Source organism: Bacillus sp. VA15 (genome assembly GCF_055721145.1).
The window spans coordinates 346,029-403,699 of sequence record NZ_JBVQPQ010000002.1 but is presented as its reverse complement, the minus strand read 5'-3'; the positions used below and the strand labels follow the sequence as shown (position 1 = coordinate 403,699).

Annotated in this window: 57 protein-coding genes, 1 riboswitch and 1 other annotated feature (2 of these 59 cut by a window edge); of the genes, 55 read left to right on the top strand and 2 right to left on the bottom strand. The window is 45.3% G+C overall.

All coding sequences use genetic code 11. The features are described from left to right. The 26 genes from AC0DBE_RS06940 to sirC all read left to right on the top strand — a co-directional run. A protein-coding gene (locus AC0DBE_RS06940) for a YggS family pyridoxal phosphate-dependent enzyme (protein ID WP_472961574.1) crosses the window boundary here: on the top strand, positions 1-535 show its 3' portion. 170 nt of this gene lie to the left of the window's left edge; the window shows 535 of its 705 coding nt (coding positions 171-705); its start codon lies beyond the left edge, outside the window; its stop codon occupies positions 533-535. After that, positions 519-974: a cell division protein SepF gene (gene sepF, locus AC0DBE_RS06935; protein ID WP_014113725.1), complete on the top strand. Its 456-nt coding sequence runs from the start codon at positions 519-521 to the stop codon at positions 972-974. The genes AC0DBE_RS06940 and sepF overlap by 17 nt, the downstream gene beginning before the upstream one ends. Positions 975-980: 6 nt before the next feature. After that, on the top strand, positions 981-1,253 hold the full coding sequence (locus tag AC0DBE_RS06930) for a YggT family protein (protein WP_003221463.1): 273 nt from the start codon (positions 981-983) through the stop codon (positions 1,251-1,253). A 60-nt stretch (positions 1,254-1,313) separates the two neighbouring features. Continuing rightward, complete coding sequence (locus AC0DBE_RS06925) at positions 1,314-2,087, top strand: YlmH family RNA-binding protein (protein WP_472961571.1); 774 nt, start codon at positions 1,314-1,316, stop codon at positions 2,085-2,087. 93 nt (positions 2,088-2,180) lie between these two features. Further along, positions 2,181-2,675, top strand: a complete 495-nt coding sequence (divIVA, locus tag AC0DBE_RS06920) for a septum site-determining protein DivIVA (protein WP_003221468.1) — start codon at positions 2,181-2,183, stop codon at positions 2,673-2,675. Positions 2,676-2,737: 62 nt separating this feature from the next. Next, positions 2,738-2,964 (top strand) — a binding site (T-box leader). Between the two features lie 52 nt (positions 2,965-3,016). Continuing rightward, the gene (ileS, locus tag AC0DBE_RS06915; protein WP_014113727.1) at positions 3,017-5,782 is read left to right on the top strand and encodes an isoleucine--tRNA ligase; all 2,766 of its coding nucleotides are present in this window, start codon (positions 3,017-3,019) and stop codon (positions 5,780-5,782) included. A 145-nt stretch (positions 5,783-5,927) separates the two neighbouring features. Further along, positions 5,928-6,302, top strand: coding sequence for a sporulation-related RNA polymerase-binding protein YlyA (gene ylyA, locus AC0DBE_RS06910; RefSeq protein ID WP_472961568.1), 375 nt, complete (start codon positions 5,928-5,930; stop codon positions 6,300-6,302). A 102-nt stretch (positions 6,303-6,404) separates the two neighbouring features. Next, on the top strand, positions 6,405-6,884 hold the full coding sequence (lspA, locus tag AC0DBE_RS06905; protein ID WP_014113729.1) for a signal peptidase II: 480 nt from the start codon (positions 6,405-6,407) through the stop codon (positions 6,882-6,884). After that, the gene (locus AC0DBE_RS06900; protein WP_044445173.1) at positions 6,871-7,782 is read left to right on the top strand and encodes an RluA family pseudouridine synthase; all 912 of its coding nucleotides are present in this window, start codon (positions 6,871-6,873) and stop codon (positions 7,780-7,782) included. Before lspA ends, AC0DBE_RS06900 begins: the two co-directional genes overlap by 14 nt. Positions 7,783-7,964: 182 nt before the next feature. Then, complete coding sequence (pyrR, locus tag AC0DBE_RS06895; RefSeq protein ID WP_472961566.1) at positions 7,965-8,510, top strand: bifunctional pyrimidine operon transcriptional regulator/uracil phosphoribosyltransferase; 546 nt, start codon at positions 7,965-7,967, stop codon at positions 8,508-8,510. Between the two features lie 174 nt (positions 8,511-8,684). Beyond that, complete coding sequence (gene pyrP, locus AC0DBE_RS06890) at positions 8,685-9,992, top strand: uracil permease PyrP (RefSeq protein WP_072566245.1); 1,308 nt, start codon at positions 8,685-8,687, stop codon at positions 9,990-9,992. Positions 9,993-10,137: 145 nt separating this feature from the next. Beyond that, positions 10,138-11,052: an aspartate carbamoyltransferase catalytic subunit gene (locus tag AC0DBE_RS06885; protein ID WP_472961563.1), complete on the top strand. Its 915-nt coding sequence runs from the start codon at positions 10,138-10,140 to the stop codon at positions 11,050-11,052. Then, the gene (locus AC0DBE_RS06880; protein WP_472961561.1) at positions 11,036-12,322 is read left to right on the top strand and encodes a dihydroorotase; all 1,287 of its coding nucleotides are present in this window, start codon (positions 11,036-11,038) and stop codon (positions 12,320-12,322) included. Before AC0DBE_RS06885 ends, AC0DBE_RS06880 begins: the two co-directional genes overlap by 17 nt. After that, positions 12,319-13,413 (top strand): carbamoyl phosphate synthase small subunit, encoded by a 1,095-nt coding sequence (locus tag AC0DBE_RS06875; protein ID WP_014113733.1) that lies wholly within the window; start codon positions 12,319-12,321, stop codon positions 13,411-13,413. Before AC0DBE_RS06880 ends, AC0DBE_RS06875 begins: the two co-directional genes overlap by 4 nt. Next, positions 13,398-16,613, top strand: coding sequence for a carbamoyl-phosphate synthase (glutamine-hydrolyzing) large subunit (gene carB / locus AC0DBE_RS06870; protein ID WP_472961559.1), 3,216 nt, complete (start codon positions 13,398-13,400; stop codon positions 16,611-16,613). The genes AC0DBE_RS06875 and carB overlap by 16 nt, the downstream gene beginning before the upstream one ends. After that, a complete protein-coding gene (gene pyrK, locus AC0DBE_RS06865) occupies positions 16,610-17,380 on the top strand; it encodes a dihydroorotate oxidase B electron transfer subunit (RefSeq protein WP_014113735.1) in 771 nt (256 codons plus the stop codon). Before carB ends, pyrK begins: the two co-directional genes overlap by 4 nt. Further along, positions 17,380-18,315, top strand: coding sequence for a dihydroorotate dehydrogenase (locus tag AC0DBE_RS06860; RefSeq protein ID WP_014113736.1), 936 nt, complete (start codon positions 17,380-17,382; stop codon positions 18,313-18,315). The genes pyrK and AC0DBE_RS06860 overlap by 1 nt, the downstream gene beginning before the upstream one ends. Further along, a complete protein-coding gene (gene pyrF, locus AC0DBE_RS06855; RefSeq protein WP_014113737.1) occupies positions 18,284-19,003 on the top strand; it encodes an orotidine-5'-phosphate decarboxylase in 720 nt (239 codons plus the stop codon). Before AC0DBE_RS06860 ends, pyrF begins: the two co-directional genes overlap by 32 nt. Next, a complete protein-coding gene (gene pyrE, locus AC0DBE_RS06850; protein ID WP_284438302.1) occupies positions 19,000-19,632 on the top strand; it encodes an orotate phosphoribosyltransferase in 633 nt (210 codons plus the stop codon). The genes pyrF and pyrE overlap by 4 nt, the downstream gene beginning before the upstream one ends. 144 nt (positions 19,633-19,776) lie before the next feature. Next, a riboswitch (SAM riboswitch) is annotated at positions 19,777-19,882 on the top strand. 164 nt (positions 19,883-20,046) lie between these two features. Further along, the gene (locus tag AC0DBE_RS06845; RefSeq protein WP_472961556.1) at positions 20,047-20,748 is read left to right on the top strand and encodes a phosphoadenylyl-sulfate reductase; all 702 of its coding nucleotides are present in this window, start codon (positions 20,047-20,049) and stop codon (positions 20,746-20,748) included. Between the two features lie 11 nt (positions 20,749-20,759). Further along, positions 20,760-21,824: a sulfate permease gene (cysP, locus tag AC0DBE_RS06840; RefSeq protein ID WP_014113739.1), complete on the top strand. Its 1,065-nt coding sequence runs from the start codon at positions 20,760-20,762 to the stop codon at positions 21,822-21,824. A 48-nt stretch (positions 21,825-21,872) separates the two neighbouring features. Next, a complete protein-coding gene (gene sat, locus AC0DBE_RS06835; RefSeq protein WP_014113740.1) occupies positions 21,873-23,021 on the top strand; it encodes a sulfate adenylyltransferase in 1,149 nt (382 codons plus the stop codon). Between the two features lie 12 nt (positions 23,022-23,033). Beyond that, entirely contained in the window at positions 23,034-23,627 is a 594-nt protein-coding gene (gene cysC / locus AC0DBE_RS06830; protein ID WP_061187438.1) for an adenylyl-sulfate kinase, read from the top strand. Between the two features lie 98 nt (positions 23,628-23,725). Next, positions 23,726-24,499, top strand: a complete 774-nt coding sequence (gene cobA / locus AC0DBE_RS06825; RefSeq protein WP_472961552.1) for a uroporphyrinogen-III C-methyltransferase — start codon at positions 23,726-23,728, stop codon at positions 24,497-24,499. Positions 24,500-24,501: 2 nt separating this feature from the next. Then, positions 24,502-25,287, top strand: coding sequence for a sirohydrochlorin chelatase (sirB, locus tag AC0DBE_RS06820; protein ID WP_072183029.1), 786 nt, complete (start codon positions 24,502-24,504; stop codon positions 25,285-25,287). Then, on the top strand, positions 25,268-25,756 hold the full coding sequence (sirC, locus tag AC0DBE_RS06815; protein WP_072183028.1) for a precorrin-2 dehydrogenase: 489 nt from the start codon (positions 25,268-25,270) through the stop codon (positions 25,754-25,756). Before sirB ends, sirC begins: the two co-directional genes overlap by 20 nt. Positions 25,757-25,795: 39 nt before the next feature. Here the strand turns inward: sirC and rqcH are convergent, their stop codons facing one another. Further along, positions 25,796-27,508 carry a tRNA modification protein RqcH gene (gene rqcH / locus AC0DBE_RS06810; protein WP_061187442.1) on the bottom strand — a complete coding sequence of 571 codons (1,713 nt, stop codon included), beginning with the start codon at positions 27,506-27,508 and terminating at the stop codon, positions 25,796-25,798. Positions 27,509-27,629: 121 nt separating this feature from the next. Between rqcH and AC0DBE_RS06805 the strand changes: the two genes are divergently transcribed. The 17 genes from AC0DBE_RS06805 to spoVM all read left to right on the top strand — a co-directional run bounded on the left by AC0DBE_RS06805 (position 27,630) and on the right by spoVM (position 45,186). Then, the gene (locus tag AC0DBE_RS06805; RefSeq protein WP_472961549.1) at positions 27,630-30,302 is read left to right on the top strand and encodes a calcium-translocating P-type ATPase, SERCA-type; all 2,673 of its coding nucleotides are present in this window, start codon (positions 27,630-27,632) and stop codon (positions 30,300-30,302) included. Between the two features lie 82 nt (positions 30,303-30,384). After that, positions 30,385-31,260 (top strand): YicC/YloC family endoribonuclease, encoded by an 876-nt coding sequence (locus AC0DBE_RS06800; RefSeq protein WP_472961547.1) that lies wholly within the window; start codon positions 30,385-30,387, stop codon positions 31,258-31,260. 76 nt (positions 31,261-31,336) lie between these two features. Then, positions 31,337-31,606 carry an extracellular matrix/biofilm regulator RemA gene (gene remA / locus AC0DBE_RS06795; protein WP_003154355.1) on the top strand — a complete coding sequence of 90 codons (270 nt, stop codon included), beginning with the start codon at positions 31,337-31,339 and terminating at the stop codon, positions 31,604-31,606. A gap of 7 nt (positions 31,607-31,613) precedes the next feature. Beyond that, positions 31,614-32,228 (top strand): guanylate kinase, encoded by a 615-nt coding sequence (gmk, locus tag AC0DBE_RS06790; RefSeq protein WP_014113748.1) that lies wholly within the window; start codon positions 31,614-31,616, stop codon positions 32,226-32,228. Positions 32,229-32,231: 3 nt separating this feature from the next. After that, positions 32,232-32,435, top strand: coding sequence for a DNA-directed RNA polymerase subunit omega (rpoZ, locus tag AC0DBE_RS06785; protein WP_003221520.1), 204 nt, complete (start codon positions 32,232-32,234; stop codon positions 32,433-32,435). 81 nt (positions 32,436-32,516) lie between these two features. After that, the gene (coaBC, locus tag AC0DBE_RS06780; protein ID WP_472961544.1) at positions 32,517-33,737 is read left to right on the top strand and encodes a bifunctional phosphopantothenoylcysteine decarboxylase/phosphopantothenate--cysteine ligase CoaBC; all 1,221 of its coding nucleotides are present in this window, start codon (positions 32,517-32,519) and stop codon (positions 33,735-33,737) included. After that, a complete protein-coding gene (gene priA / locus AC0DBE_RS06775; protein WP_061187443.1) occupies positions 33,734-36,151 on the top strand; it encodes a primosomal protein N' in 2,418 nt (805 codons plus the stop codon). Before coaBC ends, priA begins: the two co-directional genes overlap by 4 nt. Positions 36,152-36,177: 26 nt before the next feature. After that, positions 36,178-36,660: a peptide deformylase gene (gene def, locus AC0DBE_RS06770; RefSeq protein WP_014113751.1), complete on the top strand. Its 483-nt coding sequence runs from the start codon at positions 36,178-36,180 to the stop codon at positions 36,658-36,660. Between the two features lie 4 nt (positions 36,661-36,664). Continuing rightward, positions 36,665-37,618: a methionyl-tRNA formyltransferase gene (fmt, locus tag AC0DBE_RS06765; protein ID WP_472961541.1), complete on the top strand. Its 954-nt coding sequence runs from the start codon at positions 36,665-36,667 to the stop codon at positions 37,616-37,618. Beyond that, on the top strand, positions 37,605-38,948 hold the full coding sequence (gene rsmB, locus AC0DBE_RS06760) for a 16S rRNA (cytosine(967)-C(5))-methyltransferase RsmB (protein WP_472961539.1): 1,344 nt from the start codon (positions 37,605-37,607) through the stop codon (positions 38,946-38,948). The genes fmt and rsmB overlap by 14 nt, the downstream gene beginning before the upstream one ends. A 2-nt stretch (positions 38,949-38,950) precedes the next feature. Then, positions 38,951-40,042, top strand: a complete 1,092-nt coding sequence (rlmN, locus tag AC0DBE_RS06755; protein WP_090557785.1) for a dual-specificity RNA methyltransferase RlmN — start codon at positions 38,951-38,953, stop codon at positions 40,040-40,042. 6 nt (positions 40,043-40,048) lie between these two features. Continuing rightward, a complete protein-coding gene (gene prpC / locus AC0DBE_RS06750; RefSeq protein ID WP_003221533.1) occupies positions 40,049-40,813 on the top strand; it encodes a protein-serine/threonine phosphatase PrpC in 765 nt (254 codons plus the stop codon). Then, positions 40,807-42,753, top strand: coding sequence for a serine/threonine protein kinase PrkC (gene prkC / locus AC0DBE_RS06745; RefSeq protein ID WP_242733293.1), 1,947 nt, complete (start codon positions 40,807-40,809; stop codon positions 42,751-42,753). Before prpC ends, prkC begins: the two co-directional genes overlap by 7 nt. A gap of 14 nt (positions 42,754-42,767) precedes the next feature. After that, positions 42,768-43,664, top strand: a complete 897-nt coding sequence (gene rsgA, locus AC0DBE_RS06740) for a ribosome small subunit-dependent GTPase A (protein WP_014113756.1) — start codon at positions 42,768-42,770, stop codon at positions 43,662-43,664. A 4-nt stretch (positions 43,665-43,668) separates the two neighbouring features. Next, positions 43,669-44,322: a ribulose-phosphate 3-epimerase gene (gene rpe, locus AC0DBE_RS06735; RefSeq protein ID WP_014113757.1), complete on the top strand. Its 654-nt coding sequence runs from the start codon at positions 43,669-43,671 to the stop codon at positions 44,320-44,322. Between the two features lie 69 nt (positions 44,323-44,391). Then, complete coding sequence (locus AC0DBE_RS06730; protein WP_472961535.1) at positions 44,392-45,036, top strand: thiamine diphosphokinase; 645 nt, start codon at positions 44,392-44,394, stop codon at positions 45,034-45,036. 69 nt (positions 45,037-45,105) lie between these two features. Further along, positions 45,106-45,186: a stage V sporulation protein SpoVM gene (gene spoVM, locus AC0DBE_RS06725; RefSeq protein WP_003221545.1), complete on the top strand. Its 81-nt coding sequence runs from the start codon at positions 45,106-45,108 to the stop codon at positions 45,184-45,186. Between the two features lie 72 nt (positions 45,187-45,258). Here the strand turns inward: spoVM and rpmB are convergent, their stop codons facing one another. Next, entirely contained in the window at positions 45,259-45,447 is a 189-nt protein-coding gene (rpmB, locus tag AC0DBE_RS06720) for a 50S ribosomal protein L28 (protein ID WP_003221548.1), read from the bottom strand. A 278-nt stretch (positions 45,448-45,725) separates the two neighbouring features. Between rpmB and AC0DBE_RS06715 the strand changes: the two genes are divergently transcribed. The 12 genes from AC0DBE_RS06715 to smc form a co-directional block, all read left to right on the top strand. Then, positions 45,726-46,088: an Asp23/Gls24 family envelope stress response protein gene (locus tag AC0DBE_RS06715; RefSeq protein WP_003221550.1), complete on the top strand. Its 363-nt coding sequence runs from the start codon at positions 45,726-45,728 to the stop codon at positions 46,086-46,088. Between the two features lie 15 nt (positions 46,089-46,103). Then, on the top strand, positions 46,104-47,765 hold the full coding sequence (locus AC0DBE_RS06710; RefSeq protein ID WP_061187448.1) for a DAK2 domain-containing protein: 1,662 nt from the start codon (positions 46,104-46,106) through the stop codon (positions 47,763-47,765). Between the two features lie 138 nt (positions 47,766-47,903). Then, complete coding sequence (sdaAB, locus tag AC0DBE_RS06705) at positions 47,904-48,566, top strand: L-serine ammonia-lyase, iron-sulfur-dependent subunit beta (protein WP_472961531.1); 663 nt, start codon at positions 47,904-47,906, stop codon at positions 48,564-48,566. A gap of 23 nt (positions 48,567-48,589) precedes the next feature. Beyond that, entirely contained in the window at positions 48,590-49,492 is a 903-nt protein-coding gene (gene sdaAA, locus AC0DBE_RS06700) for an L-serine ammonia-lyase, iron-sulfur-dependent, subunit alpha (RefSeq protein WP_014113761.1), read from the top strand. Then, the gene (gene recG / locus AC0DBE_RS06695; protein WP_014113762.1) at positions 49,470-51,518 is read left to right on the top strand and encodes an ATP-dependent DNA helicase RecG; all 2,049 of its coding nucleotides are present in this window, start codon (positions 49,470-49,472) and stop codon (positions 51,516-51,518) included. The genes sdaAA and recG overlap by 23 nt, the downstream gene beginning before the upstream one ends. A 108-nt stretch (positions 51,519-51,626) precedes the next feature. Next, the gene (gene fapR, locus AC0DBE_RS06690) at positions 51,627-52,193 is read left to right on the top strand and encodes a transcription factor FapR (protein ID WP_014113763.1); all 567 of its coding nucleotides are present in this window, start codon (positions 51,627-51,629) and stop codon (positions 52,191-52,193) included. 13 nt (positions 52,194-52,206) lie between these two features. Next, complete coding sequence (plsX, locus tag AC0DBE_RS06685; RefSeq protein ID WP_014113764.1) at positions 52,207-53,208, top strand: phosphate acyltransferase PlsX; 1,002 nt, start codon at positions 52,207-52,209, stop codon at positions 53,206-53,208. A gap of 18 nt (positions 53,209-53,226) precedes the next feature. Beyond that, on the top strand, positions 53,227-54,180 hold the full coding sequence (gene fabD / locus AC0DBE_RS06680; protein WP_014113765.1) for an ACP S-malonyltransferase: 954 nt from the start codon (positions 53,227-53,229) through the stop codon (positions 54,178-54,180). After that, entirely contained in the window at positions 54,173-54,913 is a 741-nt protein-coding gene (gene fabG, locus AC0DBE_RS06675) for a 3-oxoacyl-[acyl-carrier-protein] reductase (RefSeq protein ID WP_014113766.1), read from the top strand. Before fabD ends, fabG begins: the two co-directional genes overlap by 8 nt. 84 nt (positions 54,914-54,997) lie before the next feature. Next, the gene (gene acpP, locus AC0DBE_RS06670) at positions 54,998-55,231 is read left to right on the top strand and encodes an acyl carrier protein (protein ID WP_003154310.1); all 234 of its coding nucleotides are present in this window, start codon (positions 54,998-55,000) and stop codon (positions 55,229-55,231) included. Between the two features lie 139 nt (positions 55,232-55,370). Next, positions 55,371-56,120: a ribonuclease III gene (gene rncS, locus AC0DBE_RS06665; protein WP_014113767.1), complete on the top strand. Its 750-nt coding sequence runs from the start codon at positions 55,371-55,373 to the stop codon at positions 56,118-56,120. Positions 56,121-56,221: 101 nt separating this feature from the next. After that, positions 56,222-57,671: the 5' portion of a chromosome segregation protein SMC gene (smc, locus tag AC0DBE_RS06660; protein ID WP_014113768.1), read on the top strand. 2,111 nt of this gene lie beyond the right edge of the window; the window shows 1,450 of its 3,561 coding nt (coding positions 1-1,450); the start codon lies at positions 56,222-56,224; its stop codon lies off the right edge, out of view.

Here is a 57,671-nt window from a genome sequence, read left to right as displayed (position 1 = left end):
GGATGCGGAACTGCTCCGCAAACAGGAAATGATAAAAGGGGGTCCGGAATGGCATTTTATCGGCAGTCTGCAATCAAGAAAAGCAAAAGCTGTCGTCAATTCGGTTTCCTATATCCATTCCTTAGACCGGCTCTCATTAGCGAAAGAAATTGAAAAACGGGCTGAAGGTACTGTGCAATGCTTTGTGCAGGTCAATACCTCTCTTGAGCCTTCTAAACACGGCATGAAAAAAGAAGAAGTCATTCCATTCATACAGGAGCTTTCCGGTTTCGAACACATCGTTGTGGCCGGACTGATGACTATGGCTCCGCTGACTGATGATCAAGATGAGATCAGAAGCTGTTTCAGAGCGCTGAGAGAACTCCGTGATCAGGTTCAGGAGCTGAAACAGCCGAACGCTCCGTGTACTGAACTGTCGATGGGCATGTCAAATGATTTTGAAATTGCAATTGAAGAAGGGGCTACTTATATTAGAATCGGCTCATCGTTAGTCGGAAATGAAACAGGGGTGTACAGCAATGAGTATGAAAAATAAACTGAAAAACTTTTTCTCAATGGAAGATGAAGAATACGAATATGAATATATTGAGACAGAGCAAGAATCTCATGAAGAGCATGAGCAAAAAGAAAAACCGGCTTATACCGCAAACAAACCTGCGGGCAAACAGAATGTAGTGAGCTTGCAAAGTGTTCAGAAATCCTCTAAAGTGGTGTTGAGTGAGCCGCGCGTTTATGCGGAGGCGCAGGAAATAGCCGATCATTTGAAGAACCGGCGGGCAGTTGTCGTCAATCTTCAGCGGATACAGCATGACCAGGCTAAGCGGATTGTTGACTTTTTAAGCGGAACCGTTTATGCCATTGGCGGCGATATTCAAAGAATCGGCTCGGATATTTTCCTCTGCACGCCTGACAACGTAGATGTATCAGGCACAATTTCTGAGCTCATATCTGAAGACGAACATCAGAGGTGGTAAAGCGAGATGATCCTTTATCAAGTTTTTTCGGTTTTAAGCTTATTAATCACAATCTACTCATTTGCCCTGATCATATATATTTTTATGTCATGGGTGCCGAGTACAAGGGAAACGGCAGTCGGGCGGTTTTTAGCTTCGATTTGTGAACCATATCTCGAACCATTTAGAAAAATCATCCCTCCGATCGCAATGCTAGATATTTCACCGATCGTAGCTATACTTGTGCTTCGGTTTGCGACAACCGGCTTGTGGGGGCTTTATCGCATGATTGCGTTTTAATGTGACAGTTTGATAGGGGCTTGGCAGCAGCCAAGCCTCTTTACATAGAAGGGAAAGACGATGAGCGATATATATCAACACTTCAGAAAAGACGAGCGGGCCTTTATTGACCAGGCGCTCGAATGGAAAGGAATAGTCCAGAAGCAGTACAGAATGAAGCTGACCGACTTTTTAGACCCCCGAGAGCAGGTCATCCTTTCTGCTGTTACGGGACAGGCTGACGTTGGGCTTGCTTTTTCCGGCGGCTATGACAGAGCGGAGCGAAAACGGGCGATTCTGTATCCAGAGTACATCACTCCGGAAGAATCGGATTTTGAACTGCAGGCGTTTAACGTACGTTATGCTGAAAAGTTTGTCTCTGTAGATCATCGTTCTCTGCTTGGTGCATTAATGGGCATAGGCTTAAAGCGGCAAAAGTTTGGTGACATCGTGTTTTCTGAGACATCAGTGCAATTGATTGTCTCAGCCGATACCGCTGATTTTGTGGCGGCGCAGCTGACCCAAGCAGGCAAAGCGGCGGTCAGCCTAGAGAAAATTAACTTGTCAGACCTTAACATTCCAGCAGTTGATGTCGAAATAAGAGATGACACGGTTTCTTCTTTAAGGCTTGACGCCGTCTGCGCCTCTATGAGCAGACAATCCCGCCAGAAATCACAGACGCTTGTGAAAAACGGCCTCGTGAAAGTGAACTGGAAGGTAGTTGAAGACCCTTCATACATGGTGGCAGAAGGGGACATGCTCTCTATCAGAGGCTTTGGCCGATGCAGCTTAACAAAAATCGAAGGAAAAACCAAAAAAGACAAATGGAGAGTTACGTTTGAGCGACAAAAATAGTCGGTTTTTCAGTTTTTTTCTCCATCTGTGCGAAATTTGTTTTATAATGTGAACTAGATAACCGTACTGAAATGTAAAAATGGAGGTGGCATCATGCCATTAACGCCAAATGATATTCACAACAAGACGTTTACAAAAAGTTTTCGCGGATATGATGAAGATGAAGTAAATGAATTCCTAGCGCAAGTCAGAAAAGATTACGAAATTGTTCTCCGTAAGAAAACTGAGCTTGAAGCGAAAGTCAATGAACTTGATGAAAGAATCGGACACTTTGCCAATATTGAAGAAACGCTGAATAAATCGATTTTAGTTGCTCAAGAAGCGGCTGAAGACGTAAAACGCAATTCTCAAAAAGAAGCAAAACTGATCGTTCGGGAAGCGGAGAAAAATGCTGATCGCATTATCAACGAATCTTTATCAAAATCAAGAAAAATTGCCATGGAAATTGAAGAGCTGAAAAAACAGTCTAAAGTTTTCAGAACACGTTTCCAAATGTTGATTGAAGCTCAGCTCGATCTTCTGAAAAATGACGATTGGGATCATCTGCTTGAGTATGAAGTCGACGCAGTATTTGAGGAAAAGGAATAAATTCTCTGATTATCTTGACATTTTCTTAGCTTGTCGAATATAATACGTTCATAAATTCAGATGAAAAAACGGTTGAAAGGGACAGTCATGTTTCCTTCAGGCCTTTATAGCGACCCGGAGATGGTGAGAGTCCGGGATGGCCGGAATCATGTAGATCAGCCCTTAAGTTTCCTTTCTGAACTCACAGTAGGTTAGGACGTTCATCACGTTACGATGCTCGAGAGGAAAAGGCGTATGCTTGCTTTTTCTAAAAGGGTGGTACCGCGAGATAAGCTTTCTCGTCCCTTATGGGATGAGAGGGCTTTTTTTATTTTCTGAAAAAATGCAGTGGAGGAATGAAAATGGATTTTAAAGACACGCTCTTAATGCCGAAAACAGATTTCCCGATGCGTGGAAATTTGCCAAACCGTGAGCCTGACATTCAAAAGAAATGGGAGGGAGAGGATATCTACCGTCTTGTACAGGAACGGACGAAAGACCGCCCGAAATTTGTTTTACATGACGGACCTCCGTATGCAAACGGCGATATCCATATGGGCCACGCGCTTAACAAGATTTTGAAGGACTTCATTGTCCGCTACAAATCAATGAGCGGCTACAACGCGCCATATGTACCGGGCTGGGATACACACGGATTGCCGATTGAAACGGCTCTCACAAAAAACAAAAAAGTCAACCGCAAAGAAATGTCAGTAGCGGAATTCCGCAAACTGTGCGAAGAGTACGCTTGGAAGCAAATCGAGGGACAGCGTGAGCAGTTTAAACGCCTTGGTGTCCGCGGTGATTGGGAAAACCCATATGTGACATTAAAACCGGAATACGAAGCGCAGCAAATCCGCGTATTTGGTGAGATGGCAAAACGAGGCTACATTTATAAAGGCCTTAAACCGGTTAACTGGTCACCTTCAAGTGAATCTGCTTTGGCTGAAGCCGAGATCGAATATCAAGACAAACGTTCAGCATCTATTTACGTTGCTTTCGGTGTGAAAGACGGAAAAGGCGTTCTTGAAAACGGCGAGCGCATCATCATTTGGACAACAACGCCTTGGACAATTCCGGCGAACCTCGGAATTTCAGTGCACCCTGATCTTGAGTACAGCGTGATTGCAGTAGGTGAAGACCGCTTTGTCGTAGCAAGTGCTTTAGTCGAAAATGTTGCATCTGCATGCGGATTTGATCAATATGAAGTGACAAGAACGATCAAAGGGAAAGACCTTGAGAACATTATCGCTGAACACCCGCTATATGGCAGAGACTCTCTCGTTATGCTTGGCGAACACGTAACAACTGATGCCGGAACAGGCTGCGTTCATACAGCGCCGGGGCACGGGGAAGATGACTTTATCATCGGCCAAAAATACGGTTTAGATGTGCTATGCCCAGTTGATGCAAAAGGTGTAATGACAAGCGAAGCTCCGGGCTTTGAAGGCATGTTCTATGATGACGCGAACAAAGCGATCACACAGCAGCTAGATGAAAAAGGCGCGCTTGTGAAGCTTGAATTCATTACACACTCTTATCCGCACGATTGGAGAACAAAGAAACCAACCATTTTCAGAGCGACAGCGCAATGGTTTGCGTCTATTAAAGATTTCAGATCAGATCTGCTGGATGCCATTAAAGAAACCAAATGGGTTCCTGAATGGGGCGAGCAGCGTTTGCACAACATGGTTCGTGACCGCGGAGACTGGTGTATTTCCAGACAGCGTGCATGGGGAGTGCCGATTCCGGTATTTTATGCTGAAAACGGAGAACCGATTATTACGGATGAAACCATTGAACATGTTTCTGAATTGTTCAGGCAGCACGGTTCAAACATTTGGTTTGAAAAAGAAGCGAAGGATCTTCTTCCGGAAGGCTTTACACATCCTGGCAGCCCGAACGGCACATTTACAAAAGAACAGGACATCATGGATGTTTGGTTTGATTCAGGATCTTCTCATCAAGCGGTGCTTGAAGAGCGTGAAGATCTCGTTCGCCCGGCTGATTTATATCTAGAAGGATCGGACCAATATCGCGGCTGGTTTAACTCATCTCTTTCTACAGCAGTAGCCGTAACAGGAAAAGCGCCATATAAAGGTGTGCTCAGCCATGGGTTCGCACTGGATGGAGAAGGACGCAAGATGAGTAAATCGATCGGTAACGTCGTTGTTCCAGCTAAAGTTATGAAACAGCTTGGTGCCGACATCTTGAGATTATGGGTGTCTTCAGTTGATTATCAGGCGGACGTTCGCGTGTCTGACGCCATTTTGAAGCAAGTTGCTGAAGTATACCGTAAAATCCGCAATACGTTCCGTTTCCTTCATGGCAACCTATTCGATTTTGATCCAAAAACGAATGCGGTGGCTGTCGAAGATCTTCGCGAAGTGGACCAATATATGCTGATTAAACTGAACAAACTGATTGATAAAGTGAAAAAAGCGTATGATGAGTATGAATTTGCGGTTGTGTATCACAGCATCCATAATTTCTGCACAATCGAATTGAGCTCATTCTATCTTGATTTCGCAAAAGATATTGTGTACATCGAGCATGCGGATCATCCGGATAGACGCAGCATGCAGACAGTATTCTATGAAACGCTTCTTGCATTAGTGAAGCTTTCAGCGCCTATCCTTCCTCATACGGCTGACGAATTATGGTCTCATTTAACATTTGTTGAAGAGCAGAGCGTTCAGCTGACAGATATGCCGGAAACAATCACGGTTCCAAACAGCGAAGCGACAGAAGATAAATTTGACCGCTTTATGGCTTTCCGTGATGATGTGCTAAAAGCGTTAGAAACTGCGCGGAATGAAAAAATTATCGGTAAATCATTGGAAGCCAACCTGAAATTGTATCCAAACAAAGAAAACCAAGAGCTCTTGGCTTCCATTAAAGAAAATCTTTCTCAGCTGTTTATTGTTTCTGAATTGACAATCAGCGAAGAAAATGAAGCACCGAACGATGCGCAAAGCTTTGCGACAGGTAAAATCGCTGTCGAGAAAGCCGAAGGCGAAATGTGTGAGAGATCCCGTGTGATTTCAAAAGATGTAGGTGCAAATCCAAAATATCCTACACTTTCACTGCGAAACGCTGAAATCGTTGAAAAATACTATCAAAAATAATGGAAAAGGGGCCCGGCGTAAAAGCCGGGCTTTTTTTGTGCCAAGAGTGACATCGTTTAGAACGGCAGGAAAAATCTTATGGGCTTTAGATCATCATTCACAGGCAACAATATAGGTACTACGTTAAGAGCAGGAGTTGTGATGAATGAATGATCAACTGACCGCAATATATACGGAACTTCTTCTGACGAAAGAAGAATTACAGTCGAGATTATTTGAGTATTCTTGCTTTCAGGCTTCAACAAGCCCGCAAGCAGCAATCAATCATAAACAAAAAGCAACTCTGATCTATCACATTAAAGAAGAGCTTCAAGATGTACTCCTCGCATTGTCCAAAATCGAAAACGGCACTTTCGGATACTGTGAAGAAACCGGGGCTCCCATTCCTCTTTCAAAGCTTGCTGTGCTGCCGACTGCCCGCACAGCAAACGACTTTCTTTACTATGTCCAATTTGAAAAAAAAACGCTTCCGCTGTGGAAATCAACGGATATCGAATATGGTCAGGCACTGTATGAATAACAGTGTCTGGCCGGTTAATATGCCTGATATTTCTTTACTCCAGTGCTTTTTATTGATAAAATGCATAATGGATTAAAGTAACCGTAAACTGGAGGAACGTTTGTGCTGTATTATGTGATCGCACTACTTATTATTGCAGCCGATCAATTGACAAAATGGCTTGTCGTTAAGAACATGGAGCTTGGACAAAGCATTCCGATCATTGATCAGGTATTCTATATCACCTCCCATCGCAATACGGGTGCTGCATGGGGGATATTAGCCGGTCAGATGTGGTTTTTCTACCTCATTACAACCGCGGTTATTATTGGCATTGTTTATTACATACAGCGTTATACAAAAGGACAAAGGCTTCTTGGCGTGGCCCTCGGACTTATGCTTGGCGGTGCCATCGGCAACTTCATTGATCGGGCTGTCAGACAGGAAGTTGTGGATTTTATCCATGTCATTATTGTGAATTACAATTACCCGATTTTTAACATCGCAGACTCTTCATTATGTGTCGGCGTAATGCTTTTATTTATACAAATGCTGTTGGACAGCGGGAAAAAGAAAAAGGAGCAATACCATGAATCAAATTGATATAACCGCTTCAGAAGAACAAAAAAGTGAGCGGATTGATAAATTTCTGGCATCGACTGAGAATGATTGGTCGAGAACACAGGTGCAGCAATGGGTGAAAGACGGACAAGTTGTCGTGAACGGAAGCCCTGTAAAATCGAATTATAAAATTCAGCCGGGGGATCAGGTGACCGTCACTGTGCCTGAGCCGGAAGCGCTCGACGTGCTGGCAGAACCTATGGATCTGGATATTTACTATGAAGATCAGGATGTGCTGGTCGTCAATAAACCTCGCGGAATGGTTGTGCACCCAGCTCCCGGGCATCTTACGGGTACGCTTGTAAACGGCCTTATGGCTCATTGTACCGACCTTTCCGGAATAAATGGCGTGATGCGTCCGGGGATCGTCCACAGAATCGATAAGGACACGTCCGGCTTATTAATGGTGGCGAAGAATGATATGGCGCACGAGTCACTTGTAAACCAATTGGTCAACAAAACGGTCACGCGGAAATATACGGCAGTTGTCCATGGGCTTATTTCTCACGATGACGGAACAATTGACGCTCCAATTGGACGGGACAAGAAAGACCGTCAAAGTATGACTGTGACGCGTGATGGCAAAAATGCCGTCACTCATTTTCATGTGCTTGAGCGTTTTCAGGATTTTACGTTGGTGGAATGCCAGCTTGAAACAGGAAGAACACATCAAATTCGTGTTCATATGAAATATATTGGATTTCCATTAGCCGGCGATCCAAAATACGGTCCGAGAAAAACGATCGATTTTAACGGACAGGCCCTTCACGCCGGAATTTTAGGTTTTGATCATCCTCGCACTGGCGAATATGTCGAATTTGAAGCGCCGCTTCCGGAGGATATGGCAGAATTAATCGAAAACCTTAGAAATAACGGTTGACAGACTGTTTCTTTTCTGAAATAATAAATGAAGCTGAATAGATTCTTTAAAACAGTCCAGAGAGGCTGAGAAGGATAACGGATAGACGGGACGCGTGTATATGCGCGCACCTTGTCCTAAAACCCCTCTATGCTCTGGCAGGAGGGGTTTTTTCTTCTATATGAACTGTGAGGTGTCACACATTGAATCAAAAAGCTGTCATTCTCGACGAACAGGCAATCAGACGGGCGCTGACCAGGATTGCTCACGAAATGATCGAGCGCAATAAAGGAATGAATAACTGCGTCCTTGTCGGCATCAAGACAAGAGGGATTTACTTGGCAAAACGCCTTGCGGAACGAATCGAACAGATTGAAGGGAATCCTGTAACAGTCGGTGAAATTGATATTACTCTTTACAGAGATGATCTTTCCAAAAAAACGAGCAACGAAGAACCGCTTGTGAAAGGCGCAGATATTCCAGTAGACATCACAGATCAAAAAGTGATCCTCGTAGACGATGTTCTGTACACCGGAAGAACGGTCAGAGCAGGTATGGATGCGCTTGTGGATGTAGGCAGACCTTCCTCCATTCAGCTGGCAGTACTAGTTGACAGAGGACACCGGGAGTTGCCGATCCGAGCGGATTACATCGGGAAAAACATCCCGACATCAAAGGCTGAAAAGGTTATGGTTCAGCTTGATGAGGTAGATCAAAACGATCTCGTCGCCATTTATGAAAATGAATAATAGATCACCTTTTTAAAGGCAATCCAGAGAGGTTGCAAAGAGGTGCACAACAAAGTCCCGAAAGTATTCGGCAGGTCTTTGTATGCCTCTTTGCGTAAAAATAGCAAAGAGGTTTTTTTATACAGTCATTGAGTCATCCTAAAATGAAAGTTAACAATCAGGGGGAAAATCATCATGAGTAAGAAAAAAGTAAATTTAGGAGTCAGGGATGTCCCGACACCTTTCTCTTGGGTTTCATTCAGCCTGCAGCATTTGTTTGCCATGTTTGGCTCAACGATTTTGGTACCGAAGCTGGTCGGAATGAGTCCTGCTGTGGCACTGGTGACAAGCGGTATCGGGACACTTGCATACCTTCTTATTACGAAAGGGCAAATTCCGGCGTATCTCGGTTCATCCTTCGCCTTTATTTCTCCGATCATACTGGTAAAAGCGACCGGCGGGCCGGGAGCGGCAATGGTCGGGGCGTTTCTTGCAGGGCTAGTATACGGGCTGATTGCCTTATTGATCAGGCAGCTTGGAACCGGTTGGCTGATGAAGATTCTCCCACCTGTAGTCGTAGGCCCTGTTATTATCGTCATCGGGCTGGGGCTGGCAAGTACTGCAGTAAACATGGCGATGTACGCTGATCCGAACGCGAGTGAATTGGTCTACAGCTTAAAGCACTTCAGTGTTGCAGGAGTTACGCTGGCGATCACGATTATTTGCGCGATTTTCTTACGAGGATTTTTAAGCCTGATTCCGGTTCTGATCGGAATCATCGGCGGATACCTGTTTGCCCTTACTCAAGGGATTGTCAACTTCCAGCCGGTGCTTGACGCGAAATGGTTTGCGGTGCCTGAATTTATCATCCCGTTTAAAGATTATTCACCGTCAGTAACAATCGGCATCGCAGCAGCAATGGTTCCCGTCGCGTTTGTGACAATGTCGGAGCATATCGGCCACCAAATGGTGCTGAGCAAAGTTGTTGGACAAGATTTCATTAAAAAGCCGGGGCTGCATCGCTCCATTATGGGTGACAGCGTGGCGACAATTCTTGCTTCCCTGATCGGCGGTCCGCCGACAACGACTTACGGGGAAAACATTGGCGTGCTGGCCATCACAAGAGTGTTCAGCGTCTTTGTCATCGGCGGCGCGGCGGTGATTGCCCTTTGCTTCGGTTTTATCGGCAAAATCTCAGCACTGATCAGTTCAGTGCCGTCAGCGGTCATGGGAGGCGTCTCCTTCCTGCTGTTCGGAATTATCGCTTCGAGCGGTCTGAGAATGCTGATTGACAACAAAATTGATTATGAAAACAACAGAAACCTTATTATTACCTCAGTTATCCTTGTGATCGGTGTAGGAGGCGCTTTTATCCAAGTGTCTCAAGGAGGATTCCAAGTGTCTGGAATGGCGCTTGCCGCAATTGTCGGTGTCATCTTAAACCTGATTCTTCCGCAGGCGAAGGAAGAGCAGGCTGACACATCTGAACAACATCATATCTAAAACCTTTTAATGAAAGTCCAGAGAGGCTTGGAAGGGTTATAAAGAGAAGGAAGCTTTCAATGCTGCCCTCTATTTAACCATACCCCGAGTCTATCTAAGACCGGGGTTTTTTCAGCCTTAAAGTTGAAACGAGAGGGGAAAGAACATGAAGCATTTAACGACGATGAGTGAACTTAGCACTGAGGAAATCAAAGATTTGCTTCAAACAGCACAAGACCTCAAAAGCGGAAAAACAGACAATTGGCTTACGGGAAAATTTGCAGCGAACCTGTTTTTTGAACCGAGCACGAGAACCCGGTTCAGCTTTGAGGTCGCAGAAAAAAAGCTGGGCATGAATGTGCTGAACCTTGATGGAACAAGCACAAGCGTGCAAAAAGGCGAAACCTTATATGACACTATCCGAACGCTCGAATCAATTGGTGTGGACGTGTGCGTCATCAGGCACAGCGAGGATGAGTACTATAAAGAGCTTGTCAGCCAGATAAACATCCCGATTTTGAATGCGGGAGACGGATGCGGTCAGCATCCGACACAATCACTGCTTGATTTAATGACGATTAATGAAGAGTTCCATACGTTCAAAGGGCTTACCGTCTCCATTCACGGCGATATCAAGCACAGCAGAGTGGCTAGATCTAATGCGGAAGTGTTGACAAGATTGGGTGCCCGTGTCCTGTTTTCAGGTCCTTTGGAATGGCAGGATGAAGAAAATTCATTCGGCACGTATGTCTCAATGGATGAAGCAGTTGAGTTTTCCGATGTCGTCATGCTGCTTCGCATTCAAAATGAAAGACATCAGTCCGTTGTCAGCCAGGACGGCTATCTAAACAAATACGGCTTGACCGTAGAACGGGCTGAGCGTATGAAGCAGCATGCGATCATTATGCATCCTGCTCCGGTAAACAGAGGAGTGGAGATTGATGACAGCTTAGTAGAAAGCGAAAAATCAAGAATCTTCAAGCAAATGCAAAATGGCGTATTTATCAGAATGGCAGTGATACAGCGTGCCTTACAAACCAAAGTGAAAAGAGGAGAAGCAGCGTATGTCATATCTCATTAAAAACGGCTGGATACTTAACGAAAATGGTGAAAAAACAGAAACGGATATTCGAGTGACGGGAGAAATCATCTCCGAAATCGGTCAGCTTGATGCAACGGATGAAGAAACGGTAATTGATGCAAAAGGATTGCTCGTTTCACCAGGGTTTGTTGATCTCCACGTACACTTCAGAGAGCCGGGTGGAGAGAAAAAAGAAACCATTGAAACCGGTGCAAAAGCAGCGGCGCGCGGCGGCTATACAACAGTAGCAGCAATGCCGAATACGCGGCCGGTTCCTGATACGAAGGAGCAGATGGAATGGGTGCAAAACCGTATTAAAGAAACATCATGCGTAAGAGTTCTTCCATATGCATCCATTACGATCAGACAAATCGGTGATGAGATGACAAACTTTGAAGCTTTAAAAGAAGCCGGAGCATTTGCTTTTACAGATGACGGCGTCGGTATACAGACAGCAGGAATGATGTATGAAGCGATGAAACGGGCAGCTGCGATCGACAAAGCGATTGTCGCACATTGCGAAGACAACTCCTTAATTTACGGAGGCAGCGTTCATGAGGGGACATTCTCCAAAGCGAACGGGCTCAACGGCATTCCTTCTGTGTGTGAATCAGTTCATATTGCCCGCGATGTATTGCTGGCTGAGACTGCAAACTGCCATTACCATGTATGCCATATCAGTACGAAAGAATCTGTCAGGGTCGTACGTGATGCGAAAAAAGCAGGAATCAGAGTGACAGCAGAAGTGTCACCACACCATTTGCTGCTTTGTGATGAGGACATTCCGGGACTTGACACAAATTATAAAATGAATCCTCCTCTCCGCAGTGCAGAAGACAGAGCGGCTTTAATCGAAGGTCTTTTAGACGGAACGATTGATTTTATCGCAACAGACCATGCGCCGCATACAGAAGAAGAGAAAAATACAGACATGAAGCTGGCGCCATTTGGAATTGTCGGCTTAGAAACAGCGTTCCCGCTCCTATACACACACTTTGTCAAAAATGGCAGCTGGTCGCTGAAACAGCTGATTGATTACATGACAATCAAACCATGCGAAGCGTTCGGTCTCCCATACGGAACATTACAAACGGGGCGAGTTGCTGACATTACGTTAATCGATTTGGAAAAAGAAGCAGTTATAGACAAAGAGACATTTTTATCAAAGGGAAAAAACACACCATTTAACGGCATCAGCTGTACCGGCTGGCCGGTCGCTACAATTGCGGCAGGGAAGCTTGCTTATGAGGAAGGGAGACTTGTCAAATGAAGAGACGATTAGTATTGGAAAACGGAGCGGTATTCGAGGGAGAAGCCTTCGGAAGCTTAGAACACAGCATGGGAGAAGTCGTTTTTAACACTGGGATGACAGGCTATCAGGAAATTTTATCTGACCCTTCTTACTGCGGGCAGATCGTAACATTAACGTACCCGCTTATCGGAAATTACGGCATCAACCGTGATGATTTTGAATCCATTACCCCTTTTGTGAAAGGGCTGATCATCAAAGAATTGTGTGAACTGCCTTCCAACTGGCGTTCAGCATACACATTAGACGAGTATTTAAAAATGAAAAACATTCCGGGACTGCAGGGAATTGATACAAGAAAGCTGACAAGAATGATCCGCACGGCAGGCGCGCTAAAAGGAACATTCGCTTCACCTGATGAAGATATCGAAGCAGTGCTGAAAAGACTGAACGAAACTGAACTGCCGAGAAATCAAGTATCCCAAGTATCGGCCAAAACCGCATATCCGAGCCCTGGAAGAGGCAAACGCATTGTCTTGGTTGACTTCGGCATGAAGCACGGCATTCTTAGAGAGCTGAACAAACGAAAATGTGACGTCATCGTTGTGCCTTACAACATTACAGCGGAAGAAGTGCTCCAGCTGAAACCGGACGGCATCATGCTTTCTAATGGACCTGGAGATCCGAAAGATGTGCCTGAAGCGATTGAAATGATTAAAGGTGTTCTCGGAAAAGTGCCATTATTCGGAATATGTCTCGGCCACCAGTTATTCGGGCTGGCGTGCGGAGCGAATACTGAAAAAATGAAATTCGGCCACAGGGGTTCAAACCACCCGGTAAAAGAGCTGGCTACCGGAAAAGTCGCCTTAACATCTCAAAACCATGGCTATACAGTCTCATCCGTCAGCGAAACAGAACTGGAAGTGACGCATATCGCAATTAACGACGATACGATTGAAGGGCTGAAGCATAAAACACTGCCGGCATTTACGGTTCAATATCATCCTGAAGCCTCACCTGGTCCTGAGGATGCCAACCATCTATTTGACAGATTCATCGAAATGATCGAAACAACAGAGAAAGAAGGGGAAGCGGTATGCCAAAACGCGTAGACATTAACAAAATTTTAGTAATCGGATCTGGACCGATCATCATCGGCCAAGCAGCAGAATTTGACTATGCGGGAACACAAGCCTGCCTTGCTTTGAAAGAAGAAGGCTATGAGGTCATCCTTGTCAACTCAAACCCTGCCACGATCATGACAGATACAGAAATGGCTGACCGGGTTTACATCGAACCGCTCACTCCTGAATTCCTGACGCGAATCATCAGAAAAGAGCGCCCGGATGCCATTCTTCCTACTCTCGGAGGCCAAACCGGTTTGAATCTTGCGGTTGAGCTTTCTGAAAGAGGCGTGCTGGAAGAGTGCGGCGTCGAAGTGCTTGGCACGAAGCTGTCTGCGATTCAGCAGGCTGAAGACCGCGACTTGTTCAGAACACTTATGAATGATCTGAATGAACCGGTGCCAGAAAGTGAGATTATCCACTCTCTGGAAGAAGCAGAAAACTTCGTCAGCCAAATTGGTTTCCCTGTTATTGTCCGCCCGGCATATACATTAGGCGGAACAGGCGGAGGCATCTGCTCGAATGAAACAGAGCTGAAAGAAATTGTTGAGAACGGCTTAAAATTAAGCCCGGTGCATCAATGTCTGCTTGAAAAAAGCATCGCCGGCTATAAAGAAATCGAGTATGAAGTCATGAGAGACAGCCAGGACCACGCCATTGTCGTTTGTAATATGGAGAACATTGATCCAGTCGGAATCCACACTGGAGACAGTATTGTTGTCGCGCCAAGCCAAACGCTCAGCGACCGCGAATATCAGCTCTTGCGGAATGTATCGTTAAAACTGATCCGCGCGCTTGGAATCGAAGGCGGATGTAACGTACAGCTCGCTTTAGATCCAGACAGCTTTCAATACTACATTATTGAAGTAAACCCGCGGGTCAGCCGTTCATCTGCCCTTGCATCAAAAGCAACGGGATATCCGATTGCAAAGCTTGCTGCTAAAATCGCTGTCGGCCTTTCATTAGATGAAATGATGAACCCGGTGACAGGAAAAACATATGCAGCATTTGAACCGGCTCTTGACTACGTCGTATCAAAAATTCCGCGCTGGCCGTTTGATAAGTTTGAATCAGCAAACAGAAAGCTCGGCACGCAAATGAAAGCGACAGGAGAGGTCATGGCGATCGGCCGCACGCTTGAAGAGTCATTGCTGAAGGCTGTGCGTTCACTGGAAGCGGATGTGTATCATCTTGAATTGAAAGACGCTGCTGACATTTCCGATGAGCTTCTTGAAAAACGAATTAAAAAGGCCGGTGATGAACGCTTATTCTACTTAGCTGAAGCGTACAGAAGAGGCTACACGGTAGAAGACCTCCATGAATTTTCCGCGATCGATGTCTTCTTCCTGCATAAGCTGTTCGGAATCGTACAGTTTGAAAAAGAACTGAAGGCGAATGCGGGTGATACTGACGTACTGAGACGGGCAAAAGAACTCGGATTCTCTGATAAGTACATCAGCCGTGAGTGGGAAATGAAAGAATCGGAGCTTTACAGCTTAAGAAAACAAGCGGGAATTGCGCCGGTATTCAAAATGGTGGATACGTGCGCGGCGGAATTTGAATCAGAAACGCCATACTTCTACAGCACATACGAAGAGGAAAATGAATCTGTCGTTACAGATACGAAAAGTGTGATGGTTCTTGGTTCGGGGCCGATTCGAATCGGTCAGGGTGTTGAATTCGACTATGCGACTGTTCACTCTGTATGGGCAATTAAACAAGCAGGCTATGAAGCCATTATTGTCAATAACAACCCGGAAACCGTTTCAACAGACTTCAGTATCTCAGACAAGCTGTACTTTGAGCCGCTTACGATTGAAGATGTCATGCACATCATTGACCTCGAACAGCCGGTGGGCGTTGTCGTACAGTTCGGCGGACAAACTGCCATTAACCTTGCTGACGAGCTTTCTGCACGCGGAGTGAAAATCCTTGGGACTTCGTTAGAAGATTTAGACCGTGCGGAAGATCGGGATAAATTCGAACAAGCGCTTGGAGAACTCGGTGTTCCGCAGCCGCTTGGCAAAACAGCGACATCAGTTGATCAGGCGGTAAGCATCGCGAGTGATATCGGCTATCCGGTACTGGTGCGCCCTTCCTATGTACTTGGCGGCCGGGCGATGGAGATTGTTTATCATGAGAAAGAACTGCTTCATTACATGAAAAACGCAGTCAAAATCAATCCGCAGCACCCTGTATTAATTGATAGATATTTAACTGGGAAAGAAATTGAAGTGGATGCAGTATCTGATGGTGAAACAGTCGTCATTCCGGGAATTATGGAACACATTGAACGTGCGGGCGTTCACTCCGGAGACTCAATCGCTGTATATCCGCCTCAGTCACTCACAGAGGACATTAAGAAAAAAATTGAACAATACACGATCGCACTTGCTAAAGGGCTGAACATTGTCGGTTTGCTCAATATTCAATTCGTCTTATCACAAGGTGAAGTGTACGTGCTCGAAGTAAATCCGAGATCAAGCAGAACCGTACCGTTCTTAAGTAAAATCACGGGTATCCCAATGGCGAACATTGCTACAAAAGTCATTCTCGGCCAAAAGCTGGCTGCGTTTGGCTATACAGAGGGCCTTCAGCCTGAACAGCAAGGTGTATTTGTAAAAGCGCCGGTCTTCTCCTTCGCTAAGCTGAGAAGAGTGGACATTACGTTAGGGCCTGAAATGAAATCAACAGGTGAGGTCATGGGGAAAGATTCCACCCTTGAAAAAGCGCTCTATAAAGCTCTGATTGCTTCAGGCATTCAAATCCCTAACTACGGATCCGTGCTTTTAACAGTGGCTGATAAGGATAAAGAAGAAGGGCTTGCCATCGCTAAGAGGTTCCATGCGATCGGCTACAACATTTTAGCGACTGAAGGAACGGCAGGTTACCTGAAAGAAGCTTCAATTCCAGCGAAAGTCGTCGGGAAAATCGGCCAGGACGGCCCGAACTTGCTTGACGTGATCAGAAACGGAGAAGCGCAGTTTGTCATCAATACGCTGACAAAAGGAAAGCAGCCGGCAAGAGACGGATTTAGAATCAGACGTGAATCAGTAGAAAACGGTGTTGCCTGCTTAACATCTTTAGATACGGCAGAAGCGATATTGCGAGTGCTGGAAAGCATGACATTCCGTGCTGATCAAATGCCGGCAGTCAACACAAATCAGGAGGCGGCAGTCACTATATGAAAAAAGCGTATTTGACAGTATGTTCTAACCAGCAAATTGCAGACCGGGTGTATCAAATGGTTCTGAAAGGGGAGCTTGTCCAAGGGTTTACAACCCCGGGACAGTTCCTTCATCTTAAAGTGAGCGAAGCGGTTACGCCTCTTTTGAGAAGACCAATCAGCATCGCCGACGTCAACTTTGAAAAAAATGAAGTCACCATCATTTATCGAGTAGATGGGGAAGGAACAAGACTCTTGTCACTGAAGCAGCAGGGAGAACTTGTGGATGTCCTCGGGCCTTTGGGAAATGGCTTTCCTGTCAATGAAGTCCAACCCGGAAAGACGGCTTTGCTGGTAGGAGGCGGTGTCGGTGTGCCGCCTCTCCAAGAGCTGTCGAAACGCTTGAACGAAAAAGGGGTCAAGGTCATACACGTTTTAGGATTCCAATCGGCAAAGGATGTTTTTTACGAAGAAGAATGCCGGCAGTACGGAGACACGTATGTGGCAACAGCTGACGGAACCTATGGGGAAACCGGGTTTGTTACAAATGTGATTAAACAGAAAAATCTAGAGTTTGACATTCTCCTCAGCTGCGGGCCGACACCGATGCTGAAGGCATTAAAACAGGAATATGCCCATAAAGAAGTTTACCTGTCCATGGAGGAACGAATGGGCTGCGGAATCGGCGCCTGCTTCGCGTGTGTGTGCCATACAAACGAAAGTGAGACATCCTACGTAAAAGTATGTCTCGACGGACCTGTATTTAAAGCTCAGGAGGTGGCGCTGTAATGCTAGAGGTGAAATTGCCGGGACTTGATTTGAAAAATCCGATCATTCCTGCATCAGGCTGCTTCGGTTTTGGAAAAGAGTTTGCGCGTTTTTATGATTTATCTTGTCTCGGAGCAATTATGATCAAAGCTACGACAAAGGAGCCTCGCTTCGGGAACCCGACGCCTAGGGTAGCTGAGACTGGCGCCGGAATGCTCAATGCGATCGGTCTCCAAAATCCGGGGCTGGAAAGCGTTTTGCAAAATGAGCTGCCGTGGCTTGAGCAGTTTGATACGCCAATCATTGCAAATGTCGCAGGTTCTCAAGTCGAGGATTATGTTGAAGTCGCAGAGCATATCAGCAAAGCGCCTAATGTTCATGCCCTTGAATTGAACATTTCATGCCCGAATGTGAAAACAGGCGGAATCGCTTTTGGCACGAACCCTGAAATGGCTGCTGATTTGACGAAGGCGGTTAAAGAGGTTTCAGAAGTACCCGTTTATGTAAAGCTTTCCCCGAACGTGGCAAATATCACAGAAATTGCATCTGCGATCGAAGAGGCGGGAGCGGACGGTCTTACGATGATTAACACATTAATCGGCATGAGGCTTGATTTAAAATCAGGCAAGCCGATATTAGCGAATAAAACAGGGGGGCTTTCCGGCCCTGCCGTGAAGCCGGTTGCCATTCGCATGGTGTATGAAGTCAGCCAAGCGGTCAATATCCCGATTATCGGAATGGGAGGCGTGCAGACGGCCGAAGATGCACTGGAGTTTCTTCTCGCGGGAGCAAGCGCGGTCGCTGTCGGAACAGCAAACTTTGTGAATCCTTTTGCATGCCCGGACATGATTGAACAGCTTCCATCTGTTTTGCGTCAATACGGCTATCAATCAATTGAAGAATGCATCGGAAGGAGCTGGAACCATGAAAAACAACCTGCCCATCATCGCGCTTGATTTTGCATCAGCTGAAGAAACACTTGCGTTCTTAGCGCCTTTTCAGCAAGAACCGTTATTTGTAAAGGTTGGAATGGAACTTTTTTATCAAGAAGGGCCTTCTATAGTTAAACAATTAAAAGAAAGAAATTGCGAGCTGTTTTTAGATTTAAAGCTTCATGACATCCCGACCACTGTAAACAAAGCGATGAAGCGCCTTGCCGGTCTCGGGGTGGACCTCGTCAATGTTCATGCGGCCGGAGGCAAAAAAATGATGCAAGCAGCTCTGGAAGGCTTAGAAGAAGGAACGCTTTCCGGAAAAAAACGCCCGTCACTTATCGCGGTAACCCAGCTGACAAGCACATCTGAACAAATGATGAAGAATGAACTGCTGATCGAAAAGCCTTTGATCGACACGGTCGTGCACTACAGCAAGCTGGCAGAAGAAAGCGGACTTGATGGAGTGGTCTGCTCTGTTCATGAAGCAAAAGCCATTTACCAAGCGGTGTCGCCTTCATTTCTGACTGTCACTCCGGGGATCAGGATGTCAGAGGACGCTGCGAATGACCAAATCCGCGTAGCGACACCTGCAATTGCAAAAGAGAAAGGTTCATCAGCGATTGTGGTAGGACGCTCGATTACCAAAGCGAAAGACCCAGTAAAAGCCTATGAAGCTGTCAGACTCGAATGGGAGGGAATCAAATCATGAAACAAATCATCGCAAAACATCTATTAGACATCCAAGCTGTATTTTTACGCCCGAACGAGCCATTTACATGGGCAAGCGGCATTTTATCGCCAATCTACTGTGACAACCGCCTTACGCTATCTTTCCCGGAGGTCAGAAATGATGTCGCCTCAGGTATCAGCAAGCTTGTCGAAGAGCATTTTCCTGAAGCTGAAATGATTGCGGGAACAGCTACAGCCGGTATTCCTCATGCTGCTCTGGCGGCTGACCGTTTGAATCTTCCGATGTGTTATGTGAGAAGCAAGCCGAAAGCGCACGGAAAAGGCAATCAGATTGAGGGAGCTGTTCAAAAGGGGCAAAAAACTGTCGTTATTGAAGACTTAATCTCCACAGGAGGAAGCGTACTTGAAGCTGCGGCAGCTTTACAAGCGGTTGGCTGTGAAGTGCTCGGTGTCGTCTCCATTTTTACGTACGGGCTCCCTAAAGCGCAGGAAGCCTTCGCAAAGGCAGAACTTCCATACTACTCTTTAACTGATTACGATACGCTCACAGAGGTCGCGCTCGAAAACGGAAATATTCATTCAGACGATCTAGAAAAGCTGAAAACGTGGAAACGAAATCCCGAGTCAAAAGATTGGTTTAAAAAATAAGAAATAAATTTCGGTGATGTATAGAGGCTTCAAAGCCTTGTTGTACTTGAAAACAGGCCACTCGGCCTGTTTTTTTATTAATCCTATAAAAAAAGTCGGGTTGACTTATGTTAGAATTGTGCTAAAATTTACTACAAATCTAAAAACTTATCAAGAGCGGCTGAGGGACTGGACCTATGAAGCCCGGCAACCTGCATAGTTTGTAAGGTGCTACTTCCAGCAAAATGAATTCCATTTTGAAAGATAAGGGCTACATGCTGTTCCTGTCTTTCTTTCCGCCGGATTGAAAGTTTTTTATTTTAAGAGGAAAAAAGGCTGTATGTGATAACAGCAGCCGCGCATCACATTACAATTGGGAAAAGACAACCGGCAGAAAGCTACTGTTTGTTTGTCTCCGAAAGGAGGAAAGAAGAAATGTTAACGTACGATAATTGGGAAGAACCAACGATTACATTTCCGGAAGACGACCCTTATAAAGGAGCGCTTTCAGTTTTAAAGTGGGCATACGGCCATTACGGCAATCAGCTTGTTTATGCCTGCAGTTTCGGAATTGAGGGAATCGTTCTGATTGACTTAATTTATAAAGTAAAAAAAGACGCAGAGATTGTGTTTCTTGATACAGGACTTCATTTTAAAGAAACCTATGAAACGATTGAACGAGTGAAAGAGCGTTATCCGGGTCTTAATATCATCCTGAAAAAACCAGACCTTACCCCTGAGGAGCAAGCCGAAGAACATGGTGACAAACTGTGGGAAAGAGAGCCGAATCAGTGCTGCTATCTTAGAAAGGTTGTTCCTTTAAGAGAGGCGCTTTCAGGACATCCAGCCTGGCTTTCCGGTCTGCGCCGCGATCAAGGGCCAAGCCGTGCCAATACGAATTTCTTAAACAAAGATGAAAAATTCAAATCAGTAAAAGTATGCCCGCTTATCCATTGGACTTGGAAAGACATTTGGAGATACACATCCCGGAATGAGCTGGACTACAATCCGCTTCATGATCAAGGATATCCTAGTATTGGCTGCGCGCCTTGCACGGCTCCTGCTTTTACCGCAGAGGATTTACGTTCAGGCAGATGGAATGGTATGGCGAAAACAGAATGCGGACTGCATGAATAAGGAGCTGCAAAATGGAACTAGCCGCTATTTTATTTAGCTTGTTTTTCGCGATGAATATTGGTGCAAGCGGCGCTGCAGCTTCGATGGGAGTTGCTTACGGCTCTGGAGCCATTAAAAAGAAAACCTACGCTTTGATCCTATGCGCAGTCGGTGTGCTGGCCGGGGCGGTCATTGGCGGGGGCGAGGTTGTAAAAACCATCAGCTCCGGGATTATCCCCGAGCAGACGATTACACTGACGATTGTTTGCATCATTATTGGAGCCGCTGCGCTGTCGCTCTTTACGGCTAATCTTCTCGGCATTCCTTTGTCGACAAGTGAAGTAACAGTCGGCGCAGTTGTCGGCGTGGGAGTGGCTTACAAAGTATTGTTTGTGAACAACCTGCTGGTCATTGTGTCGTTTTGGGTTTTTGTCCCGCTGTTCGCTTTCGGTTTCACATATTTTGTATCTAAGCTGTTTCGTTATTTTAAGATTGAAATTAAATCTTCTAAAAAGCAAAAAATCCTTGGCATTGTTTTGTTAGGTGCCGGATTTTTTGAAGCATTCTCTGCCGGTATGAACAATGTGGCGAATGCCGTTGGCCCGTTAGTGGCGGCCGGTGTGCTGGATGTAACGAAAGGAACCTTATACGGGGGAGCTTTTGTTGCTCTTGGCGCGTTGTTATTAGGCCGGCGGGTGTTAGAAACAAACGGGAAGAAAATTACGAGATTCTCAAAAGGAGAAGGCATTCTCTTATCCGGTACAGGAGCCGGACTGGTGATCATCAGTTCTGTATTTGGGATGCCAGTGCCCTTGGCGCAAGTCACGTCATCGTCTATTATCGGAATAGGCATGGCAAAAAACGGTCCGAACGTGTTCCATAAACAAGTTGTTCAAACGATGCTGAAGGTATGGATTGTATCGCCGTTTTTATCTTTATCAATTTCTTATCTGCTTGTATCCTTGTTTTTAAAAGCGGATTATTATTCAATCTTTATCATGGTAAGTGTGCTTTTAGCGGCGGGCGGTGCCGTCAGCCTGACGAAGGCCATACGTAAAGAGAGACGCTCTGTCCACGAACAAGGCGGGGGAATCTGATCATTAATCTGAGTTATTTTATATGTTAACTAGGAGGAAATCGATATTATGAGCTTAGCACCACACGGAGGAACATTAGTAAACAGAGTAGATGAATCATATGATGTGAGCAGCATTCAAAAAGAAATTGAACTTGATTTGATTTCTTTCGCAGATTTGGAATTAATCGGAATCGGTGCATACAGCCCGATCGAAGGCTTCTTTAATGAAAAAGATTACGTATCTGTTGTCGAAAGCATGCGTCTTTCTTCCGGCGTTGTCTGGTCCCTTCCAATCACGCTTCCGGTTGATGCGCAAAAAGCAGCGGAACTGTCAGTCGGTGAAACGGTAAAGTTAACGTATGAAGGAGAAACATACGGCGTTATCCAAATCGAAGACCTATACGTGCCTGACAAACAAAAAGAAGCTGTCAATGTGTATAAAACGGATGAGCAGGAGCACCCGGGTGTTAAAAAGCTTTTCAGCCGCGGCAATACATACGTCGGCGGACCAATCACATTGACTAAAAAAGCTTCAAAACAGTTCCCTGAGTTTACGTTTGAACCGGCGGAAACAAGACGCCAGTTTGCGGAAAAAGGCTGGGAAACCATTGTTGGTTTCCAAACAAGAAATCCTGTTCACAGAGCGCATGAATACATTCAAAAAACGGCTCTTGAAACAGTAGACGGCTTGTTCTTAAACCCGCTGGTAGGTGAAACAAAATCTGATGACATCCCAGCTGATGTGCGGATGGAAAGCTACCAAGTGCTTCTTGACAATTATTACCCGAAAGACCGCGTGTTCCTCGGCGTCTTCTTAGCGGCGATGCGTTATGCGGGACCGAGAGAAGCCATTTTCCACGCACTTGTCAGAAAGAACTACGGCTGCACGCATTTTATTGTCGGCCGCGATCACGCAGGTGTAGGTGACTATTACGGAACATACGAGGCACAGGAGCTGTTTGACACATTTAAACCTGAAGAGCTCGGGATTACACCGCTGAAATTCGAGCACAGCTTCTTCTGTGAAAAATGCGGAAATATGGGAACGGCGAAAACGTGCCCTCACGGCAGAGAACATCACGTCATCTTATCAGGCACTAAGGTAAGAGGCATGCTGAGAGACGGTGTGCTGCCTCCTGCAGAATTCAGCCGCGCAGAAGTCGTAGAAGTGTTAATCAAAGGTATGAAGAAAAAAGAAGAAGCAGGCGTATCTTAAGGAGGACTGGCAGTGACAAATCGCGATATCGTATGGCATGAAGCCTCTATTACAAAAGAAGAGTATCAGAAAAAAAACAAGCACAAAAGCTCCATTCTCTGGCTGACAGGGTTAAGCGGTTCAGGCAAATCAACCATTGCCAATGCAGCTGCGAGAGAATTGTTTGAGCAGGGCTACCAAGTCATTGTGCTGGACGGGGATAATATCCGTCACGGCTTAAATAAGGATCTTGGTTTTTCTGATGAAGACCGAAAAGAAAACATCCGCCGAATCGGAGAGGTGGCAAAGCTTTTTGTTCAGCAGGGCACCATTGTGATTACTGCTTTTATCTCTCCTTTCCGCGAGGACAGAGAACAGGTTCGCCAGCTTGTGGAAGCAGGCGAATTCAATGAGGTATACATTAAATGCGACCTCGATATTTGTGAACAAAGAGATCCGAAAGGGCTCTACAAAAAAGCTAGAAACGGGGAAATTCCGTTCTTTACGGGAATTGATTCTCCTTATGAAGAGCCGGAAGCACCGGAGCTCGTTCTTGATTCAGGACAGCATGACCGTGAAGCGTGCAAAAATCAGCTGATCGAGTTTGTCAAACAAAAATTGAGCTAAATGTGATCTGCTGTGTTCTTCTCAGATGCCGGAATGCAAGCGAGAACAACATCACAGCGAATGTTCTGGAAGAACTCGAATAGATCGGGGGAAATACGATGGGGAAAGTATATATTGTAGGAGCGGGTCCCGGAGACCCTGATCTGCTCACAATTAAAGCGCTGAAAGCCATTGAAAAAGCTGATGTCATCTTATATGACAGATTAGTAAATAAAGAGATTTTACAATATGCCAAAGAGCAAGCAGACCTGATCTACTGCGGGAAGCTTCCAGATTTTCATACGATGAAGCAGGAAACCATCAATCGATTTCTTGTGAAGTATGCGCAAAAAGGGAAAACCGTTGTCAGACTGAAGGGCGGAGACCCATTTGTGTTCGGCAGAGGAGGGGAAGAAGCGGAATGCCTCTCTGAAAACGGAATTCCGTTTGAAATCATCCCCGGCATTACATCAGGAATTGCGGCAGCCGCTTATGCCGGGATTCCTGTTACTCATCGGGATGCGGGCTCTGACGTCGCTTTTGTAACGGGGCATTATAAAAAAGACGAAGATTTTGAGGAAAAGTGGAAAGCGCTGGCTACAGGAATTGATACACTTGTCATCTATATGGGTATCAAAAACGTGCAGCAGATTGAAAGAAAACTTCTTGAAAACGGCCGGGACGGTTCTACGCCGGCAGCCTTTATTCACTGGGGAACAACGGACAAGCAAAAATCTGTTTTTTGTACAGTTGACACCCTTTCAGAAACGGTGATAAAAGAAGACATTAAAAATCCGAGTTTAATTGTCATTGGAAATGTTGTAAATTATCACTATAAGCTGGAATGGTTTGAATCTGAGCTGAAAAAACAAGATTTAAGCGAGGCGTTGTAAAAATGAAGCAAGCAATTTTATATGTCGGTCACGGCAGTCGGATAAAAAAGGCGCAGCAAGAAGCCGCAGCCTTTTTGGAAGGATGCAAGGCGCACGTCTCTGCGCCTGTACAGGAAATCAGCTTTTTAGAGCTTCAGGAGCCGACAATTGAGACAGGGTTTGAAGCATGTGTGAAGAAAGGCGCCACTCATATCGCAGTGGTGCCTCTGCTTCTTTTAACAGCTGCACATGCAAAACATGATATTCCCGAAGAAATTGCGCGTGCTGCATCCCGATATCCTTCGGTCCGCGTTTCATACGGAAAGCCGATCGGGATTGACGAAGAAGTAGTCAAAGCTGTATATCATCGAATGAAAGACATAAGTGTTCCGTATGAAAATGCCAGAGTTGTGCTCATCGGGAGGGGGAGTTCAGATCCCGATGTAAAAAGAGACGTAACCGGTATTGCCAATCTCCTTCAAAATATGATTCCGGTGAAGGAAGTCATCCCGTGCTTTTTGACAGCATGCGGCCCGAATTACAAAGAGGTTTTTTCAGAACTTAAAAAAGATGACGGCGTGACAACCTTTGTCGTTCCATATTTGCTTTTTACCGGCATGCTGATGAATGAAATCGAACGAGAGGTTCAGACATTAAAGGCTGATAATCCGAATGTCTACCTTTCTTCCTATATCGGTTTCCACCCTCATGTGAAAAACGCATTTTTGAACCGTGTAAGAGAAACTGTCGAAAATCCCGAGGGACAATTTGATTTTGACGGAGGTTCATATGCTCCCGCTGCACATTAGCCTGGAAAAGAAAAAGGTTGTCATTGCGGGCGGCGGCAGCATCGCTCTCAGAAGGCTGAAAACGGTGCTTTCTGAGGGAGCTGATATTACGCTTGTCAGTCCGGATGTTGAACCGGAAATCAAGCAGATGGCAGACAATCGCCGTATCAGATGGATCAGCCGCACGATTGAAAAAGAAGATTATCTCGATGCTTTTTTGATTATTGCCGCGACGGATAATGCGACAGTGAACAAAGAAATTGCTCTAACCGCTTCACCTTTTCAGCTTGTCAATTGTGTCAGTGAAGCTGAGCTTGGCAACGTGTACATACCGAAAATCGTAAAAAGAGGGCATGTCACGGTGTCAGTTTCTACAAACGGAGCCAGTCCAAAGCACACAAAGGAGCTGGCAGAAAAAGTGGATGAGCTGATTGACAGCGATTTTGTCACTGAAGTTGACAGGCTTTATCAGGTAAGAAGAAAGAAATAAGCCAGAGCACACAATGCCCTGGCTTTTTCTTTATGATGCTCAGTTTTTTTTCAGCTTGATGACAGTATCTGCATCAGGTGTGACAAAGACGGTATGCTGGCTGTCATAGGTGACGAAGCCGGGCTTCGCGCCGTTCGGTTTTTTGACATGCCTGATTTTTGTATAATCTACAGGCACTGAACTTGAATCTTTGGCTTTTGAAAAATAAGCTGCAATTGTCGCGGCTTCAATAATTGTTTGCTCATCCGGTTCGCTGCTTCTGATTACAACGTGGGAGCCTGGAATATCCTTCGTGTGAAGCCAAATATCGTCTCTGGCTGCCGCTTTTGTTGTTAAATATTCATTTTGGCGGTTGTTTTTCCCCACTAAAATCGCCAGGCCTGAAGAGGATTCATATGTTTCTAAAACCGGGTTATGCGGTTTTTGTTTTTTCTGTCCTTTTTGCTGCTTAGGGCGTAAATATTTGCCCTCCACAAGCTCCTCCCTGATTTCGCTGATATCTCGAGGAGAAGCGGACGAAAGCTGCTGAATCAGCTGATCAAAGTATTCGATCTCTTCCTGCGCCAGCCTGATTTGCTCCTCGACAACTGCGACCGAATTTTTCGCTTTCTGATACTTCGTGAAGTAGGCCTGAGCGTTTTCAGAAGGCGTTTTGTTCGGGTTTAAAGGAATCGTGATTGTCGGGCTTTCTTCATCGTAATAGTTGATGACCTCAGCCTGTTTATCACCTTTTTTCAGCATATATAAATTAGCAGTTAAAAGCTCCCCGTAAAGCTGAAATTCCTTCGCGTTTTCCGAATACTCCAGTGTTTTCTCTAATTTTTTGATCTTGTTTGCATTTTTCTTCCGTTCATTGACAACAAATCGTTCAAGATCCTGGGCCTGCTGTTTGACCCGGTCTCGTTCAGCTTTTCCGAAGTAAAAACGGTCGAGCAGCTCGCTTAATGAATCAAAACGGCGCGCTTCGCCTTTTAGATGAGTCAGCTCCAGCAGGTAAAAATATTCCTTTCCGTTTACGGTTGTAATGTTGGGAATAAAGCGGTGCTCTTTTACTTCGGCAAAAAGCTCCAGCAATGCTTTTGGCAGTGTGACTTTGTTGGCTAGACCCGCTCTGTGAACCGCTTCTTTGGCAAAGAGCGGAGACACACCTGAAAAGTGTTCGACAATTTGTTTATCCAGCCGTCCTTCTTGAAAACTGAGATGACGTAAAATATCGTCTTCTGTCGCCTCAAGCGGAGAGATTTTGTTCTGGGCTGGCGGAAGCTTATAATCTTGGCCAGGCAGTACTGTACGGTAGCTGTTCATTGACGGCGATAAATGCTTAAGCCCGTCGATGATCACATTTTCTACTCCGTCTGTCAAAATGATATTACTGTGGCGTCCCATAATTTCTACATAAAGCTTTCGGACGGTTTCATCGCCAATTTCGTTCCGGCTTTTGATATGAAAAATCATAATGCGGTCTAAGCCCGCTTGTTCAATTTTTTCAATAAATCCGCCTTCGATATGCTTTCTCAGCAGCATGCAAAACATTGGCGGTTCGCTTGGGTTTTCATAAGCTTGCGTCGTGATGTGCACCCGTGAATAGCTCGGGTGTGCCGATAATAATAGTTTTTGGTTTTTTCCATTGGCGCGGATGTGAAAAATCACATCGTGCTTATATGGCTGATGGATTTTCGTAATTCGTCCGCCCGTCATTTTCTCGTTAAGTTCGTGTGTCATTCCGTATGTAAACATGCCATCAAACGACATATGCAATACACCCTCTCATTCTTCCTGCATTCGATAATTATAGCATGAAATGGGACGAGTCAGAATAAGCATGCTTATAGAGTGATATCTCTATAAGAGAGCAGGGGAGTGGACGAGCGGAATGAAGTTTCATGAAATGGGACAAACAGATTTACTAGAGGCAACCAATACGTCCATGAAACAAGGATTAACAGAAAAAGAGGTGAAAAAACGCCTCGATAAGCATGGACCAAACGAGCTGCAAGAAGGAAAAAAAACATCAGCGCTTCTCTTGTTTTTCGCGCAGTTCAAAGATTTTATGGTGCTTGTGCTTTTGGCGGCAACGTTAATCTCAGGATTTCTTGGTGAATACGTAGACGCGGTTGCGATTATTGCGATTGTGTTTGTGAATGGCATACTCGGTTTCTTTCAAGAAAGGCGGGCTGAGCAATCTCTTCAGGCTTTAAAAGAGCTTTCAACACCGCATGTCATGGCGCTCAGGGAAGGAAGCTGGACAAAGATTCCTTCTAAGGAACTTGTGCCGGGCGATATTGTGAAATTTACGAGCGGTGACAGGATTGGAGCAGACGTTCGAATTGTCGTAGCAAGAAGCCTTGAAATAGAAGAATCAGCGCTGACTGGGGAATCCATCCCGGTTGTGAAGCATGCCGATAAATTGAAAAAACCGGATGTTTCGCTCGGCGATATTACGAATATGGCATTTATGGGAACGATTGTGACCCGTGGCAGCGGTGTCGGGGTCGTCGTCGGCACCGGAATGAATACGGCAATGGGCAAAATTGCCGACATGCTTGAATCGGCAGGGACACTGTCAACCCCGCTGCAAAGAAGACTGGAGCAGCTCGGGAAGATTTTAATTGTTGTTGCATTGCTTCTGACGGTACTTGTCGTTGCTGTCGGTGTTATCCAGGGTCACGATCTGTACAGCATGTTTTTAGCGGGTGTGTCGTTAGCAGTAGCCGCGATTCCGGAGGGGCTCCCGGCGATTGTAACTGTGGCGCTGTCGCTTGGCGTACAGCGAATGATTAAGCAAAAATCAATCGTAAGAAAGCTCCCTGCGGTTGAAACGCTTGGGTGTGCGTCTATCATTTGTTCGGATAAAACAGGGACAATGACGCAAAACAAAATGACGGTGACACATGTCTGGTCCGGAGGGAAAACATGGAGAGTGACGGGGGCAGGCTATGAACCGAAAGGAAGCTTCACACTGAACGAAAAAGAGGTCAGTGTGAATGAGCATATACCGCTTCAGCAGATGCTCCTGTTCGGAGCGCTTTGTAACAACTCCAATATTGAGAAAAGAGACGGCGAATATGTGCTTGACGGAGATCCAACAGAGGGAGCGCTGCTCACCGCGGCAAGAAAAGGCGGTTTTTCCAAGGAATTTGTTGACTCTCATTACCGGGTGATTGAAGAGTTTCCGTTTGATTCAGCACGGAAAATGATGACTGTCATTGTAGAGGATCAGGACAGAAAGCGGTATATCATTACAAAAGGTGCACCAGATGTACTGATGCAACGCTCTTCCCGTATTTTTTATGACGGCTCAGCAGCTCTTTTCTCAAATGAGAGAAAAGCAGAAACAGAGGCGGTATTAAGACATCTGGCATCCCAGGCGCTCAGAACGATAGCGGTCGCCTACAGGCCGATAAAAGCAGGTGAAACACCGTCTATGGAGCAGGCTGAGAAAGATCTGACGATGCTCGGTCTTTCAGGCATTATTGATCCGCCGCGGCCGGAAGTCAGACAGGCGATTAAAGAATGCCGTGAAGCAGGAATTAAGACCGTTATGATTACAGGCGATCATGTGGAGACAGCTAAAGCGATAGCGAAAGACTTGCGCCTCCTTCCGAAAAACGGCAAAATCATGGACGGCAAGATGCTGAATGAACTTTCTCAAGAAGAACTTTCTAATGTTGTGGAGGATGTGTATGTATTTGCCCGCGTTTCTCCTGAGCATAAACTGAAAATCGTAAAAGCCTATCAGGAAAACGGGCATATTGTGGCGATGACGGGAGACGGCGTCAATGACGCCCCAGCCATTAAACAAGCTGACATCGGAGTCGCTATGGGTATTACAGGGACAGATGTCGCCAAAGAAGCGTCATCCCTTGTTCTCGTGGATGATAATTTTGCAACGATCAAATCTGCGATAAAAGAGGGCAGAAACATCTATGAAAATATCAGAAAGTTTATCAGATATCTGTTGGCTTCTAACGTCGGAGAAATTCTTGTCATGCTGTTTGCGATGCTGCTTGCCCTTCCTTTGCCGCTCGTGCCGATTCAGATTTTGTGGGTCAACTTGGTGACGGACGGATTGCCGGCAATGGCTCTCGGCATGGATCAGCCGGAAGGAGACGTGATGAAACGGAAGCCCCGTCATCCGAAAGAAGGGGTGTTTGCCCGCAAGCTTGGATGGAAGGTCGTCTCCAGAGGTTTTTTGATCGGAGCTGCCACTATTTTAGCGTTTATCATTGTGTATCACCGGAATCCGGAGAATTTGGCTTATGCCCAGACGATCGCGTTTGCCACTTTGGTGCTGGCTCAGCTTATTCACGTTTTTGACTGTCGCAGCGAGACCTCTGTTTTTTCCAGAAATCCGTTTCAAAATCTATATTTACTCGGCGCAGTATTGTCATCAATTTTGCTGATGCTTGTTGTGATCTACTATCCGCCGCTTCAGCCAATTTTCCATACCGTCGCCATCACGCCTGGAGACTGGATGCTCGTCATCGGCATGTCCGCCATCCCTACTTTTTTGCTGGCTGGGTCACTTTTGACAAGAAAAAAATAAATTCATATGATATAATCTTAGGGGTAATAGCATGTCTATTGCCCTTTTATTATGAGAACAGGGAAGAATTGGGTGTTTTAAAATGATACGAAGTATGACAGGCTTCGGCAGTGCAAGCAAAACACAAGATGATCTCTCTGTAAGCGTTGAACTTAAATCTGTGAACTACAGGTTTAAAGAAGTGAACGCTCGTTTGCCAAGGCCTTTGCTATATTTTGAAGATAAGCTGAAACAGACCATTCTGCAGCATATCCAGCGCGGAAGAATTGAGCTTTTCGTATCAGTTGACAGCGATATGCTTGTAGAGAAAAGGCTTGAAATTGATTGGCCGCTGCTTGATGAGTTTGTCGCAGCTGCGGGAAATATGAAGAAGCGGTATCAATTGTCTACAGAGCCTGATGTAATGGATTTCTTTAAGCTTGACCATGTCGTCCAGATTCATGAAGAACAAACGCAAAATGACAAGCTGGAGGCGTTAATCACCGCTGCTGCAGAGGAAGCGGTAAAAGGTCTCTGTAAAATGCGTGAAAAAGAGGGGCTGCTTTTAGCGAAAGACTGCCTGAAGCATATTGATCAGCTTGAAGAGCTGGTGAAAGAAACTGAATTGCTGGCAGCGGATGTCGTATCTCGTTATCGGGAACGGCTGTACGCCAGAATAAAAGAATGGACTGAAGATGTATTAGACGAGAGCCGGCTTGTAACAGAATGTGCAATTTTTGCAGACCGCTCTGATATTACTGAAGAGATTACCAGGCTGAAGAGCCACTTCGCCCAGTTTCGTGATATATTAGCTGGTGGCGGAGCTGTCGGGCGCAAACTCGACTTTCTCGTTCAGGAGCTGAATCGGGAAGCAAATACAATTGGCTCAAAAGCAAATGATCATCAGATCACAAAGCTTGTCGTCGAAATGAAAAGTTCTATTGAAAAAATAAAAGAACAAGTGCAAAATATAGAATAGTGACTGTGCGTATTGTTTACAGACGGTCTTACTAGGCTAAACTAGAGACGTCTATTTTACAGGGGGAACGTAGAAGATGACGATTAAACTGATTAATATCGGATTTGGCAATATTATCTCCGCTAATCGGATGATTTCGATTGTCAGCCCGGAGTCTGCGCCAATCAAACGGATGATTCAGGATGCAAGAGACCGCGGAATGCTAATTGACGCTACATACGGACGAAGAACCCGTGCAGTTGTCGTCATGGATAGTGATCACATTATCTTATCTGCCGTCCAGCCTGAGACAGTTGCACACAGACTTTCTGTTAAAGAAGAAATTATGGATGAAGGGCAGGGATAATTGCCGCATGAAAGAAAGAGGGTTATTAATCGTTCTCTCAGGTCCCTCAGGAGTTGGTAAAGGAACGGTTCGGCAAGCGATTTTTTCGCAGGAAGACACAAAATTTGAATATTCGATTTCAGTAACCACAAGAAGTCCGCGAGAGGGCGAAGTGAACGGAGTCGATTATTTCTTCAAAACGAGAGAAGAATTCGAGCAAATGATTGCAGACAACAAGCTGCTTGAATGGGCGGAGTATGTCGGCAATTATTACGGCACGCCTGTCGATTATGTTGAACAGACGCTTCAAGATGGAAAAGACGTCTTTTTAGAAATCGAAGTTCAAGGCGCTCTTCAAGTGAGAAATGCTTTCCCGGAAGGCTTGTTTATTTTCCTTGCGCCTCCAAGCCTTTCTGAACTGAAGAACAGAATTGTGACAAGAGGAACGGAAACAGACGCTCTGATTGAAAATCGAATGAAAGCCGCAAAAGCTGAGATCGAAATGATGGATGCTTATGATTATGTCGTTGAAAACGATAATGTCGAAACGGCTTGCGATAAAATCAAAGCAATCGTTCTCGCTGAACATTTGAAGCGCGAGCGCGTTGCGCCTAGATATAAGAAAATGCTGGAGGTTGAATAACCAATGTTAGATCCATCAATTGACTCTTTAATGAATAAATTAGATTCCAAATACACGCTCGTGACTGTTTCTGCGAGACGTGCCCGAGAAATGCAAATCAAAAAAGACCAAATGATTGAACATACGATTTCACACAAATATGTAGGCAAAGCTTTAGAAGAAATTGATGCAGGCCTGCTTTCGTTTGAAAAGGAAGACCGCGAATAGTAGCACAAGTAGCAACCTATATCATGTAGGTTGTTATTTTTTTCCGTGCGGTTTTTGTAAAGTGCAGAGGGGGAGAAGTCATTGCTTAACAATCGAAATGTGTTACTTTGCGTGAGCGGGGGCATCGCTGTTTATAAAGCCTGTGCGTTAACGAGCAAGCTGGTTCAGGCAGGAGCAAATGTCAAAGTGATTATGACTGAATCAGCTTGCCGATTCGTTTCACCGCTGACATTTCAGGCATTAAGCCGCCACGAAGTCTATACAGATACATTTAAAGAACAAAATCCAAGCGTCATTTCTCATATTGATGCCGCAGACTGGGCCGACTTGGTTATTGTGGCGCCGGCTACGGCTAATGTGATTGGAAAACTGGCAAACGGTATCGCTGATGATATGCTGACGACAACATTGTTAGCAGCAACGGCTCCCGTGTGGATCGCGCCGGCGATGAATGTTCACATGTATGACCATCCGGCAGTTAAACGAAATATCTCTGTTCTTTATCAGGATGGCTATCGTTTTATTGAGCCGAGCGAGGGTTATTTAGCATGCGGTTACGTAGGAAAAGGCAGATTGGAAGAGCCTGAAAATATCGTGAAGCTAGCCGAAAAGCATTTTGCTGAAGAAAAAATCGCTCCTTTAGAAGGCAAACATGTGGTCATTACAGCTGGCCCGACACGGGAAGCGATTGATCCTGTTCGATTTTTCACCAATAAATCAACGGGCAAGATGGGATACGCATTAGCGGAGGCGGCTGTCCAGCTCGGCGCACGTGTAACTTTAATCTCTGGCCCTGTTTCGCTGGATCAGCCGAAAGGCCTTGCTCAGTTTATCCCTGTTCAATCGGCTGCGGATATGCGCGAAGCGGTGCTCTCCGTGTATGACTCGAGTGATATTGTCATCAAAACAGCTGCGGTAGCCGATTTTACGCCGAAAACAGTATTTGACCATAAAATGAAAAAACAAGACGGCGGTATGACCCTGGAACTGGAAAGAACGGTCGATATTTTAAAAGAATTAGGCGAGAGAAAGAAGCAGCAGCTGTTGATCGGATTTGCAGCTGAAACACAAGACGTTGAACACTATGCCCGTAAAAAGCTCGCTGCCAAAAATCTTGATATGATAGTGGCAAATGATGTGAAAGCAAATGGGGCCGGTTTTGGTGCTGATACGAATATCGTAACAATTTTTTTCAAAGACGGGCGCAAACGCAAGCTTCCGATCATGTCGAAGCTTGATGTTTCTTTTGAAATCCTTCAGGAAATCGCAGCCCTCTCAAAACAAACCGGAGAGCACTCATGAATTTTGCCGAAGTCATCGTTGATGTCAGCACCAAAAATATAGACAGGCCTTTTGATTACAAAATCCCAGACCATCTCAAAGGCATGATCAAAACGGGCATGCGAGTCATTGTCCCGTTTGGTCCCCGTAAAATTCAAGGGTTTGTGACAGCTGTGAAAGAAGCATCTGATCTCTCGGGGAAATCTGTCAAGGAGGTAGAGGATTTATTAGATCTTACACCTGTTTTGACAGAGGAGCTTATGAATTTGTCATCATGGCTGTCCGACAAAACGCTGTCTTTTAAAATAACGGCGCTTCAAGCGATGCTACCTGCCGCATTAAAGGCGAAATATGAAAAAGAATTAAAGATCGCACACGGTGCCGATCTACCACCGCAAGTGGAACGGCTGTTTTCTGAAACAAAGACTCTTCTATATTCGGATATACCCGATCACGATACGCTGAAACTGATTCAAAAGCATGTTCAAAAAGGCAGCATTGATGTGACGTATAAAGTTGCGCAAAAAACCAATAAAAAAATGGTCAGGCATATTCAGGCAAATGCCAGTAAAGAAGAGCTTAGCAAGCAGGCTGAGGGATTATCTCGCCAAGCAGCCAAGCAGCAGGCGATTCTTCACTTTTTCATCGCTGAGCCGGAAGGGGTGAAAATCCCTGCAGCGGATTTGTGCAAAAAAACGGACGCGAGCTCTGCGACCATCAAAACCCTTATCCAAAAGGGGCTTTTGAAGGAAAGCTATGAAGAGGTTTACAGAGATCCCTATCAGGACAAAATGTTCAAAAAAACAGAGCCGCTCCCGCTGACAGACGAACAGAGCGCTGCCTTTCAGCCAATACGCCAGACGTTGGACAACGATGAACATAAAGTGTTCCTTCTTCACGGCGTAACAGGCAGCGGAAAAACAGAAATTTATCTGCAATCAATTGAGAAAGTACTGGCGAAAGGAAAAGAAGCCATCGTCCTCGTGCCGGAAATCTCGCTGACGCCACAGATGGTCAATCGCTTCAAGGGCCGTTTCGGCTCTCAGGTGGCAGTCATGCACAGCGGATTATCCACAGGGGAAAAATATGATGAGTGGCGTAAAATCCACCGGAAGGAAGTCCGGCTTGTCGTCGGCGCCAGATCGGCTATTTTTGCACCGTTTGAAAATCTCGGAATGATTATCATCGATGAAGAGCATGAGTCCTCTTATAAACAAGAAGAAATGCCGCGCTATCATGCGAAAGAGGTGGCGATCAAGCGGGCTGAGCATCACAGCTGTCCTGTTGTGCTGGGCAGCGCTACGCCGACATTAGAGTCATATGCACGGGCGCAAAAGGGTGTGTACGAGCTTCTTTCGCTGAAGCACCGCGTTAACCATCAGGTGATGCCTGAGGTTTCGCTTGTTGATATGAGAGAGGAGCTCAGAAGCGGCAATCGCTCAATGTTTTCAGTTGAATTGATGGAAAAGCTTGAAGAAACGATTGCCAAGGGCGAGCAGGCTGTGCTGTTTTTAAATAAAAGGGGCTATTCTTCCTTTGTGATGTGCAGGGATTGCGGATATGTCCCGCAATGCCCGCACTGCGACATTTCCATGACGTATCATCGTTATGGCCAAAGGCTGAAATGCCATTATTGCGGACATGAAGAGCCTGTCCCGCATACTTGTCCAGAATGTGCAAGCGAGCATATCCGCTTTTTCGGGACGGGGACACAGCGTGTGGAGGAAGAGCTGACAAAAGTGCTGCCAAATGCGAGAGTGATTCGAATGGATGTTGATACGACTTCAAGGAAAGGCGCCCATGAAAAATTATTGTCAGCTTTCGGAGAAGGAAAAGCGGATATTCTTCTCGGAACGCAAATGATTGCGAAAGGGCTTGATTTTCCGAATGTCACACTTGTCGGAGTGTTAAGTGCTGATACAACACTCCATATTCCTGATTTCAGATCGGCCGAAAAAACATTTCAGCTGTTAACGCAAGTCAGCGGCCGGGCAGGCAGGCATGAAAAACCCGGCCATGTCATCATTCAAACGTACACACCGTCCCATTACAGCATCCAGCTGACGAAGACGCACGATTATGAAACGTTCTATCAGCATGAAATGGCTCACAGGAGAGAGCAATCCTATCCGCCTTATTACTATTTGGCTCTTGTGACTGTTTCTCATGAAGAAGTAGCGAAAGCAGCTGTTACGGCTGAAAAAATCGCTCACTTTTTGAAAGCAAACTGCGGAGCTGACACGAAAATTCTCGGGCCAAGCGCGTCGCCGATAGCCAGGATCAAAGATAGATATCGCTATCAATGCGTGATAAAATACAAACAGGAAACCCAGTTATCCGCTTTATTGAAGAAGATACTGGAACATTATAAACGAGAAATTGAACAAAAGCATGTAATGATTTCAATTGATATGAATCCTTATATGATGATGTAAGATCTCACGTCTTGGAGGGTAACAAATTGGCAGTAAAAAAGATCGTCACACATCCAGCGGAGGTTTTGGAAACACCGACGGAAAGCGTGACTGTTTTTGATAAAAAGCTAAAAAAACTGTTGGATGATATGTACGACACCATGCTTGAAATGGATGGTGTCGGACTGGCAGCGCCGCAAATCGGCATCTTAAAAAGAGTGGCTGTCGTAGATATCGGGGATGACAGCGGCAGAATTGATCTCGTTAATCCCGAGATTTTAGAGAAAAGCGGTGAGCAAACCGGAATTGAAGGATGCCTGAGCTTTCCTGGCGTCTATGGTGATGTCACACGTGCTGATTATGTCAAAGTACGTGCGTTTAACCGTCAGGGAAAACCGTTCATTCTGGAAGCGCGAGGCTTTTTAGCGAGAGCCGTGCAGCACGAAATGGACCACTTAGACGGTGTGCTGTTTACATCTAAAATCAGTAAATACTATACAGAAGATGAACTAGCGGATATGGAAGGATGATTTGATGACGAGAATCGTATTTATGGGGACGCCGGATTTTTCAGTTCCTGTTTTAAGAACCCTGATAGAGGATGGTTATGAAGTAGTGGGGGTCGTCACACAGCCGGACCGTCCGAAGGGCAGAAAAAAAGTGCTAACTCCTCCTCCGGTAAAAGAAGAGGCAATGCGTAACGGCATCCCGGTTCTTCAGCCGGAAAAAGTGAGATTGAAAGAAGAAATTGAGAAAGTGCTGGCATTAAAGCCTGACCTTATTGTAACAGCAGCATTTGGACAAATTTTGCCTAAGGAGCTTCTCGACAGCCCGAAATACGGCTGCATTAACGTTCACGCGTCTCTTTTGCCGGAATTGCGCGGCGGTGCTCCGATCCATTACTCCATTCTGCAGGGAAAGAAAAAAACCGGGGTTACTATTATGTATATGGTAGAAAAATTGGATGCTGGCGATATGATCTCAAAAGTGGAAGTGGACATTGAAGAAACCGACAATGTCGGAACGCTGCATGATAAATTAAGCGTAGCTGGCGCGAAGCTATTATCTGAAACGGTTCCAAACGTCATTGCCGGCAGCATACCACCTGAAAAGCAGGATGAAGAGAAAGCGACATATGCGCCTAACATCAAAAGAGAGCAAGAGCTGCTCGACTGGTCAAGAACGGGTGAAGAGCTTTACAACCAGGTCCGCGGGTTAAATCCTTGGCCTGTTGCCTATACGACTCTAAATGGCCAAAACTTAAAAGTGTGGGCGTCGAAAAAAACACCCGCACCAACAAAAGCTGAGCCCGGCACAGTCGTTGCGGTTGAAAAGGAAGGGATTATCGTTGCCACAGGTAACGATACGGCCCTGTTATTAACCGAACTTCAGCCAGCCGGCAAAAAACGCATGAAAGGCGAGGATTTTGTGCGCGGCGCTCATGTTGAAGCTGGTGAAAAGTTAGGAGTAAACAATGAAAAAAAATAGTGTTCGTGATATCGCCCTTGAGGCGCTGATCAAACTAGAACAAAACCAGGCATACAGCAACCTGCTCCTGAAATCGGTCATTAAATCAAATGAACTGAGTGATCAGGACAGAGGGCTTTTGACTGAACTTGTCTACGGGACATTGCAAAACAAAATCGCGCTTGATTATATGCTCAAACCGTTTATTAATAAGCCTCAAAAAGTAAAGCCGTGGGTGATTCAGCTTCTTCGCCTATCCTTATATCAAATGGAGTATCTGGAGAAAATTCCAGACAGGGCTGCTATTCATGAAGCGGTCGAGATTGCTAAAATCCGCGGACACAAGGGCATTGCTTCATTTGTCAACGGTGTGCTTCGTTCCATACAGCGCGAAGGTGTTCCAACCTTTGACGCCATCGAAGATCCTGTCCGCCGGTTGGCGACAGAGACAAGTCATCCGGAATGGCTTGTAAAAGAGTGGACGGATGCGTATGGATTTGATGCGGCTGAAAAGATTTGCCGCATCCATCTCATTCCGCCGAGGCAGACACTGCGTGTCAATCAAATGAAAGCAGATAGAGCGGATTTGCTTGATCAAATGGCTGCTGAGGGAATCGAAGTTGAAAATGGCGACCTCGCACAAGACGCGGTGAAGCTCTTAAAGGGGTCAATCGCTGGAACTCATTTCTTCCAAAACGGTGAAGTTTCCATCCAGGATGAGAGCTCCATGCTCGTCGCCCGTGCCCTTGATCCTAAGCCCGGTGAAACGGTGCTTGACGCGTGTGCTGCGCCCGGCGGAAAGTCAGCTCATATCGGAGAATTAATGGAGAACAAGGGAAGCGTTACATCGCTTGATCTTCACAAACATAAAGTGAAGCTGATTAAAGAAGCGGCAGACCGGCTTGGCCTTACAATCATTGACGCGAAAACAATGGATGCGAGACAAGCAGGAGAAACGTTTGAAAATGGACAATTTGACCGGATATTGGTCGATGCCCCGTGCTCAGGTTTTGGCGTGATCCGAAGAAAGCCGGACATGAAATACACGAAAAAGCCTGACGACAACGCACGGCTTGCTGAAATCCAGCTGTCGATCTTGAGGGAAATCGCACCATTAGTAAAAAAAGGTGGCACTCTTGTCTACAGTACGTGTACAATGGACCGGACAGAAAATGATGAAGTAATACATGCGTTTATACAAGAACATCCTGATTTTGAACCCGATTTGTCTCTTGAAAAGCGGCTGCCCGAAAAGGTGAGACCCTTTGTTCGGGATGGAAGGCTGCAAATCCTTCCTCATTATTTCGGAACAGATGGTTTCTTTATTTGCAGCATGAGAAAGAAGGGATAACAATGGCAGAACTTAAAAAAACAACAGCAAGAAAAGAATTGCGGACAGAGCGTCCGTCTATTTATTCTTTTGAATTAGATGAAATCAAACAATGGCTGACAGACAACGGAGAGAAACCGTTCCGCGCGGCACAGATCTTTGAATGGCTATATGAAAAACGCGTATCTTCTTTTGAAGAAATGACAAACCTGTCAAAGGATCTGCGTGAGAAATTAAGCACTTATTTTGTGTTAACAACGCTGAAAACGGCTGTTAAGCAAACCTCCCAAGACGGTACGATGAAGTTTTTGTTCGAGCTTCATGACGGTTATACAATCGAAACCGTTTTAATGAGACACGAGTATGGCAATTCTGTATGTGTAACGACACAAGTCGGCTGCCGTATTGGCTGTACATTCTGCGCGTCAACGCTCGGGGGTTTGAAACGAAACCTTGAAGCGGGTGAAATTGTCGCTCAAGTACTCAAAGTTCAAAAAGCTCTGGATGAAACGGATGAACGTGTCAGCTCTGTCGTGATCATGGGAATCGGTGAACCTTTTGATAACTTTAATGAAATGCTCGCTTTCTTGAAAATCATTAACCATGACAAGGGCCTGAATATTGGCGCTCGCCATATTACGGTTTCTACAAGTGGAATCATCCCGAAAATTTACGAATTCGCTGATCAGCAAATGCAGATTAACTTTGCGATTTCTCTGCACGCCCCGAATACAGAAATCAGAAGCCGTTTGATGCCGATTAACAGAGCATACAAGCTGCCTGAGTTAATGGAAGCCGTTAAATATTATATTAACAAAACGGGACGCCGTATCAGTTTTGAATACGGGCTGTTCGGAGGCGTAAACGACCAGGTTGAGCACGCTGAAGAGCTTGCTGACTTATTGGAAGGAATTAAATGCCACGTGAACTTGATTCCGGTAAACTACGTGCCTGAACGGGACTATGTGCGTACACCGCGTGATCAGATTTTTGCTTTTGAGAAAACGCTGAAATCCCGCGGAGTAAATGTCACAATCCGAAGAGAGCAAGGCCATGACATTGACGCAGCCTGCGGTCAGCTTCGCGCGAAGGAGCGTCAAGACGAGACGAGGTGATGAGGGTTGTTAACAGCCTTAAAAACAGATACAGGAAAAATCCGCCAGCATAATGAAGATGATGCGGGGATATTCAAGGGGAAAGATCAATTTGTATTAGCGGTTGTCGCTGATGGCATGGGCGGCCATCTTGCTGGAGATGTTGCAAGCAAGATGGCTGTGAAAGCCATGGGGGAGAAATGGAATGAAGCAGAGGCGATTCCAGTTGCGCCTTCGGAATGTGAAGAATGGCTCATTGAACAGATTCTTGCGGTAAACAGCAAAATATACGATCATGCCCAAGCCCATGAAGAATGCCAAGGCATGGGGACGACGATTGTATGTGCGCTTTTTACGGGGAAAACGGTTTCTGTTGCTCATATAGGTGACAGCAGATGCTATTTGCTTCAGGACGATGATTTCATTCAGGTGACAGAAGATCATTCGCTTGTAAATGAACTGGTTCGCACTGGAGAGATTTCCAGAGAAGACGCCGAACATCATCCGCGAAAAAATGTGTTGACGAAGGCACTCGGAACAGACCAGTCAGTCAGCATTGACACACGTTCCTTTGACATTGAAGCCGGGGACAAACTGCTTCTATGTTCTGACGGACTGACGAATAAAGTGGAAGGCACTGAGTTAAAAGACATCCTGCAAAGCGATTCAGCTCCTCAGGAAAAAGTAAACCTGCTTGTGGACAAAGCCAATCAGAATGGCGGGGAAGACAACATTACAGCAGTTTTGCTTGAGCTTGCTTTACATGTTGAAGAGGGTGAAGATCAGTGCTAATCGGCAAGCGGATCAGCGGGCGTTACCAAATTCTCCGCGTTATAGGCGGCGGGGGAATGGCCAACGTGTATTTAGCTGAGGATATCATTCTAGACCGTGAAGTCGCAATCAAAATCCTGCGGTTTGACTATGTGAACGACAATGAGTTTGTCAGGCGTTTCCGCAGAGAAGCCCAATCCGCATCAAGCCTCGATCACCCGAATATTGTCAGCATTTACGATTTGGGCGAGGAAGATGATATTTATTATATTGTCATGGAATACGTTGAGGGCATGACGCTTAAAGAATACATAACAGCAAACGGGCCGCTTCACCCTAAAGAAGCGCTGAACATCATGGAGCAAATTGTCTCAGCCATTGCTCATGCCCATCAAAATCAGATTGTTCACAGAGACATTAAGCCGCATAACATTTTGATTGACCACATGGGAAATATCAAAGTGACGGATTTCGGAATTGCGACAGCACTAAGCTCGACCACAATCACCCATACAAATTCTGTGCTGGGCTCAGTCCATTACCTATCACCTGAACAGGCGCGGGGCGGTTTGGCAACAAAAAAATCGGATATTTATGCGCTTGGAATCGTTCTATTCGAGCTCTTAACCGGCCGTATCCCGTTTGATGGAGAATCGGCAGTCAGCATCGCCTTAAAGCATCTACAGGCGGAAACCCCTTCGGCGAGAAGGTGGAATCCGTCAGTACCCCAAAGTGTTGAAAACATCATACTAAAGGCAACTGCCAAAGATCCTTTTCATCGCTACGAAACGGCTGAAGACATGGAAGCAGATATCCAAACAGCTTTTGATGCCGACAGACTCAATGAAAAGAGATTTACGGTTCAAGAAGATGAAGAAATGACAAAAGCGATTCCTATCATTAAAGATGAAGAGCTCGCTAAAGCTGCTGGCGAAAAAGAAGCTGAATTGACATCCGCCCAAGACAACAAAACAAAGAAAAACGGCAAAAGAAAAAAGTGGCCGTGGGTTTTGCTCACGATATGCATCGTTTTCATCACAGCTGGAATTCTCGCTGTCACCGTTTTTCCGTCGCTTTTTATGCCTGAAGATGTCAAAATACCTGATGTCTCCGGAATGGAATACGAAAAGGCGGCAGACCTCTTGGAAAAAGACGGTTTGCAGGTTGATTCAGAGGTTTTGGAAATCTCAGATGAGAAAATTGAAGAAGGCCTGATGGTAAAAACGGATCCTAAAGCGGATTCGACAGTGAAAGAAGGAGCAACGGTCACGCTTTATAAGAGCACCGGAAAAGCTAAAACAGAGATCGGTGATGTAACAGGCCAAACGGTCGATCAGGCAAAAAAAGCCTTAAAGGACCAAGGGTTTAAACATGTAACGGTGAATGAAGTGAACGACGAGAAAAGCGCTGGCACTGTCATTGAACAGAATCCGTCAGCAGGGACTGAACTTGTACCGAGTGAAGATTCAATCAAACTCACAGTCAGTATCGGGCCCGAAGACATTACGCTTAGAGACTTGAAAACTTACAGTAAAGAAGCAGCGTCTGGATATCTGGAAGACAACGGACTGAAGCTGATCGAAAAAGAAGCATACTCAGATGACATTCCAGAAGGACAGGTTGTCAAACAAAAACCAGCAGCAGGAACGGCAGTAAAGCCGGGAAACGAAGTTGAAGTGACATTCTCTCTGGGACCTGAGAAAAAACCTGCGAAAACAGTAAAAGAAAAGGTCGAGATCCCCTACGAGCCAGAAAATGAAGGGGTCGAGCTTGAAGTGCAAATCGCGATTGATGATGCAGATCACAGTATCTCTGACTCTTACGAAGAATTTAAGATAAAAGAGCCGACTGAACGGACGATCGAACTAAAGATTGAACCTGGCCAAAAAGGGTATTATCAAGTGATGGTAAACAATAAAGTCGTCAGCTACAAAACCATTGAATATCCGAAAGATGAATAACAAGGAGGGAAAATATGCCTGAGGGCAAAATTATTAAGGCGCTAAGCGGCTTTTACTATGTACTGGATGAATCAGAGGATTCAGATAAAGTAATACAATGCAGAGGAAGAGGCATTTTCAGAAAGAACAAAATTACCCCTCTTGTCGGTGATTACGTTGTGTATCAAGCTGAAAATGACAAAGAGGGATATCTATTAGAAATTAAAGAAAGAACCAATGAGCTGATCAGGCCGCCAATTTGCAACGTTGATCAAGCGGTCCTTGTTTTCTCAGCGGTTCAGCCTTCTTTCAGCACGGCATTGCTCGACCGCTTCTTGGTTCTCGTTGAGGCCAATGATATTCAGCCGATTATATGCATTACAAAAATGGATCTGATTGAAGATCAAGATACACAAGATGCGATTCAAGCCTATGCAGAAGACTACCGGAATATTGGTTATGACGTGTATCTCACCTCCTCTAAGGACCAAGACAGTTTAGCGGATATCATCCCGCATTTTCAGGACAAAACAACGGTATTTGCAGGTCAGTCCGGTGTTGGAAAATCCTCGCTCCTCAACGCGATTAGTCCGGAGCTCGGTTTAAAAACAAACGAGATTTCTGAGCATTTGGGCCGCGGGAAACACACAACTCGCCACGTGGAGCTGATTCACACGTCCGGAGGCTTGGTTGCGGATACTCCGGGATTCAGCTCGCTTGAATTTACAGACATTGAGGAAGAAGAGCTTGGCTATACCTTCCCTGATATTAGAGAAAAAAGCTCTTCATGCAAATTTAGAGGCTGTTTACACCTAAAAGAGCCGAAATGTGCGGTGAAACAAGCCGTTGAAGACGGGGAATTAAAGCAGTACCGCTATGACCATTATGTTGAATTTATGACGGAGATTAAAGACAGAAAGCCGAGGTATTAGCATAATGATAAAGGTTGCACCATCTATTCTTTCCGCTGATTTTGCCGCTTTAGGCAATGAGATTAAAGATGTAGAAAAGGGCGGAGCCGATTGTATTCATATTGATGTCATGGACGGCCATTTTGTCCCGAATATCACGATCGGTCCGCTGATTGTAGAAGCTGTCCGTCCGGTAACAGATCTGCCGCTTGATGTTCATTTAATGATAGAAGAGCCGGATCGTTACATCCCAGCTTTCGCAAAAGCGGGCGCAGATATCCTGTCTGTGCATGCTGAGGCATGTCCGCACCTGCACCGTACCATCCAGCTTATTAAAGAGCAGGGTGTAAAGGCCGGTGTTGTTCTAAACCCGCATACGCCTGTACAAGTCATCGAGCATGTTTTCGACGACCTTGATCTTGTTCTTTTAATGACGGTGAACCCAGGATTTGGGGGGCAGAAATTTATTCATTCCGTCCTTCCTAAAATCAAAGAGGTTAAGCGAATGGCGGATGAAAGAGGAAAAAAAGATCTGTTAATTGAAGTAGACGGCGGCGTCAACAAGGAAACTGCTCCGTTAGTTATTGAAGCGGGTGCAAATTTACTCGTTGCCGGTTCAGCTGTTTATGGCCAGTCCGACCGCAAAAAAGCAATTTCTGAAATCAGAGGAAGTAAATAAGCAGCAAAAAAAGAGCTGGGCGTACAGAGCCTAAGCTCTTTTTCCTGTATGCAGAGAAAGGAATCAGAGATGAAAACAATCAATATCGTTGCGGGAGGCCCTAAAGATCTCATTCCTGAACTAACCGGCTATATGGCTGAGCACATCCTTTGGATCGGTGTTGACAAAGGCACCGTCACTCTTTTAGATGCCGGGATCATTCCTGATGAAGCCTTTGGAGATTTTGACAGCATAACAGAGCAAGAACGTCTCCGAATTCAAAAAGCCGCTCCCGCACTCCATGTGTATCAAGCAGAAAAAGATCAAACAGATTTAGACCTCGCCCTTGATTGGGCGCTGGAAAAACAGCCGGATATCATTCAGATCTTCGGCATTACAGGCGGCAGAGCTGATCATTTTTTAGGCAACATTCAGCTTCTGTACAGAGGTGTAAAAACGAATATAAAAATTAGGCTGATAGACAAACAAAATCATATTCAAATGTTCCCTCCCGGTGAATATGATATTGAGAAGGATGAAAACAAGCGATATATCTCCTTCATACCGTTTTCCGAAGAAATACATGAGCTGACCCTGACTGGTTTTAAATATCCGCTAAATAAGTGTCATATTATGCTCGGTTCAACACTATGTATTAGTAACGAACTCATTCATTCACGAGGTACTTTTTCGTTTGCAAAAGGCATATTAATAATGATAAGAAGCACGGATTAGCATGTGCTTTCATTCATTTGCTGAAATCAATGAACAGGCGGTTACGGGACGTTATAGGAGGGGACAAAAATGAAATTTTACACCATTAAATTGCCGAAGTTTTTAGGAGGAATTGTCCGGGCGATGCTGGGCTCATTTAGAAAAGATTAATGCCCAGGGGTTCAAAGCCCTCTTTCACCACATAAAAACGCCTGCCACTTATCGAGGCAGGCGTTCATTTTGTTATACACGCTCAACTTTACCGGATTTCAAAGCTCGAGCAGATACATATACTTTTTTAGGTTTTCCGTTCACAAGGATACGAACCTTTTGAAGATTCGCGCCCCAAGTGCGCTTAGAAGCGTTCATTGCGTGAGAACGGTTATTCCCAGCTGTTGTTTTTTTACCTGTGATAACGCATTTACGTGCCATTTGTTTCCCTCCTCACTTGCACAAAACATCTACTTTTTAACATTCATATGGTCTTAGATGCTTTCGATATGGATACTTTAAATAATTTACCACAGCTAAAAAACGTTTGCAACTATTGTTTCATCATCTTTCAAGAAAATTCACTTGACATCTTGCAGAAACAGCGGCGCTATAGTATATGTAGAGGGACGGGCAGCAATAGCCAGGTCTTTTCTTTTCATAATGGAAACCATATAGTAGAATAGCTGTAACTCTATGCATTCGAAGGAGGAACTAGTGTGTCCATTGAATTAAGAACGAAGTACGGACAGATTGATATATCTAATGAAGTCATTGCGATGGTTGCAGGAGGCGCGGCGATTGATTGTTACGGCATTGTCGGCATGGCCTCTAAAAACCAGATTAAAGACGGACTGACTGAAATCCTTCGGAAAGAGAATTTCAGCAGGGGTGTCCAAGTTCGCCAAGAAGGAGAACAGATACATATTGACATGTATATCATTGTCAGCTATGGCACGAAAATTTCTGAAGTGGCACATAATGTCCAAACAAAAGTAAAGTACACAGTAAATCAAACCATCGGACTGGAAGTGGACTCTGTTAATATTTATGTCCAAGGTGTCCGAGTGACGAACCCGTAGTTAGGAGGAGTAGGATTGTCTATCAGAACATTAGACGGCAGAACCTTTGCCGAGATGATTCTTGCGGGAGCGCAGAATCTGTCTCAAAATGCGAGTGCGGTTGATGCGCTGAACGTGTTTCCGGTGCCGGACGGCGATACTGGAACAAACATGAATCTGTCGATGACTTCCGGAGCTAGAGAAGTGGAGCAAATGAATACGGATGATATCGGGAAGGTGGGCTCCGCGTTATCTAAAGGACTGCTCATGGGAGCACGCGGAAATTCAGGAGTGATCCTGTCCCAATTGTTCCGTGGATTCAGTAAAAGCATTGAAACAAAAAAAGAAATTAATGCACTGGAGTTTGCTGCTGCGCTGCAAGCAGGTGTTGATATGGCGTATAAAGCTGTCATGAAACCTGTAGAGGGCACCATTTTAACAGTTGCAAAAGACGCTGCGAAAAAAGCGATAACCCTGGCAGAAAAAGAAACCGATATCACAATGCTAATGACTGCAGTGACAGAAGAAGCAGAGGCGTCTTTAAACCGGACCCCTGAATTGCTTCCTGTCCTGAAGGAAGTAGGAGTCGTCGACAGCGGCGGCAAAGGCCTGCTTTGTGTGTATGAAGGTTTCCTTGCTTCATTAAAAGGTGAAACTGTGCCTCAGAAAGCTGTTCTTCCGTCACTTGATGACATGGTCAGCGCAGAGCATCATAAGAGTGCGCAAAGCCTGATGAATACCGAAGATATTGAATTTGGTTTTTGTACCGAAGTGATGGTAAGGCTCGATCAGACAAAACGAGAATTCGACGAAGGTACGTTCAGACAAGACCTCAGCCAGTTTGGTGATTCTCTGTTAGTTATTGCGGATGAATCACTGGCGAAGGTGCATATTCATGCTGAAGAGCCGGGAAATGTATTAAACTATGCCCAGCATTACGGTGAATTAATCAAAATTAAAATAGAAAATATGAGAGAACAGCATACCTCCATCATCAGTCAAGAAAGCAAGCCTGCTGACAACGAAAAACCGCCGGCAAAGCAGCCGTATGGCATTGTAACTGTGGCGATGGGAGAAGGCATTTCTGACTTATTCAAAAGCATCGGCGCTTCTGTTGTAATTGAAGGCGGACAGACTATGAACCCGAGCACTGAGGATATTGTCGAGGCTGTGAAATCTCTAAATGCAGAAACGGTGTTTATCTTACCAAATAACTCCAACATTATCATGGCGGCTAATCAAGCGGCCAGCGTAATGGATGAACAGGTTTTTGTCATACCGTCCAAAACGGTTCCGCAAGGGATGTCAGCCCTGCTGGCATTTAATCCGGATCAAGAAGCTGAAGCGAACGAAGGCAATATGCTCAGCGCCATTCAGCAAGTAAAAAGCGGGCAGGTGACGTATTCAGTCAGAGATACTCACATTGACGGCAAAGACATTAAAAAAGGCGACTTTATGGGGATTCTGAATGGAACGATTATCGGCACTGCTGAAGATCAGCTGTCAGCCGCGAAAATGCTGTTGTCAGAAATGATCGGAGAAGACGACGAAATTGTCACCATCCTATATGGTGAGGATGCGTCTCAGGAAGAAGCTGAGGAGCTTGAAGCGTTTCTTAGTGAAAAGTACGAGGAGATTGAGGTTGAGATCCACAACGGAAAACAGCCGCTGTATTCATATATAGTTTCTGCAGAATAGAAGGGCAATTTGCCCTTCTATTCTTATGTCTGCTTTTAAGTGCGGCAGCGCTGTAACGCGCCCGCTTGCCAATTTATATCTGATCAATTAGTCTAGAAGCAAAGCGCTTATAAGCTCTGGTTCATAAGGAGGAATAGCATGAAATACAGAAGCGTTTTTGATATTATCGGCCCGGTGATGATCGGTCCGTCCAGCTCGCATACCGCGGGAGCGGCGAGAATCGGGAGAGTGGCCAGAAGTTTATTTGGCAGAGAGCCTGAGTGCATCATTGTATCCTTTTACGGCTCTTTTGCGGAAACGTATAAAGGCCACGGCACAGATGTCGCGATTATCGGCGGATTGCTTGATTTTGATACATTCGACGAACGGATTAAAACCGCTATACAAATTGCAGAAGATAAAGGAATTGATATAGAGTTTAGGGTTGAAGACGCTGTCCCAGTCCATCCGAACACAGCCAAAATCACCATTTCTGATGAAAAGGGAGAGCTTGAGCTGACGGGTATTTCGATTGGCGGAGGAAAGATTGAAATCACAGAATTAAATGGTTTTGAACTCCGGCTGTCAGCAAATCACCCGGCCATATTAGTTGTTCATAATGACAAGTTTGGCACAATTGCCGGTGTTGCCAATGTTCTGGCGAAATTTTCAATCAACGTAGGACATATGGAAGTAGCCCGAAAGGATATCGGCCAGCTCGCGCTGATGACAATAGAGGTCGATCAAAATATTGACGACCACGTTCTCGACGAGCTGTCGAAACTGCCGAATATTATTCAAGTGACAAAGATTGCTGACTAGCGAAAGGTCAGGAGGAGCCAGCTATGTTTCGTAATGTAAAGGAATTAATTGAGATTACTAAAGAAAAGCAAATATCCATCTCTGATGTAATGATCGCACAAGAGATGGAAGTAACAGAAAAAACAAAAGAAGAGATTTTTCAGCAGATGGATCACAATCTGACTGTTATGGAAGCTGCGGTTCAGAAAGGACTCGAGGGAGTTACGAGCCAAACGGGCTTAACAGGCGGTGACGCCGTTAAATTACAGGCCTACATTCGATCAGGTAAAAGCCTGTCTGGCCCGCTAATTTTGGATGCTGTATCGAAAGCTGTTGCAACAAATGAAGTAAATGCAGCCATGGGAACGATCTGTGCGACACCGACTGCAGGTTCTGCCGGTGTGGTGCCTGGCACGTTATTTGCTGTAAAAGAAAAGCTGAACCCAACAAGAGAACAAATGATCCGCTTTTTATTTACAGCCGGTGCTTTCGGATTTGTCGTGGCTAATAACGCAAGTATTTCCGGCGCCGCCGGAGGATGTCAGGCAGAGGTTGGATCAGCCTCAGGCATGGCAGCTGCGGCGATTGTTGAAATGGCAGGGGGAACACCCGAACAAAGCGCGGAGGCCATGGCCATTACATTAAAAAATATGCTCGGCCTAGTGTGCGATCCTGTTGCGGGGCTTGTTGAAGTACCTTGCGTGAAACGGAATGCAATGGGCGCGTCAAATGCGATGATTGCTGCTGATATGGCATTGGCAGGCATTACAAGCCGCATTCCATGTGATGAGGTTATCGATGCCATGTATAAAATTGGCCAGACGATGCCTACTGCACTTAGAGAAACAGGCCAGGGCGGTTTGGCAGCAACACCGACAGGAAGAGAATTAGAGAAAAAAATTTTCGGAGGAGCGCTAGGTTCAAGTGAAACAACATCAGCAAACTAGTATAGCTAACATTAAGGGTATTGGGCCGGAAACAGAAAAAACATTGAATGAACTCGGTATTTATGACATTTCTGATCTTCTGAATTATTTCCCTTATCGCTATGATGACTACGAGCTGAGGGATTTAGAAGAAGTAAAGCATGATGAAAGAGTTACAGTCGAAGGGAAGGTTCATTCAGAGCCTTCTCTTACCTATTACGGAAAGAAACGAAACAGGCTGACATTTAGGGTTCTCGTCGGCCACTATTTAGTTACAGCCGTATGTTTCAACCGGCCTTATTTGAAGAAAAAGCTTTCTCTGGGTTCTGTCGTGACGGTCTCCGGTAAATGGGACAAGCACCGCCAAACCATCTCTGTTCAGGAGTTGAAGAACGGTCCGCACCAAGAGGATAAGAGCATTGAACCAGTGTATTCTGTGAAAGAAAATGTTACCGTCAAAATGATGAGACGCTTTATTCAGCAGGCGCTGACTCAATATGCAGATGCACTTTTAGATCCTCTTCCGGAAAAGCTAAAAACACGCTATAAGCTGCCGGACTATCAGCAGGCGTTAAAAGCAATGCACCAGCCTGAAACAAGAGAAGCGTTAAAGCTTGCCAGACGCCGGTTTGTTTACGAAGAATTTTTGTTGTTTCAGTTGAAAATGCAGGCGTTCCGAAAGGCGGAAAGAGAGCAGACACAAGGGATACGGCAGCGTTTTTCAAACGAAGAACTCATGAGATTTATCAAAAGCCTCCCGTTTCCCCTCACAAACGCCCAGTCGCGCGTGCTTCGCGAAATAACAGCAGACATGTCTTCTTCATACAGAATGAACCGTCTTCTTCAAGGGGACGTTGGATCAGGAAAAACGGCAGTCGCCGCCATTGCGCTGTATGCCGCGATCCTATCCGGATATCAGGGAGCGCTCATGGTACCGACAGAAATTCTGGCGGAACAGCATGCGGATTCGCTCGTTTCACTATTTGAAAAGTGGGATGTCAGTGTCGCCCTTTTGACAAGCTCTGTTAAAGGGAAGCGGCGAAAAGAACTGCTTGAACGTCTTGAGGCGGGAGAGATTGATATTCTTGTAGGAACCCACGCTTTAATTCAGGATGAGGTGGAGTTTAAGGCGTTAAGTCTTGTCATTACAGATGAGCAGCATCGATTTGGAGTTGAGCAGCGTAAAAAGCTTCGGAACAAAGGGCAGGATCCCGATGTTCTCTTTATGACAGCCACTCCAATCCCAAGAACGTTAGCCATCACAGTGTTCGGAGAAATGGATGTATCTGTCATAGATGAAATGCCGGCGGGACGAAAACAAATCGAAACCTATTGGGTAAAGCATGATATGCTGGACCGTATTTTGGCATTTGTCGAAAAAGAATTAAAGCAGGGCAGACAGGCTTATATCATCTGCCCGCTGATTGAAGAATCAGACAAGCTTGATGTGCAAAACGCCATTGACGTGTACAATATGCTTTCTGAGATTTTCCGGGGGAAATGGAACGTCGGCCTTATGCACGGAAAGCTGCATTCCGATGAAAAAGATCAGGTCATGAGAGAATTCAGCGCAAATCAGTGTCAAATTCTCGTATCAACCACTGTGGTGGAGGTTGGCGTGAATGTTCCGAATGCAACCATCATGGTGATTTATGACGCCGACCGTTTTGGGCTGTCACAGCTTCACCAGCTGCGCGGCCGTGTCGGACGGGGCGAGCACCAGTCTTTCTGTATTCTGATGGCCGATCCTAAATCAGAAACAGGGAAAGAACGGATGAGAATCATGTCCGAGACCAATGATGGCTTCGAGTTGTCTGAAAAGGATCTGGAACTGAGAGGCCCGGGAGATTTCTTCGGGAAAAAACAAAGCGGAATGCCTGAATTCAAGGTGGCGGACATGGTTCATGATTACAGAGCACTTGAAACGGCAAGGCAGGATGCTGCGAATCTTGTGGCTTCTGATGCGTTCTGGAAGGAGCCGGAATATGGTGTGCTGAGAGAGCAATTGCTGAAGAGCGGAGTAATGGACGGGGAAAAATTAAGCTGAGCACCAGAAGTTTTTGGTGTTCAGTCAGAAACAATCGTTGCATTCCAATCTATGAAATTATATACTACTATTAGTACCTAGTCTTAATTGTCCGGATGGTGTTTAGATATGAGAAGAAATAAGAGAGAACGCCAGGAATTACTTCAGCAGACGATTCAAGTAACCCCCTTTATTACAGATGAAGAATTAGCGGGTAAATTTGGGGTGAGTATCCAGACGATACGTTTGGACCGCTTAGAGCTTTCCATACCGGAGCTGAGAGAAAGAATTAAGAACGTGGCAGAGAAAACACTTGAAGATGAAGTGAAATCCCTGTCACTTGATGAAGTTATCGGAGAGATTATTGACCTTGAGCTGGATGATCAGGCGATATCCATTTTAGAAATAAAACAGGAGCATGTGTTCAGCCGGAATCAGATTGCGAGAGGCCACCATTTATTTGCGCAGGCGAATTCCTTGGCTGTTGCAGTCATTGATGACGAGCTGGCGCTGACTGCAAGTGCAGACATCCGCTTTACAAGACAGGTAAAGCAGGGTGAACGTGTCGTAGCGAAAGCGAAAGTGACGGCGGTCGAAAAAGAAAAAGGAAGAACAGTTGTCGAAGTGAACAGCTATGTCGGCGAAGAAATTGTTTTTTCTGGACATTTTGACATGTACCGTTCAAAACATTCATAAAGGTGGAGCATGCATGAGAATATCTGTAGATGCAATGGGAGGAGACCACGCTCCCAAAGCCGTTATTGACGGAGTTATAAAAGGTATAGAGGCATTTGATGATCTCCATATCACACTTGTCGGTGACAAAACAACGATAGAATCACATTTAACAACAACATCAGATCGCATCACGGTGCTGCACGCAGATGAAGTGATTGAGCCTACGGATGAACCGGTCCGCGCCGTGCGAAGAAAAAAGAACTCATCTATGGTCCTTATGGCGCAGGAAGTTGCCGAAAACAGAGCTGACGCCTGCATCTCAGCAGGGAATACCGGTGCGTTAATGACAGCCGGTCTGTTTATCGTCGGAAGAATTAAAGGGATTGACCGCCCGGCGCTTGCCCCGACACTTCCGACCGTTTCAGGAGACGGATTTCTTCTCCTTGATGTCGGCGCCAATGTCGATGCCAAACCGGAGCACCTTGTTCAATACGCCATCATGGGTTCTGTTTATTCTCAGCAAGTGCGCGGTGTCACTTCACCGAGAGTCGGGCTTTTAAATGTCGGAACAGAAGATAAAAAAGGAAACGAACTGACGAAGCAGACGTTTCAAATGTTAAAAGAAACAGCAAACATCAATTTTATCGGAAATGTGGAAGCACGAGACCTTTTAGATGATGTGGCGGATGTTGTAGTAACAGACGGCTTTACCGGGAATGTTACACTCAAAACGCTGGAAGGTTCTGCGTTATCTATTTTTAAAATGATGAGAGAAGTAATGACGTCTAATCTCACATCAAAGCTTGCAGCAGCTGTGCTGAAGCCAAAGTTGAAAGAAATGAAAATGAAAATGGAGTATTCGAATTATGGCGGAGCAAGTCTTTTCGGCTTAAAAGCGCCTGTGATCAAGGCGCACGGCTCTTCAGATTCGAATGCTGTATTTCATGCGATTCGTCAAGCAAGAGAGATGGTCACCCAAAATGTGGCTGCGCTCATTCAGGAAGAAGTTAAAGAAGAAAAAACAGATGAGTAGTCTGGAGGTTTTTACATCATGAGTAAGATTGCATTTTTATTCCCGGGTCAAGGATCACAATTTATCGGCATGGGAAAAGAGCTTTATGAGCAGGTGCCTGCTGCAAAGCGTCTGTTCGATGAAGCGGATGAAACATTGGAAACAAAACTCAGCTCACTGATTTTTGAAGGTGATGCTAAAGAGTTAACACTTACATACAATGCGCAGCCTGCTTTACTGACGACAAGCATTGCTGTTCTTGAGAAATTTAAAGAATCAGGCATTACACCTGATTTCACAGCAGGACACAGCCTTGGTGAATATTCCGCACTGGTTGCATCTGGCGCACTATCTTTCAAAGATGCTGTTTATACCGTCAGAAAACGCGGAGAGTTTATGAATGAAGCAGTGCCGGCTGGCGAAGGAGCTATGGCTGCGATTCTTGGCATGGATGCCGAAGCATTAAAGCAAGTAACCGATAAAGTCACGGAGGAAGGCCACCTTGTACAGCTTGCAAATCTCAACTGTCCTGGACAAATCGTTATTTCCGGAACAGCCAAAGGTGTAGAGCTTGCATCTGAACAGGCAAAAGAGAACGGTGCAAAACGCGCCATTCCGCTTGAAGTAAGCGGTCCGTTCCATTCCGAACTGATGAAGCCTGCTGCTGAAAAGCTGAAAGAAGTATTGGACTCCTGTGATATAAAAGACGCTGGCGTTCCGGTCATCTCAAATGTTTCTGCTGATGTCATGACTGAAAAAGCAGAAATCAAAGAGAAACTCATTGAGCAGCTTTACTCTCCGGTTCGTTTTGAGGAAAGCATTAACAAGCTGATTGCAGAGGGTGTGACGACTTTTGTTGAAATCGGTCCCGGAAAAGTGCTTTCAGGCCTTGTAAAAAAAGTAAACAGACGCTTAAAAACAATTGCTGTATCAGATCCGGAAACGATCGAGCTGGCAATTCAAACGCTTAAGGAGGAGAATGAAAATGCTTAATGACAAAACAGCTATTGTCACTGGCGCATCCCGCGGAATCGGCCGCTCAATCGCCCTTGACCTGGCAAAAAGCGGCGCGAACGTTGTCGTCAACTACTCCGGCAATGAAGCGAAAGCAAATGAAGTGGTAGATGAAATCAAATCAATGGGCAGAAAAGCAATTGCTGTCAAAGCGGATGTATCAAATCCCGAAGATGTACAAAACATGATAAAAGAAACGCTTTCTGTTTTTTCTACGATTGATATTCTAGTTAATAATGCCGGAATCACAAGAGACAATCTCATCATGAGAATGAAAGAAGATGAATGGGATGATGTCATTAACATTAACCTGAAGGGTGTTTTCAACTGCACGAAAGCTGTTACAAGACAAATGATGAAACAGCGTTCAGGCCGGATTATTAACGTATCGTCTATCGTCGGCGTCAGCGGAAATCCTGGACAAGCCAACTACGTGGCTGCAAAAGCCGGCGTGATCGGTTTAACAAAATCTTCTGCTAAAGAGCTCGCAAGCCGCAATATTACTGTAAATGCGATTGCGCCTGGATTTATCTCAACTGATATGACAGATAAGCTTGCAAAAGACGTTCAAGACGAAATGCTGAAACAAATTCCGCTCGCACGCTTTGGCGAACCTGGTGACGTCAGCAGCGTTGTCACGTTCCTTGCTTCAGAGGGAGCTCGTTACATGACTGGCCAAACGCTTCATATTGACGGCGGAATGGTGATGTAAGTTTTTTTCTCAAAAATTTCATCATAGTTTCTCTAGTTTTTTAAAAACGAATCCACTATAATACTTGAGGGGAGGTGAATTGCTATGGCAGACACATTAGAGCGTGTAACGAAAATCATCGTAGATCGCCTTGGCGTTGATGAAGCAGACGTCAAACTTGAAGCTTCTTTCAAGGAAGACTTAGGTGCTGATTCCCTAGATGTAGTTGAGCTTGTTATGGAACTTGAAGACGAGTTTGATATGGAAATTTCTGACGAAGATGCTGAAAAGATTGCAACAGTCGGCGACGCTGTGAACTACATACAAAACCAGCAATAAGCTGATGCTAAAAGTCCCGCCGAAACGCGGGGCTTTAGCCCTTTATTCGTGCAGTTATTACAGCATGCCGCTTTTACGCGCGCTGTATCCGGTTTAGTCAGAGAAGCGCGGTGAACCTGATGTGCCTATGGAGGTTACTATGTCAAAACACTCACATTATAAAGATAAAAAAAAGTTCTATAAAAAAGTAGAACAGTTTAAAGAGTTTCAAGAACGGATTTCGGTTCACTTTCAAAATGAAAAGCTTTTGTATCAAGCATTTACACATTCATCTTATGTGAATGAGCATCGGAAAAAGCCGTATGAGGATAATGAAAGGCTTGAATTTTTAGGTGACGCTGTTTTGGAACTGACGATCTCCAGATTCTTATTTGCCAAGTACCCGGCTATGAGTGAAGGAGATTTGACGAAGCTGAGAGCTGCGATTGTATGCGAACCGTCTCTCGTTTCATTGGCTCACGAATTGTCATTCGGCGACCTTGTCCTGTTGGGGAAAGGTGAGGAGATGACTGGCGGAAGAAAGCGTCCCGCACTATTGGCGGATGTTTTTGAGGCATTTATCGGAGCCTTGTATCTTGACCAGGGATTAGAGCCGGTCGAAAGTTTCTTAAAAGTCTATGTGTTCCCTAAAATTAACGATGGTGCTTTTTCTCATGTGATGGATTTCAAAAGCCAGCTGCAGGAATATGTGCAGCGGGACGGCAAAGGCTCTTTGGAGTATAAAATCTCCAACGAGAAAGGACCTGCGCACAACCGTGAATTTGAAGCCATCGTATCTCTAAAAGGTGAACCACTCGGAGTCGGAAACGGCCGTTCAAAGAAAGAAGCCGAACAGCACGCTGCTCAGGAAGCTTTAGCTAAATTGCAAAAACACCATACGAGACAATAAAATCCCCCTGAATCATAAGGGGGATTTCAGTATGTATGCCGTCTTATTTTATCCATGTTTTATGATAGAATTGAAATACTTATTACATAAGGAGGATCGCTATGTTCCTCAAACGTTTAGACGTTATAGGATTTAAATCATTTGCAGAACGGATTTCCGTAGATTTTGTAAAAGGCGTGACAGCGGTTGTCGGCCCAAATGGAAGCGGAAAAAGCAACATCACAGATGCCATTCGCTGGGTTCTCGGTGAACAATCGGCACGGTCTCTTCGCGGCGGAAAAATGGAAGACATCATTTTTGCCGGCAGTGATTCGAGAAAGCGATTAAATCTAGCTGAAGTTACGCTTACTCTTGATAATGATGATCATTTCTTGCCGATTGACTTCCATGAGGTCAGTGTCACAAGACGTGTATACAGATCAGGCGAGAGTGAGTTTCTGATTAACAATCAGCCGTGCCGCTTAAAAGATATTATTGATTTATTTATGGACTCTGGTCTGGGTAAAGAAGCATTTTCTATTATCAGCCAAGGGAAAGTGGAAGAGATCCTGAGCAGCAAAGCGGAGGATCGCCGCAGTATCTTTGAAGAAGCGGCCGGGGTGCTTAAATATAAAACAAGAAAGAAAAAAGCAGAAAATAAACTGTTTGAGACACAGGACAATTTAAACCGGGTAGAAGATATATTACATGAACTTGAAGGACAGGTTGAACCTCTTAAAATTCAAGCATCAATAGCGAAAGACTACTTGGAAAAAAAGAAAGAGCTAGAGCATGTTGAAATCGCGCTGACTGCCTATGATATCGAAGAGCTGCATGGCAAATGGTCAACTCTTAAAGAGAAAGTGCAGCTCGCGAAGGAAGAAGAGCTCGCTGAATCATCTGCGATTTCTGCCAAAGAAGCAAAGATTGAGGATACGCGCGACAAAATTCAAGCGCTTGATGAATCAGTAAATGAGCTCCAGCAGGTCTTATTGGTGACGAGTGAAGAGCTGGAAAAGCTTGAAGGCCGTAAAGAAGTCCTGAAAGAACGCAAGAAAAACGCTGTGCAAAACCAAGAACAGCTTGAAGAAGCTATTGTACAGTTTCAGCAAAAAGAAACGGTGCTGAAAGAAGAGCTTGCGAAGCAGGAAGCTATCTTCGAAACACTTCAGGCAGAGGTGAAACAGTTAAGGGCTCAGGTAAAAGAAAAGCAGCAGGCTCTCAGTCTTCACAATGAAAATGTCGAAGAGAAAATCGAACAGCTGAAAAGCGATTACTTTGAACTGTTGAACAGTCAGGCTTCGATTCGCAATGAGCTCCAGCTTCTGGATGACCAGATGTCCCAATCGGCTGTTGTATTGCAAAGGCTTGCGGACAACAATGAAAAGCATCTTCAGGAACGGCGCGATATTTCTGCGCGAAAAGCCGCATGTGAAACGGAGTTTGCCCGACTCGAGCAGGAGATTCACAGCCAAGTCGGTGCATATCGTGATATGCAGGCGAAATATGAGCAGAAAAAGCGCCAATACGAAAAAAATGAATCTGCTCTGTATCAGGCGTACCAATACGTTC

What these genes read in the sequence shown, in the direction of transcription:
- sepF (WP_014113725.1), top strand. Translation starts at nt 519, where the DNA reads ATGAGTATGAAAAATAAACTGAAAAACTTTTTCTCAATGGAAGATGAA.
- AC0DBE_RS06930 (WP_003221463.1), top strand. Translation starts at nt 981, where the DNA reads ATGATCCTTTATCAAGTTTTTTCGGTTTTAAGCTTATTAATCACAATC.
- AC0DBE_RS06925 (WP_472961571.1), top strand. Translation starts at nt 1,314, where the DNA reads ATGAGCGATATATATCAACACTTCAGAAAAGACGAGCGGGCCTTTATT.
- divIVA (WP_003221468.1), top strand. Translation starts at nt 2,181, where the DNA reads ATGCCATTAACGCCAAATGATATTCACAACAAGACGTTTACAAAAAGT.
- ileS (WP_014113727.1), top strand. Translation starts at nt 3,017, where the DNA reads ATGGATTTTAAAGACACGCTCTTAATGCCGAAAACAGATTTCCCGATG.
- ylyA (WP_472961568.1), top strand. Translation starts at nt 5,928, where the DNA reads ATGAATGATCAACTGACCGCAATATATACGGAACTTCTTCTGACGAAA.
- AC0DBE_RS06900 (WP_044445173.1), top strand. Translation starts at nt 6,871, where the DNA reads ATGAATCAAATTGATATAACCGCTTCAGAAGAACAAAAAAGTGAGCGG.
- pyrP (WP_072566245.1), top strand. Translation starts at nt 8,685, where the DNA reads ATGAGTAAGAAAAAAGTAAATTTAGGAGTCAGGGATGTCCCGACACCT.
- AC0DBE_RS06885 (WP_472961563.1), top strand. Translation starts at nt 10,138, where the DNA reads ATGAAGCATTTAACGACGATGAGTGAACTTAGCACTGAGGAAATCAAA.
- AC0DBE_RS06880 (WP_472961561.1), top strand. Translation starts at nt 11,036, where the DNA reads ATGTCATATCTCATTAAAAACGGCTGGATACTTAACGAAAATGGTGAA.
- AC0DBE_RS06875 (WP_014113733.1), top strand. Translation starts at nt 12,319, where the DNA reads ATGAAGAGACGATTAGTATTGGAAAACGGAGCGGTATTCGAGGGAGAA.
- carB (WP_472961559.1), top strand. Translation starts at nt 13,398, where the DNA reads ATGCCAAAACGCGTAGACATTAACAAAATTTTAGTAATCGGATCTGGA.
- pyrK (WP_014113735.1), top strand. Translation starts at nt 16,610, where the DNA reads ATGAAAAAAGCGTATTTGACAGTATGTTCTAACCAGCAAATTGCAGAC.
- AC0DBE_RS06860 (WP_014113736.1), top strand. Translation starts at nt 17,380, where the DNA reads ATGCTAGAGGTGAAATTGCCGGGACTTGATTTGAAAAATCCGATCATT.
- pyrF (WP_014113737.1), top strand. Translation starts at nt 18,284, where the DNA reads ATGAAAAACAACCTGCCCATCATCGCGCTTGATTTTGCATCAGCTGAA.
- pyrE (WP_284438302.1), top strand. Translation starts at nt 19,000, where the DNA reads ATGAAACAAATCATCGCAAAACATCTATTAGACATCCAAGCTGTATTT.
- AC0DBE_RS06845 (WP_472961556.1), top strand. Translation starts at nt 20,047, where the DNA reads ATGTTAACGTACGATAATTGGGAAGAACCAACGATTACATTTCCGGAA.
- cysP (WP_014113739.1), top strand. Translation starts at nt 20,760, where the DNA reads ATGGAACTAGCCGCTATTTTATTTAGCTTGTTTTTCGCGATGAATATT.
- sat (WP_014113740.1), top strand. Translation starts at nt 21,873, where the DNA reads ATGAGCTTAGCACCACACGGAGGAACATTAGTAAACAGAGTAGATGAA.
- cobA (WP_472961552.1), top strand. Translation starts at nt 23,726, where the DNA reads ATGGGGAAAGTATATATTGTAGGAGCGGGTCCCGGAGACCCTGATCTG.
- sirB (WP_072183029.1), top strand. Translation starts at nt 24,502, where the DNA reads ATGAAGCAAGCAATTTTATATGTCGGTCACGGCAGTCGGATAAAAAAG.
- sirC (WP_072183028.1), top strand. Translation starts at nt 25,268, where the DNA reads ATGCTCCCGCTGCACATTAGCCTGGAAAAGAAAAAGGTTGTCATTGCG.
- rqcH (WP_061187442.1), bottom strand. Translation starts at nt 27,508, where the DNA reads ATGTCGTTTGATGGCATGTTTACATACGGAATGACACACGAACTTAAC.
- AC0DBE_RS06805 (WP_472961549.1), top strand. Translation starts at nt 27,630, where the DNA reads ATGAAGTTTCATGAAATGGGACAAACAGATTTACTAGAGGCAACCAAT.
- AC0DBE_RS06800 (WP_472961547.1), top strand. Translation starts at nt 30,385, where the DNA reads ATGATACGAAGTATGACAGGCTTCGGCAGTGCAAGCAAAACACAAGAT.
- remA (WP_003154355.1), top strand. Translation starts at nt 31,337, where the DNA reads ATGACGATTAAACTGATTAATATCGGATTTGGCAATATTATCTCCGCT.
- gmk (WP_014113748.1), top strand. Translation starts at nt 31,614, where the DNA reads ATGAAAGAAAGAGGGTTATTAATCGTTCTCTCAGGTCCCTCAGGAGTT.
- rpoZ (WP_003221520.1), top strand. Translation starts at nt 32,232, where the DNA reads ATGTTAGATCCATCAATTGACTCTTTAATGAATAAATTAGATTCCAAA.
- priA (WP_061187443.1), top strand. Translation starts at nt 33,734, where the DNA reads ATGAATTTTGCCGAAGTCATCGTTGATGTCAGCACCAAAAATATAGAC.
- fmt (WP_472961541.1), top strand. Translation starts at nt 36,665, where the DNA reads ATGACGAGAATCGTATTTATGGGGACGCCGGATTTTTCAGTTCCTGTT.
- rsmB (WP_472961539.1), top strand. Translation starts at nt 37,605, where the DNA reads ATGAAAAAAAATAGTGTTCGTGATATCGCCCTTGAGGCGCTGATCAAA.
- rlmN (WP_090557785.1), top strand. Translation starts at nt 38,951, where the DNA reads ATGGCAGAACTTAAAAAAACAACAGCAAGAAAAGAATTGCGGACAGAG.
- rsgA (WP_014113756.1), top strand. Translation starts at nt 42,768, where the DNA reads ATGCCTGAGGGCAAAATTATTAAGGCGCTAAGCGGCTTTTACTATGTA.
- rpe (WP_014113757.1), top strand. Translation starts at nt 43,669, where the DNA reads ATGATAAAGGTTGCACCATCTATTCTTTCCGCTGATTTTGCCGCTTTA.
- AC0DBE_RS06730 (WP_472961535.1), top strand. Translation starts at nt 44,392, where the DNA reads ATGAAAACAATCAATATCGTTGCGGGAGGCCCTAAAGATCTCATTCCT.
- spoVM (WP_003221545.1), top strand. Translation starts at nt 45,106, where the DNA reads ATGAAATTTTACACCATTAAATTGCCGAAGTTTTTAGGAGGAATTGTC.
- rpmB (WP_003221548.1), bottom strand. Translation starts at nt 45,447, where the DNA reads ATGGCACGTAAATGCGTTATCACAGGTAAAAAAACAACAGCTGGGAAT.
- sdaAB (WP_472961531.1), top strand. Translation starts at nt 47,904, where the DNA reads ATGAAATACAGAAGCGTTTTTGATATTATCGGCCCGGTGATGATCGGT.
- sdaAA (WP_014113761.1), top strand. Translation starts at nt 48,590, where the DNA reads ATGTTTCGTAATGTAAAGGAATTAATTGAGATTACTAAAGAAAAGCAA.
- fapR (WP_014113763.1), top strand. Translation starts at nt 51,627, where the DNA reads ATGAGAAGAAATAAGAGAGAACGCCAGGAATTACTTCAGCAGACGATT.
- plsX (WP_014113764.1), top strand. Translation starts at nt 52,207, where the DNA reads ATGAGAATATCTGTAGATGCAATGGGAGGAGACCACGCTCCCAAAGCC.
- fabD (WP_014113765.1), top strand. Translation starts at nt 53,227, where the DNA reads ATGAGTAAGATTGCATTTTTATTCCCGGGTCAAGGATCACAATTTATC.
- fabG (WP_014113766.1), top strand. Translation starts at nt 54,173, where the DNA reads ATGCTTAATGACAAAACAGCTATTGTCACTGGCGCATCCCGCGGAATC.
- acpP (WP_003154310.1), top strand. Translation starts at nt 54,998, where the DNA reads ATGGCAGACACATTAGAGCGTGTAACGAAAATCATCGTAGATCGCCTT.
- rncS (WP_014113767.1), top strand. Translation starts at nt 55,371, where the DNA reads ATGTCAAAACACTCACATTATAAAGATAAAAAAAAGTTCTATAAAAAA.